Source organism: Aurantiacibacter hainanensis, assembly GCF_036321025.1.
Lineage (GTDB): Bacteria > Pseudomonadota > Alphaproteobacteria > Sphingomonadales > Sphingomonadaceae > Alteraurantiacibacter > Alteraurantiacibacter hainanensis.
In genome coordinates this window covers 334,405-392,075 of the sequence record NZ_JAZAPB010000002.1, presented here as the reverse complement: position 1 = coordinate 392,075, position 57,671 = coordinate 334,405, and the positions used below count along the sequence as shown (strand labels likewise).

The window sequence follows — 57,671 nt, the reverse complement described above, 5'->3', positions numbered from 1 at the left end:
CCTGCCCGGCCTGCTGACCGGCGCCGCCACAGCCGGATGCTACTGGATCGGACGGGTTCACGTGGCAGACACGCCCGACGGTTTCGTGCAACTCGGCCTGTTCGAGGCCGCCAACCAGTGGCGAACGATGGTGCTGCTGGTCCCTGGCGCGCTGGCGCTGGCCGCCCTGCCGATCATCGCCAGCAGCTACGGCAAGGAAGCGAAGGACGACTTCGACGAGGCAATCTCGCTGCAGTTCAACGGCATCCTCTCGCTGGCCCTGCCCATTTCGGTGGGCGTCATCGTCTTCGCGGACTGGCTGATGCTGCTGTTCGGCAGCGAATACGAAGGCGGCGCAGATGTCCTGCCGATCCTGATGATCAGCGTCTTCCTGTTCGCGCTCAACCAGTCGCTGCGGCGGATCATGGACGGAACGGGCCACGTCTGGCGGCATACCGCGCTGACGGCGATCTGGGTCGCAGCGTTCCTGAGCACCCTTCTGGTGCTGCGGGAAGACGCCACTGCGCTATCGCTGGCATGGGCTTACATGCTAGCCGAAGCGGTCATGGCAGCCATCTCGATTGTCTACGTGGTCGCAGTGTTCGCGCGCTGGTTCCTGGTCCGCATCGCCGTTCCGCTGTTGCTGGCGGCGGGCGCGGGCACGCTTGCCGTGGTCGGGCAGCTGCAGGGAACGATATGGATGCTCGCCGCCGCGCTGGTAATCTCCGTCGTGCCGCTGGGCCTCTTCGCGTGGAGCGCGCGGTCGTGAAGCAGTATGCCATCCTGCTTGCGGACTATCTCTACGACCTGCGCCGCTTCGCCCGCCACTCCGCCTTCGGCAAGGATCCGGAGAAGCAGGCGCGGCACCTGCAGGCATGCCTGATGATCGCAGCGCATGGTCTGGAAAAGGGCCTCAGCTTTCGCGAGTTCGAGCCGCGCCGCGCCCAGAGCAAGCTGCGCAATGCGCTGAAGCTGATCCGCGCGCACCGCGACCTTGGCCTGGACGAAAACGATCCCGCGCTGGTGATGGCGCGCGATGCCGTGGCCGCCTACCGCCGCAAGCATGACGAACACGGCGTCGATATTTCCGACCTGCTGGGCAATGAGAATGGGCACGAAGGCGGAGACGGAACCGGATCGGTCCGCACCCTGCGGCGCGAGGAATTGAGCGATGCGGAGCGCGCCGCCTTGGGCAAGGCCATGCGCAGCCGGGCGAGCATCCGCGAATTCGGCGAGGAGCCCGTTACCGACGAGAAGGTCCGCGATGTGGTGACAGATGCGATGGCAACACCTTCCGTCTGCAACCGGCAGGGTTTCCGCGTGCACTATTCGCTCGACCGGAAGGTCATCGACCGCGCGCTTGCCTGCCAGAACGGCAACACCGGCTTCGGAAACCGCGTGCCCGGCCTGTTCATCGTGACCTGCACGCAGACCATCTTTCGCATGCCCAGCGAGCGCAACCAGGCCTTCGTCGACGGCGGGCTGTTCGCGATGAGCCTGCTGCTGGGGCTGAGCGCGAACGGGCTGGGCGGTTGCGCGCTGAACTGGTCCGCCAGCCACCGGCAGGACCTTGCTCTTCGCGCCACAGTAAATATTCCCGAGGACGAGGTGGTGATCATGATGATCGCCTTCGGCCCGCTGCCGGAGGAGGCGCGTGCCGCCGGATCGCGGCGCTACGACCTCGATACCTTCCTCACCGAACTCAAGGAGCGGAAGCGCACCTGATGCGTATCGGGGTCCTCACCTTTCATTCCAGCCGCAATTTCGGCGCGAACCTGCAGACGCTGGCGACGCAGGAGATGCTGCGCACGCTCGGCTACGAACCGGTGGTGGTGAACTACGTCGATGAGGCGAAACTCGCATCCTTCGCCAAGCTGGTGCCGCCCGAACAGGTTGCCCGGCACGATGCCTTCGCCGACAGGTACTACGACCTTTCGCCGCCTTTGCTGACGGTGGACGCGGTGGCCGACTATGTGCGCCAGAACCTTGACGGGGTAGTGAGCGGCTCCGACGCCGTGTTCCGCCTCGCCACGCCGTACCAGCCCAGGCGTATCGCCAAGCGGCTGCTGGGCCATTCCAATCCGTTCGAGGCGTTCAGCTGGGCCGACCGCGTGCCGCCGTTCTTCCTTCCCTTCGATGCGCCGGGCATCATCAAGGGAACGATCGCCGCTTCGTCGCGTGGAACATCGTTCTATTTCCTCAAGCCCCACATGATGCGCGAAACCGGCGCGGCGCTGCGCGATTTCGATTTCATCACGGTGCGCGACGACTGGACGGGAACGCTGGTGCGCTGGCTTTCGCTCGGCAAGGCCGATCCGCTCTACAGCCCCGATCCGGTGTTCGGCCTCAACACCGCCTTCCAAGTGCCGGACGACGAACGACCCGAGCAGGATCTCTCGGACGTGATCCTGCTCAACGGGGATTTCGACGAGGGCTGGCTGCGCCGCATGGTGGCTGCCATTCGCCAGCAGGGATACCGCGCGATGACGCTGGCGAACCCGGCGGAGAAGGATAGCTTCGATTTTACGGACGGGGCGCTGGACCTGCCGATGTCGCCGCTGACCTGGTATTCCAGCCTCGCCAGCTGCGCGGGCTTCATCGGGATGCGGTTCCACGCGTTCGTGTCGTGCGTTTCCAACAAGACGCCGGTGGTGACGATGGACCTGACCAGCAAGCGCTGGGGCAAGCCCGACCCTCGCAACCCGAACCACGATCTGGCCCGACGCGCGGGCATCCTCGACCGCTATTTCCACCGCGACGACCTGATGCGCGCCGATCCCGATCTGATCATGCAGCGCCTGTTCGATCCTGCGACGCAGGCGCTGGCGGACCGGTATGCCGATGCCGCTCCCGACATGCTGCTTCGCCACCTGCGCCGCTTCGAACAGCTCGCCGCGACGAGAGCCTGACCATGCGGATCGCCTGGGTTACCCGATCCTTCCTCGACTACCGCATCCCCGTGTTTCGCCACCTGGACGCCCTGACGGACGGCGGGTTGCACCTGGTCTTTTCCGGCAGCTACGTGCCGGACGCCGTCGTGGCCAAGGCGGTGGACGCGCTGGGTGAACGAGCCCACCCCCTGACGGGCGAGATCCGGATCGGCGGGGAAGACCGGGACCATCGCGCAAACCGCAACATCTCGGTCCGCTGGCAACCGGGTCTGCTGAAGCACATCTCCGGCCTGGAGCCCGACGTCCTGGTGACGGACGGCTTCTTCAAGTGGACGCTGCCCGCGCTCATCCATCGCCTGCGGTACGCTACGCCCCTGGTCATCGCCTACGAACGCACCCGGCATACGGAGCGGCATGCGCAGGGCATACGCACGATCTATCGGCGGCAGGTCGTGAAACGCACCGATGCCATGGATTGCAGCGGCCGACTGTGCCGCGAGTACGTTACCGGCGATCTGGGGATGGACCCGGCCCGCGTTACGGTGGGACACATGAGCGCCGATACCCAGGGCCTGCAACAGGCGGCGGACCGCGTGACGGACCAGGCGCGAGAGACCCTGCGCGCCAGGCTAGGCCTGCAAGGCACGGTCTTTCTCTATGTCGGGCGGCTGATCGAGCTGAAGGGCATTCGCGAGATGCTGGACGGGTGGCAGGCCGCCGGTCTTGCCGAGGGCGAGGCCAGCCTGCTGCTGGTGGGCGACGGCCCCTTGCGTTCCGAGGTGGAAGCGCGCGCTGCCACCCTGCCGGGCGTGCGTCTAGCAGGCCAGGTCCCCTACGACGAACTGGCGACCTATTATGCCGCCGCCGATGCCTTCGTGATCGCCACGCTGGAAGACAACTGGTCGCTCGTCGTGCCCGAGGCGATGGCCTGCGGCCTGCCTGTACTCAGTTCCGTCTACAACGGCTGCTGGCCGGAATTCGTGCGCGCGGAAAATGGCTGGACATTCACGCCCGAAAACACGAACGACCTCGCCGCGACGCTGCGCCAGGCGCACGCGCTGGGACGAAAGGAGCTGGGCCGCATGGGCCGCAAATCGCGCGACATCGTGCAGGACCATGGGCCGGAACACGCGGCTCGCTCGATCCTCGATGCCTGCAAGATCGCGATTGCCCATGCGGAGAATGGCCGGTGAAGCTGACCCGCGCCTTCGATGTCGCCCTGTGGACCTTGCTGCTCATCGCGCTTGCACGCACGACCGTGCTCGTGCGTCGGCGCGACACCAGCGAATTCGATGCCGTGGATATATCGGCGACCATCGCCATCGTGATCGTGGCGGCCATCATCGGGTTGCTTGTGCTGCACCCAAGATCACGCCAGGTCTTGGGGAGCCTTCGGGAATCCTCCGTCATCCTGGTGCCGGTCTATTTCGTTCTCGCGGCGCTGACGGCCCTGTGGTCGCTCCGCCCGGACTTCACCGTCTTCAGAGCCCTTGAAGTGCTCACGTTCTTTGCCGCCATGTTCGTGCTGATCGCCGGATTTCGCGACTGGCGCAACGCGGAGCGCGCGATGCTGACTGTCCTCATGACCGTCACGGTGCTGAGCTTCCTGCAACGCGCCCTGTTCGTGGGCCTGAGCTTCGAAGGCCTGCACACGAACGTCTACACCGTCACCGCGGGCATGGGTTTCCTTTACGCGCTGGGCGAAAGCTTTCGCGCGGACGCGGAGCGCCGCCGCGCGCTGCGAAGGTGGATGGTCGTGTTCCTGGCGTTCGCGATCGCGGGCACCAGCGCCGGGTCCAACATCGGCATCGCCTGCGGCGTGCTGGCGATGTTGCCGTTCCTGCCACCCAGCAGGATCATCCTGGTTCCTATCGGCATCGCGTGCGTGGCGATCATCGTGGTGCTCGGCACCAGCGAGGAATTCCTGTCCAGCACGCTGCTGTCGGGTCGTTCGATAGAAGATGCCCAGTCCCTGACCGGGCGCATGGACCTCTGGCGCGCCTATTTCGATGCCTTTGCCGAGCGTCCCCTGATCGGCCACGGGTTCGCCGTGGTCGCGCGCCTGGGCGACCAGTTCGGTACGAATGCCACAACCAACGCGCATAACGGCTTCATCGAGGCGCTGATCGGGCTTGGCGTATTCGGTTTCGCCCTGCTGCTGATATTCTCCATCAGGCTTGTAGCGGAAACCTGGAAAGCCAACCGGGCGGGCATCGCCGGCGGCCTTGGCTGCATGGCGGCGCTGATCATGATGATGGTCAACAACAACTCCAAGTCGATCCTCGGTGGAGGCTACGACCCCACCGTTCTCGGCGTGTTTGCCATGCTGGCCTTCTTCCATGTCTATACCTGGCGCGCCGTGCGCGAACAGGAAGCGCAGCGGCGCATGGTTCGCGAAGTTGCCGTGAACGAGCGTCTGGCCGATGGGGCATCTTCCGCACGCCCATGAAGCTGCTGTTCGTCCATAACCGGTACGGCAAGCGCAGCGGGGAAGAGGTGATGCTCGAGCGCATCGTCGACCTGTTGCGCAGCCGCGGTCACGAGGTCGACACCTGGTTCGCGGACAGCGCCGACATCGAAGGACCGCTTGCCATGGCGAAAGCCGGGGCCTCGGGGATCCATTCGCCCTCCTCGCGGCGCGAGATTGCGCAGCGGTTGAGGGATGACCGGCCGGATATCGTGCAGGTGCAGAACCTTTATCCGCTTATCTCCCCCTCGATCCTGCCGGTGATCAAGGACGCGGGCGTGCCCGTGGTGATGCGCCTTTCGAACTACCGCCTGGTCTGCCCCAACGGCCTGTTCCTCAGCCACGGCAAGGTGTGCGAGGCCTGCACCGGCGGACGCGAGTGGAACTGCGTGGTCCGGAACTGCGAGAGCAACCTGGCGAAGTCCGCCGCCTATGCCGCGCGCAACGCCTGGGCTCGAAAGCGCGGCCACTACCGCGACAACGTGACCCGCTATTACGCGCAGACGCGGTTCCAGCGCGATATCCTGGTGCGCGAGGGATACCCGGCAGACCGCATCGACGTGATCCCCAACATGACCGAAATGCCCGAGCACGCACCGGCATGGGTGCCGGGTGAATTCGTAGGTTTCGCCGGACGTCTGAGCGCGGAAAAAGGCATCGACACGCTTTTCGCCGCGGCCCGGCGAACCCCGCAGGTGCGCTATCGCCTGGCGGGAAGCGAGGGCGACTACGCCGGACGTAGGAACACGCCTGCAAACGTCGAACTCCTCGGCCATCTCGGCCCCGAAGACCTTGCCCGCTTCTATCGCGAAGCGGCGCTGATCGTAACGCCCAGCATCTGCTACGAGGGGTTTCCCGGCGTCGTGCTGGAGGCGATGCGACACGCCCGGCCCGCAGTCGTATCCGACATCGGCGGCTTGCCCGAAGTGGTTGGCGGCGGCGAGGCCGGGGTCCTCGTTCCGCCCGGTGACGACCAGGCGCTTGCCGAGGCGATCGGCCAGCTGATGGCCGATCCGGACCGCCGCCGGAAACTGGGCGAAGCAGGTTTTGACCGGGCGAAGCGGGAATACACCTGCGATCTCTATTACGAGCGCCTGATGGCGACTTACACCAAGGCAATCGACGCCCCAGGGGGACACCCGGCATGACCGCCGCTCTCCCCACTGAACGCATCCTCGACTACGATGTGTGCACCTTGCGGCCGGCCGCCCTCGCCACGCACGTCGCCGACTGGCTCGACGCAGAGAACTCCGGCGCGCGCCATGTCGCCTGCGTCAACCCGCACTCAATCGAGGTGGCACGCGGCGATCCGGCCTTCCGCGAGGCGCTGCACCGCGCAGACCTGCTGATCCCCGACGGTATCGGCATCGTCCTCGCTTCCCGGTTCAACGGTGGCACCATATCCGAGCGGGTTACGGGGTTCGACCTGTTCCAGCTGACCGCCGGTCTTCTGGCAGAACGCAAGGAGCGGATGATGTTCCTCGGCTCCTCCGAAGACGTGCTTGCCACGATCCGCGCTCGCGTGAAGCGCGACTATCCCGGCGTCACGGTTGAAACCTACTCGCCGCCCTACAAGGCCGAGTTCTCCGCCGAGGACAACGCCGCCATGCACGCTGCCGTCAACGCCTTCCGACCTGATGTACTCTGGGTCGGAATGACCGCGCCCAAACAGGAGAAGTGGGTGGAGGCCAACCGCCCTCACCTGCAAACGAGGATGATCGGCTCCATTGGCGCAGTGTTCGATTTCTACGCCGGGCGCATCCGGCGGCCCGGCAAGATGTGGCAGAAACTCGGCCTCGAATGGCTGCCGCGCCTCGCGGGAGAACCCAGGCGGCTATGGCGCCGCATGGGCATTTCCGCGCCGCTGTTCGTCGGCGCGGTGGTGAGAGACCGTTTTCGCCGCAAATAGTGGTATTTCCACTGCGATATAGCGCATTGGCGATTGACCGGACGGCGACCTTCCAGCAAAGGGGGCTTGCCTGTCGATTCGCATATGTGAAATAGCAGATGCGATCGGCTGGACGCGCGGGAGAGTGTTTCGCACTTCACCGTCGGAACCGCCGAAGGAGCAACCGCCCCGGAAACTCTCAGGCGAAAAGGACCGCGCGACCAGTCCAGGCACTCTGGAAAGCTCTCCGGACACAGTCCGGGGACACCGAAGGGGTAAGCGCCGTGACGGCGTGTGTCTCTCAGGTTTCGAGACAGAGGGGGCATGGCGAAAGGACCCGGTGTTCGGGTGCTGCCAAGCCGTGCCGGGACCCGTCGATGAGCGAATCCGATCAAGTCGAAGACCAACCCCCCGAAAAGCTGCCGCTGGATGCATGGCATCGCGACCAGGGTGCCCGGATGGTGCCCTTCGCGGGGTACGAGATGCCGATCCAGTACGAAGGCATCGTCGCCGAACACGAATGGACGCGGAACAGCGCCAGCCTGTTCGATGTCTCGCACATGGGCCAGCTTGCGGTTTCGGGCGAGAACGCGGCGCACGAACTGGAAAAGCTGCTTCCCACGAATATCGAGAACCTCGCCGAAGGGCAGATGCGCTACTCCCTGCTGCTGACCGAGGCCGGCGGGATCATCGACGACCTCATCGTCACCAACACCGGCTCGCACTTTGCGCTGGTGGTGAACGGTGCGTGCAAGTGGGACGATATCGCCCACCTGCGCGAGCATCTGGATGATGACATCACCCTGACCCACTACGACGACTTTGCGCTGCTTGCCCTGCAAGGCCCGAAAGCCGCTGCCGCGCTGGAAAAGCTGGTGCCCGGAGTGGCCGAACTCTCGTTCATGCGCGCAGGCCTGTTCCGCTGGAACGGCCAGCACGTCTGGGTCAGCCGGGCGGGCTATACCGGGGAGGACGGGTTCGAGATTTCCATCCACCAGAACCACGTCACCGCCCTGGCCGATGCCCTGATCGCGGACGAGCGGGTCAGGCCCGCAGGGCTCGGCGCGCGCGACAGCCTGCGCCTGGAGGCAGGTCTGCCCCTCTACGGCCACGACCTCACTACCGATACCGATCCCGTCAGCGCGGGGCTCGGGTTCGCCCTCGCCCGCTCGCGCCGCGAAGGCGGCGGCTATGCGGGGCACCCTGCCACCATGGCGCGGCTGGAACAGGGAGGCTGCTCCGAACGGCGCGTGGGGCTTGCCGTGGAAGGCCGCCTCCCCGCGCGCGAAGGCGCAAAGGTCTATTCCGGCGAGGCGCTGGTGGGCACGGTCACCAGCGGCGGATTCTCGCCCACGCTCGGCCACCCGATAGCCATGGCCTACGTCGAAACCGAATACGCCGAGGACGGCACCGCTCTGCATATCGAAGTGCGTGGAAGGCGCCTTCCCGCGCGCGTCGTGCCGCTGCCCTTCGTACCCCACAACTACGTCCGCAAAGGAAGCTGAAATGTCCCGTTACTTCACCGAAGAACACGAATGGATCGACATCGAGGGCGATACGGCCACGATCGGCATCACCGCCTACGCGCAGGAGCAGCTGGGCGATATCGTGTTCGTCGAAGTGCCGCAGGCCGGCACCGAGCTGGCCAAGGGGGCCGAGGCCGCCGTGGTGGAAAGCGTCAAGGCGGCGAGCGACGTCTACGCGCCCATTTCCGGCACGGTGACCGAGGGCAATTCGGCGCTGGAGGAGGAGCCCGAACTGGTCAACTCCAGCCCCGAGGACGAAGGCTGGTTCTTCCGCCTCACCGTGGCTGACAGCGCCGAGCTCGAGGGACTGATGGGCGAAGGCGAATACAAGACATTCTGCGAAGGACTCGACTGAACCCCATGCGCTACCTTCCCCTCACCGATCCCGATCGCTCGGCGATGCTGGACAAGATCGGCGCGCCAAGCGTCGATGCGCTGTTCGCCGACGTGCCCGACGAGCATTATCTCGATGGCCCCATCGAGGGCCTGCCGCTGGCCGCTGGCGAAATGGCAGTCGAGAAGCACATGCGGGCGCTGTCGAAGCAGAACCTCGCCGCGGCCGATGCCGCCTTCTTCTGCGGCTCGGGTGCCTATCGCCATCACGTTCCCGCCACGGTCGATCACATCATCCAGCGCGGCGAGTTCCTGACCGCCTACACGCCCTACCAGCCGGAAATCGCGCAGGGCACCTTGCAGATGCTGTTCGAATTCCAGACGCAGGTGGCGCGTCTCTACGGCTGCGAAATCGCCAATGCGTCGATGTACGATGGCTCTACCGCGTGCTGGGAAGCGATCGTGATGGCCGCTCGGCTGACCAGGCGGAACCGCATCCTGATGAGCGGCGGCGTGCATCCGCACTATGTTTCCGTCGCGCAGACCATGGTGCGCTTCACGCCGGGCCATGTCGACTACGAACTGCCCGTTCTCGCTTCCGACGCGGGCGACGACAGCCTGATGGCGCGGATCGACGCGGAAACCAGCTGCGTGGTGGTGCAGTACCCCGACATCATGGGCCGCATTCCCGACCTGCCGCGCATTGCCGAGGCAACTCATGCGGCGGGTGCTCTGCTGATCGTCGTGAACACCGAACCCGTGGCGCTGGGCGCGCTGGAAGCCCCCGGCAACCTGGGCGCGGATATCGTGGTGGGCGAAGGCCAGGCGCTGGGCGTGGGCCTGCAATTCGGCGGGCCGTACCTGGGCCTGTTCGCCATCACCAATCCCAAGCACGTGCGCCAGATGCCTGGTCGCTTGTGTGGGGAGACGGTGGATGCCGACGGCAAGCGCGGCTTCGTGCTGACCCTTTCCACCCGCGAGCAGCACATTCGCCGGGAAAAGGCGACCAGCAACATCTGCACCAACAGCGGGCTCTGCGCGCTGGCGTTCTCCGTCCACATGACCCTGCTTGGGGAAAAGGGGCTGACGGCGCTCGCGGCGGAGAACCATCGCCTCGCCTGCCTGGCCGCCGACAGGCTGGACAAGGTGCCCGGCGTGAGCGTGCTGAACGATGCGTTCTTCAACGAATTCACGCTGGTTCTGAACAAGGAGACCCGCCCGCTGGTGCGCGATCTGGCGACCAAGGGCGTGCTGGCCGGCGTGTCGCTGGGCCGCCTGTTCCCCGATGGCGAGGGGCGTGAAAACGGCCTGCTCGTCACCGTCACCGAGACCGTGACGGAAGAGGATATCGAGAAACTTGCCACCGTCCTCGAGGAGGCGCTGTCGTGAACACCATGAATGCAAGTGGCTGGAAGCCGGGAACTCCGGTGGCCCCCGAACACGGTGCCGAATACCCCACCGCGACCGGCAACAAGGCGCTGATGCTGGAAGAACCGCTGCTGTTCGAGCTGGGTACGCGCGACACCTGCGGGGTGGACCTGCCTGTTCCAGACGAGAATGCGAAAACGCGGCTGGGCAGCTTCGCCCGAAAGCAGCCCATCGGTCTGCCGGGCCTGTCGGAACCCGAAACGGTGCGTCACTACACGCGCCTGTCGCGACAGAACTATGCCATCGACCTGGGCCTGTTCCCGCTCGGCAGCTGCACGATGAAGCACAACCCGCGCCTGAACGAGAAGGTCGCACGGATGCCCGGCTTTGCCGATGTTCATCCGCTGCAACCGGTGGACACGGTGAAGGGTGCCTTCGGCGTCATCCACGAACTGGCGCACTGGCTGGTGGAACTGACCGGCATGAGCGCGGTCGCCATGAGCCCCAAGGCGGGCGCACACGGCGAACTGTGCGGCATCCTGTGCATCCGCGCCGCGCTGGAAGCGCGCGGAGACATGCGCAAGGTCGTCCTCGTGCCGGAAAGCGCGCACGGCACCAACCCCGCCACCGCCGCCTTTGCCGGTTACGAGGTTGAGGACATTCCCGCGAACGAGGATGGCCGGGTCGACCTTGAAGCCCTTAAGGCACGCCTGGGTCCGGACGTGGCGGGCGTGATGATCACCAATCCCAACACCTGCGGCCTGTTCGAGCGCGACATGAAGGCGATTTCCGACGCGGTGCATGCCGCGGGCGGCTTCGTCTATTGTGACGGCGCGAACTTCAACGCCATCATGGGCCGGGTGCGTCCCGGCGATCTTGGCGTGGATGCAATGCACATCAACCTGCACAAGACCTTCTCCACCCCGCACGGCGGCGGCGGGCCGGGCTCCGGCCCCGTGGTGCTGTCGGAAGCGCTGGCGCCCTATGCGCCGCTGCCTTTCGTCACGCGCGACGAGACCGGCGAGATCACGCTGGTGGAGGAGGAGAACGTGGGAGACGCCTTCCCCGGCAGCTTCGGACGGATGAGCGCGTTCCACGGGCAGATGGGCATGTTCACCCGTGCGCTCACCTATATCCTCAGCCATGGCGCGGACGGATTGCGGCAGGCATCGGGCGATGCAGTGCTCAATGCCAATTACCTGCTGCGAAGCCTGGACGACGTGCTCGATGCGCCCTTCGGCCATGCCGGGCACTGCATGCACGAGGCGCTGTTCGGCGACAAAGGCTTTGCGGAAGGAATGTCCACGCTGGACGTCGCCAAGGGTCTGATCGACGAGGGTTTCCACCCGATGACGATGTACTTCCCGCTGGTCGTCCACGGCGCCATGCTGGTGGAGCCGACCGAGACCGAGAGCAAGGCCACGCTCGACCAGTTCGCCACCGCCATGCGATCGGTGGCAGAGCGCGCGAAGGCAGGCGACGAGACGCTGAAGACCGCGCCTCACCATGCTTCACGATCCCGGCTCGACGAAGCCCAGGCCGCGCGCAAGCCGGTGCTGGCCTGGCAGGAGGAAGACCCGAGCTAGTTCCCCTGCAGGGAGCCTCGGGCGCCATCTGCTGAAGGCGCTCGCCTGTGCACCCGGCGCACAGGCGAGTGCCTCAATGCACGGATTTGGATTTCGTCGCCGCGTGAACGGGAGTGGTCCTCGACGCGAAGATCGCAAACATGCACAGCAATGCGTAGCAGACTGCCGGGACGATGAAGGCCACCGTATAGCTGCTCGCTTCCGAAACCGCGCCCACGATGTAGGGCACGGCGGCTCCTCCCACGATCCCCGTGCACAGCATGGCCGACGTCGCTTCCTCGCTGGCGGTCGAACGCTCCAGCGTCAGCGTGAAGATCACGGGGAACATGATCGAGTTGAACAGGCCGATGGCCAGGGCCACGTAGCCGGCTGACACCCCGCCCACGCTGAACACGTAGAGGCACATCAGCGCCGCCACGGCGGTGAAGATGGTCAGCAGTACGCTCGCCTTGAAGCGATAGAGCAGCGCGGAGCCTACCAGGCGACCGATGAAGGCACCGCCCCAGTAATAGGATACCAGCGCCCCTGCCTCCTGCAGGCTGATCCCCCAGGTATTATCGCTGTTGAGGAAAAGCGCCATCTGCGCCCCGATCGCGACCTCGGCACCGACGTAAAGGAAAATCGCCGCGGCGCCGATGAGCGCCCACCTGGCGCTCAAGGCATCGGCGATCAGCTGCCCCAAGTTCTTGCCCGAACCGATGACGGGCGCGGCGCTGGACACCGTCTTGCGCGCGAAGAAGAAGAACGCCAGCAGGGCCAGCAGCAGGCCGCAGATCCAGAAATAGGCGGTGTCGATACCGGCCAGCGCGTTGGAGCGAACCTCCTCGGTCAGGGCGACGCCCTCGTCGACCTCGACACCTTTCAGGAACAGCAGCGATCCCAGCCAGGGACCTATAATGGTGCCGAAGCTGTTGAACGTCTGCGCCAGCGTCAGGCGGAAGTGGCTTTTCTCAGGCGTGCCGAGCGCCGCTGCCAGCGGGTTTGCAGCGACCTGCAGGATGGTGATGCCGCTTGCCAGGACGAACAGGCCCAGCAGCACCAGGTTGTAGTTGGCGACGTTCGCGGCGCCCAGCATGATCAGGCAAGCCACCACCATCATTATCAGTGCCACCAGAATGGATGGCACGGCGCGCCACTTCGCGATCACGGCTGCTGCCGGAAAGCTGACGAGGCCGTAGGCGATGAAGAAGGCTGACGCCGACAGCATGGCCTGCCGGTCGTTGAGGGTGAAGATGCCTTTCACGGCCGCAACCAGCGGATCGATCAGGGAGGTGATGAACCCCCAGGCGAAGAACAGGGTGGTAACCGCGATGAATGCCGCGCGTACGGCTGCTTTCGGTTCGGCTTGTGTCGCCATGATCTAATCCCTCTCCCTGTCCGCGGCTTTGCCGAAACTCGCCTGCGATGTCTAAACCTTGATGCGTCTCAGAACGCGCAGCCGGTGCCCTCGGGCAGGTCTTCGCGCGCGATTTCGGCAATGCGAAACGTCAGGTCGGCCTCGGTGGCAAAGGTAATGCTGTCGCCAAGACTGCCTGCGCATTCCTGCGTGATCACCATCTCGCGCCAGCCCTTGCCCGCAGCATGGTCGAAATGCGGAGTCAGGTCGACAAGGCCGCTGTCGCCGATGCGAAGCGTCACGGGGCCGGAGGGCCGGTCGAGAACCTCGTAAGTCATGCGGTAGGCACCGCCGCTGTCCGCGTCTTGCGACAGGGTCAGCTGCGATCCGGCAGCCATGGCGATCTCGCGCGAATCCTCCTGCGCGTTGCGGTCATACCCGCGCGCAGTCACGCCGCCCGCGCTGCCCACCAGCAATGGCAACGACGCCCCGTTGCCCGCCGTGGCGCTGACACCGCTGGCAAGGCGGCCGGAGCCGAACAGGTCGAAGCTGACGTAATCCTCCAGCGCGGCGCAGCTTTCATCGAGCTCGCGCAGGGGCGAGGTATCGGCAAGCGCGCGGCCGTAGCCCAAGGGAAAGAGCGCCCCCTCAGGTGCGTTCAGCGGTTCGCCCGCGCAGTCGGCAGGCCAGCTGAACGACAGGCGTCCCGTCGCGTCGTGCGCGCCGGTCAGGATATCGGCGATACCCGCACCTTCGCTGCCCGGCAGCCAGGATGCGACGAAGGCATCGGATGCATTGAGCTCGCGGTTCATCCACATCGGTCGACCCGAGAGGAACACCGAAACCGTGGGGATGCCCTGTTCCTGGAACGCCCGCAGCAGGCGCAGGCCCTCCTCGTCGCGCAGGACCAGGTCGGGGCGGTCGCCCGCAAATTCGGCATAGGGCGTCTCGCCGAAGACGACCACGGCAACGTCCGGCCGGTCGGTGAAGGAGCCATTCACGGAAAGCTCCGCGGCTCCACCTGACGCTTCGACCGCGCTTTCCAGCCCTTCCCAGATAGAGGTCGCGTTCGGAAACAGGTCGCGCTCAAGTTCACGGCCACCCTGCCACGTCAGCGTCCAGCCACCCGCAGCCTGGCCGATGTTATCGGCGGCCTGGCCCGCCACGAGCACCTTTGCGCCCGGAGCCAGCGGCAGCACGCCGTCGTTCTTCAGGATCACCTGCGATTTCGCCACGGCTTCGCGCGCCAGGGCGCGGTGTTCGGGCGAGCCGAGCAGGTCGAACTGTCCGCCGACCCCGCGTTCGGACGGGCGACGGGCATCTTCACCCAGCAGTCCGGCGCGGTACTTCAGGCGCAGCACGCGGCCCACGGCCTCGTCGAGCCGGGCCATCGGAATCGTGCCATCCTCTACCTGCGCCACGAGGCTCTCCATCAGGGCGCGCCAGTCGTCGGGCACCATGTAGATATCGAGGCCCGCCATCAGCGACTGCGGACAATCGGTGACGGTGCATCCGTCCACCTGCCCGTGCCCGTTCCAGTCGCCGACAACGACGCCGTCGAAGCCCATGCGCTCGCGCAGGACGCCGCTGAGCAGTTCCTCGTTTCCGTGCATCTTGCGCCCGTTCACGGAATTGAAGCTGGCCATCACCACTTCCACCCCGGCCTCTATCGTGGCCGGATAGGGATAGGCGTGGATCGCCAGCAGTTCATCGATCGGCAGGTTCACGTCGCCCTGGTCCACGCCGTCCTCGGTGCCGCCGTCGCCCATGAAGTGCTTGGCCGTCGCGATCACGCGTCCGGTGCCGAGGTGATCGGCAGCAGCGGGATCGCCCTGCAATCCTTCCACCAGCGCCGCGCCGAGGCGGGCGACCAGTTCGGGGTTCTCGGAATAGCTTTCGTAACTGCGGCCCCAGCGATCGTCTTGCGCCACGGCGACCGTGGGGGAGAAGTTCCAGTCGATGCCGGTCGCCTCGATCTCGGCGGCAGTGGCCTTGCCAATGCGGCGCACGAGGTCTGCATCGCCGGTTGCGCCCAGCCCGATGTTGTGCGGAAAGATCGTGGCGCCGATCACATTGGTGTGGCCGTGGACGGCATCGGTTCCCCACATCGTGGGGATCACCGGCTCATCCCCCGGCAGCGGCTGCGCCGAGGCATCGTACATCTCGTCGGCATAGCGCAGCCACTCTGCAGCGGGCGCGAACTCGTCGCCGTAGGGGCCGCCGTTGCCGCCGTTCAGGTAGCTGCCGAAGCGGTAACGCTCCATGTCGGCAGGGGTGAAGGAATTGATCTGAGGCTGGATCAGCTGGGCGACCTTGCGCTCCGTCGACATGCGCGAAAGCAGGTCGGCAACGACCGCATCCTCGGTATCGGCAACAGCCGCGACCGGCGGCGTCTGCGCCGTCTCGGCTGGCACTGTCGCACAGGCAGAAAGCCCTATGGCCATCGCTGCAACGGCGACACCTGTCCGCCATCCGAAACCCGTCTTCATCACTCACCCCGGAAAATTGTTAACGTTCTCAATCGGGGTTCTTGCATGCCTTCGCAGGCTTGGCAAGCGCTAGTTCGGGCGGACCACGCTGCCCAGCAGGATGGCTGCAAGCGTCACGAGCGCAGCGAGCACCAGGAACAGTCCGGAAAATCCGAACAGCGGCACCATGGCCAGCGTCAGGCCGGGCATGACCAGCGAAGGCACGGTGTTGGTAAGATTGAACAATCCCAGGTCGCGCCCGCGATGCTGGGGTCGCGGAAGCACGCGCAGCGTCTGCGCGGAATGCAGTGCGAGGAAGATGGATGCGACAAGGCCGAACAGCCCGTATGCCATCATCGCCAGGGGAAGCGAGGGGGCCGCCGCCATCAGCACCAGGGCCACGCCGGTCAATCCCGCGCATACCGCCAGCGGCAGGATGGGCCGGTTGTTCCGGTCCGCCCACCGTCCCACCAGCATGGTGGCGGGCACGGCCACGAACAGCACGACGGTGAAGACCTGCGCCGCGTCATCGTCGCCGATGTCGGAGGAAATGCTGCGCAGCCAGATATAGAGGTAGGCGAACAGCGCTGCCTCGGCGATCTGCACCAGCAGGCGCGCCAGCCACATGCGAACTACCAGGGCGCGGGGGCGAGGGTCGCGCTCTCCCTCCAAGCGCGGGGCTGGCTCCATCAGTTCGGGGAAAGGCCGCGGCCTGGCGAAGAGCAGCACCGGCAGCACGCACAAGGCGACGAGGATGGCGACGATGGTCAGCCGCGTATCGGGTTCGGCCAGCCCGGGGATCGTCACCAGCGCGCCGGATGCCGCGCCCAGCGCCGGTGAAAAGGCCAGCAGTCCCCCGAGGAAACCCTTCTGCCGGTCGGGTACGAAGTCACCGGCAAGGGCGGCCAGCGGAGCCAGCATCATGTTGAGCGCGCATTGCCAGACCACGAGCAGAAAAAGGAGCATGGCCAGCCCATCCGCCTTCGCCATCGCGACCAGCAAGGTGCAGCTGAGCAGCAGCCCCGTGGCGATCCAGCCCCCGCGATTTCGCGTGCGGTCGGACAGCCAGCCGAAGGCGATGTTGGAAAGGCTGGCAGCCACCGCGCCGGCAAAGGCGCAGTAGGCCAGCCAGGTCACGTCCTCGCCCGCAGCCATGGCCTCCACCCGCACCGGCAGCAGGATCGTGAGGAACGGTACGTAGGCCATGGCACCCCCCGCAGCGGCGAGCGCGTAGAGCAGCATGAAACGCAGCGACTGGCGCTGCCCCGTGTCGGCCGCAGAGGCCGCTGCGTTCATTTGGTTTTCGGCGGCGGGGCGACAGACTGGCGTTCGACCAGGCTACCCTCGACGATCATCGGCATCGGCGGCAGATCCTCGCCGCGCTGCGCCTTGATCAGCAGTTCCACGGCCTGCGACACGGTTTCCGCGATGGGTTGATCGATCGCGGTCAGCGGCGGCTGGATGAAGCGCACCACGGGCGTGTTGTCGAAACTGATCAGCGAAAGGTCGCCCGGCACTCTCAGCCCCAGGTCGTGCGCAACCTTGTTGGCGGCCATCGTCATCTGGTCGTTGCTGGCAATGATGGCGGTCGGCCTGTTGCTGCGCGACAGCATCTTGCGGGCGGCCTTTTCGCCCGACGCAAAGCTGAAATCGCCGCGTTCGCAAAGGCCCGTGGTGTCGAGCCCGTGTTCCTTCATGGTTTCCAGCCAGCCTTCCTTGCGCCACTGGCTGAGCGCGTATTCGCGTGCACCCGCGATGAAGCCGATGCGCCGGTGCCCTTTCCCGATCAGGTACTCGGTCGCCATGCGGGCATGCGGCTTGTCGCCCATGGTGATCGCCAGGCCACCGTTCTCGCGCGAGCCGATGCGCACGAACGGGATCTTGTGTTTCTGAAGGAGACTGGTGATCAGCGCGTTGTCCCCGTGCGGCGGGGTCAGGATGACGCCATCGGGCTGCAGCGCCGCGATGGCGCCCCTCAGTTCGCGCTCCACGTGGTCGCTGTGGGTGTCGACCAGTTCGAAGATCAGGCGATAGCCGTATTCGGCGCATTTCAGCATGCCGCCCAGCAACATCTGGTCGATCCAGTCGCTGCCCTCGCGGGCGCGCCAATCCTCTATCGTGCGCTCACGGTCGTTGAGGGCCAGGATGAGGTAACTGCGCGATCCGCTCATCCGCTGTGCGGCGATGGACGGCACATAGCCGAGCTTGTCGATCGAGGCCTGCACCCGCTCCTTCATCTCGGGGCGGACATTGGCCTCGTTGTTGATGACGCGGCTGACGGTCTGCAGCGACACCCCGGCATCGGCGGCGACGTGCTTGATCGTCACGGATTGTCGGCGACGTGCCATTTGTGTCAGTCCCCCGTACAGCCACGACCGGTAGCCGCGTCTGCCTCGCATTGCCAGACGCGCACCCAGTCAATCTCCATCTGCTTCGGGAACCCCTGCGTGGAAACGCCGCCAAGGGCGGTGCTTTCCGGCCAGTTCCCGCCGATGGCAAGGTTCAGGATAAGGTAGAAAGGCTGGTCGAAGGGCGCCTCGGGATCGTCGCTCGAAACGGTGTACCAGTCCGATGCTTCGATGGTGCCGAACACCTTTCCATCCAGCGTCCAGCTGATGCGCCCCTTTTCCCAGATCGCGCCGTAGACGTGAAAGTCGCCGTCCAGCACCTGTGGCTCGACGATCTCGCGGTTCGTGTAGGTGCTGGAATCGCCATCGCCGCCGTAGTGCAGCGTGCCAAGGATGGAGCTCTCGCCGCCGGGCTCGCACGTGTCGCACTCCACGCCCAGATTGACGGCTTCGAGAATGTCGATCTCGCCCGCTTCGGGCCAGCCGCCGTAGCGATCGTCCGACGGCAGCATCCAGAACGCGGGCCACACGCCCTGCCCTTGCGGCAGCCGTGCACGCATCTCGAATCGGCCGTAGGTCCAGTCGGCCAGCCCCTGCGTGGTCAGTTTTGCAGAGGTGAACGGCTTCGTCGCCTGCTCGGTCATGTCGAACGACGGGCCGGCAAAATGAGCCGGCCAGGCAGGCCCGGTAAAGTCCTCGTCGCGGGCAGTGATGACGAGCGCGCCGTCCTCCACCGAGACATTCGAAGGCCGCGCGGTGTAGCACTGCTGCTCGTTATTGCCGCCGCCCCAGCAATCCTCGATCAGGTTCCAGCGCTCGGCGTCGATGGCATTGCCGTCAAAATCGTCCGCCCACACCAGCTGCCAGTCGTCGTCGTGCGGCATGGCCTGTGCCGGACCCGGTGCCTGCGGCGCAACCGCGGCACAGGCGGCAAGCAAGGGTGCTGACAGAAGACATGGAGCAAACGCAGTTCGCCGGATCTCGAGTGTCATTCTCTTGTCCTTCCGCGTTGCCTGGCAGCAGGCTCTTGCCTTTCGCGCCGCCAGGCACCGAAAAAATGGGCCCCCGCGTGGGAGCACGCAGGAGCCCATCTCGTAATCCCGTCCGGAGGAGCTTTCGACGTTAGAAGTCGAAACGGACGAGGAAAGTGAAGCGACGGTCGTTGCGGAAAGCCGAGCGGGTGACCCGCGTGCCGTCGTAATCGATCACCTGCGAGGTCTCGGTCACCTCGTCGAGCAGGTTCACGCCCTGGACCCCGACCTTGATGGAGTCGGTGATGTCGTAGAATATCGACGCGTCCAGCTGGCCGGTCGCCTCCTGCCAGATCGGCGAGAACGGGAAAATGTCGTCTCGCGGCGTGATCAGGAAGGCGGATCGCCAGTTGTAGGCGGTGCGCAGCGCAAGCGGGCCACGCTCGTAGAACAGCGTCGCGTTGACGGTGTGCTCCGAAATGCCCTGCAGCGGCTGTCCGCTCACGAAAGGGCTGCCGTTCAGCGGTGCGCCGGCGCTTGCCACGGAGGGCGAACCGATGCCCGAGATCAGCGGATTGGGGAAATCGTTGCCGTTCACGTAGGTGTAGGTGAACTGGCTTCCCAGGCCGCCGAGCGGTCCCGGCAGGAAGTCGTAGGTCTGCTGATGGGCGATCTCGACACCGTACAGCGTGCCGTCGATATCGTTGGCCGGACCTTCGATGATAACGTCCTGCGACAGACCGCTGGGGGCGGTGTAGTTCACCACGCCGGTACCGCGGCTGACGATGCCCGTGATGTCCTTCACGAAACCCGCCACCGTCAGCGAGCCGACGTCGTCGAAGTACCACTCCGCCGAAAGGTCGTAGTTCCACGATTCGACCGGGAGCAGGTTGCGGTTGCCGGTCGAGATGCTGAGCAGCGGCCCGGAGTCCACGCGACCGCTGAAGCCCAGCACGCCGCCAGCGTTGAAGAGCTGGAGGTCGGGACGCGAAATGCCCTTGGACACCGCACCGCGCAGGACCCAGCCCGTGCCGCTGTCCAGACGCACGTTGAGCGCCGGGAGCCAGTGGTCGAAGGTGATGTCGCGGTCGTCGGGAACGGCCTCACCGGTGAAGAGCGATGCGAACTCCGCCAGGCGCTGACCGGTGAGGTTACAATACAGACGCTCCTGACCGACAGGGACCGGAGTCTGGCACAGTGCCTGGATCTCCGCCACCTGCACCACGCCGTCGCCGTTGCCGCCGATCGAGGGATCGTCGAACTGGTTGGCCTGCGGGAAGCCGACCAGCGCATCCGAGCTCACCTTGGTCTCGACGTAGCGAAGACCGATGTTGCCGCCCAGCGACCAGCCGCTGTCGAAGTCATGCCCGAAATCGACGCGGGCATAGGCAGCCTTCGTGATTTCCGTGACGTTGGAGATTTCCGGCGGGCAGAAGGGATCGCACGCGATCGTCTCGCCGTTCACCGGGTTGGTATAGGTACGACCGGCGACGCCCAGGTTGAAGCGCTCCGGCGAGAACGAGAATTCGGAAATCTCGTCCCACTGCGGCTGGACTTCACCAGCCAGATAGTCGGCCAGGAAATCGTCGCCGCCGTAGAACCATGCCTGTCCGTTGGGGATCGGCGTTGCCGCCTCGCCGCGCTGGAAGTTCTCGGCGAACGGATCGCGCAGCTGCGAATACTCGGGGAATTCGTCGGTGAAGGCACCGCCGCCGGTGGCGAATTCCTGCCCCGGAAGACCGGTGTAGAGGCGGCCCGGGATGAACCCGTTGCCGAACGGACCCGGCCCCTCGGAGAAGCAGCCCGGACCTTCGCCCCAGGGGGCGCAGCCGCCGCGGCCGGTCCACGGGGCCGACAGGTTGCCCCAGGTGCTGAAGTTGGTGTTGCGGGTCGTGCGGTCGCGGTCCGCCCAGCGGGCGCCGAAGGCGGCCTTGCGGAAGAAGCCCTCGCCGATGTCGTATTCCACATCGCCACGCAGGGTGTACATCTCCCCGTCGTTCCGCTCGCGGCTGTCGAGGCCGAACCAGTAGTAGGTGTAGAAGCCGCTGGAGAAATAGTCGTCCGGCGCACCCATCGGCGCGATGAACTGCACGTTCGGCGTTTCGCCGGAAAGGTCGAGATCGATGTCGGCCCAGGTGCTCAGCGCTCCGAAGACGGAGTCGCGCGTCAGGTCGGACTGGACGATCTGGCCTTCGAAGTTGAAGCGCAGGCGATCGGTCACCTCGAAGAAGACATCGACGGAATAGTCTTCGGTGACGGTCTCGGTGTTGCGCAGGAAGCGCAGGGAGTCGACTGGGATGCCGCCCCAGCCGAACGGCGTGGCATAGGCATTGCCGACATTGTCGGTCAGGATTCCGCTTTCGAAAAGTCCGTCATCGTCGAAGGTGAAATTGGTGCCCGGACGGGGATCGGGTGCGGCAACACCGTCGTCAATACGGCCCAGCAGCGCATATTCCTCGGTGAAGAAGCTCGCCTTCGAGCGGAGGTACTCAGCCGTCACCAGGAAGCGGCCGTCGGTGCTTTCGAACTGGCCGATGGCCGAGATCGCCTCGCGGTCACGGTCGAGATCGGTCGTGCGAACACCCGCGTACTGCGGAACGATGACCGAACCGGTCGGCGGGAAATTGCTCTCGTCGTAGTTCTGGACATCGCCGAAGCCGCCCGAGTTCACATCGAACACGCGCAGACAGCCGCCCGAGAGGTCGGCATTACGATAGCACGGATCGGCAACCTGCGAGGCATCGGTGCGGCTCTGCAGTTCGGACCAGGAATAGGAACCCTGGATACCGAAGGTGCCGATCGCGGTGTCGAAGGTGTTGGATGCCAGGACGTTGAACGTGGGCGACCATTCTTCGCGAAGATCGCCATAGTTGGCTTCGATCGACCCGGCGACGTGCAGGCCCGGAGTGTCGAGCGGCTTGCGGGTAACGAGATTGACCAGGCCTGCAATCTGGCCCTCGATCATGTCGGCGGTCTGGTTCTTGTAGACCTCCACGCGGCCCACGAGTTCGGGCGACACGTCCTCGAAGCTGAGGCTGCGTCCGCCGGTGGCCGAGAAGATGTCGCGGCCGTTTAGCTCACTGCGGACGTAGGGAAGGCCGCGGATGATGACGCCGGTGCCCTCGACCGAGAAGCGGTCGGGGTCGGAGGTCTTCTCGAAGCGGCCGATGTTGACGCCCGGCACGCGCTGCAGGGCTTCGGTAACCGAACGATCGGGGAGCGCGCCGACATCTTCGGCCGTGATCACGTCGACGACGGTGTCGGCGTTTTCCTTGAAATCCTGCGCGGTCCGCAGCGAAGCACGGAAGCCGCTGACGACGATGACGTTCGCATCGGCCTCGCCCGCTTCCTGCGCGGCTTCTTCCTCGACCGTTTCCTGCGCAAGGGCGACATTGCTCACCGCCATGCAGAGCGCGAGGCTGGAAACACCCGCCAGCGCACGGCTGCGACGAGCGAACGAAAGACTGCTATCGATTCGAGCTGACACTGACTGCTCTCCCCATTGATCCGCCTGTATTAATTCGGGCGATATCGGATAAATACACTTGCACCCAAGCGGCGCGACGTGACCTGCATACCAATATTGTGATCGTTCACAACCGCAAAAAATGAACGTTCACATCGAGCGCCTTCTGGTGTAGCATTTTTGCAATAACCGCCTGCCGCGGCCTTGGGTGTGACGGAGGCCCGTCTCCTTTTGCGCCCGGGAGCAAAGCGGGCTAGGCGCAGCAGGGACAGGATCGGGCGAAGCGCATCATGGCAATCGAGAACATCGTAATCGTTGGCGGCGGCACGGCCGGATGGATGGCGGCGGCAGCCCTGTCGCGCCTGAAGAAGGGGCGCGATCTCGGCATAACGCTGGTGGAGTCCGAAGCGATCGGCACCGTGGGCGTGGGCGAGGCGACGATCCCGCCGTTCGTGGAATTCAACCAGCTGTTGCAGATCGACGAGCGCGAAATGCTCGCCGCGGCGCAGGGCAGCTTCAAGCTCGGCATCCAGTTCGTCAACTGGGGCGCCGTGGGGGACAGCTACATCCACCCCTTCGGCAACTACGGCTATCACATCGGCGACATGTCGTTTCACCACGTGTGGCACTTCATGAAGCAGCAGGGCGACAAGCGCCCGATCCAGGTCTTCAATGCAGAAACCATGGCCGCGTTCTTCGGCAAGTTCGCCCGCACCCAGGACACCAAGCGGGATGACCTGCCGCCGATCAATTACGCCTACCACCTCGACGCCGGCCGCTATGCCGGCTTCCTGCGCAAGTATGCCGAGACGCGCGGCGTCGTGCGGCAGGAAGGGCGGATCGAGGATGTGCAACTCGACGGCGAAAGCGGGGACGTCGCATCAGTCACGCTGGAGGGTGGACAGGTGCTGGAGGGCGACCTCTTCATCGATTGCTCGGGCTTTCGCGGCCTGCTGATCGAGCAGGCGCTGGAAACGGGATACGAGGACTGGACGCACTGGCTTCCGTGCAACCGGGCCGTCGCCCTGCCCTGCAACCGCGACGACGGCAGCCCGCCCCCGCCCTTCACCCGCGCGACGGCGCACAGCGCAGGCTGGCAATGGCAGGTGCCCCTGCAGCACCGCAACGGCAACGGCCATGTCTATTGCGATGCCTTCATGGAAGCCGACGAGGCGACCGACATCCTGGTGAACAACCTTGCCGGAAAGCCGACGGCCGATCCCAATCACCTGCGCTTCGTTACCGGGAGGCGGAAGAAGTTCTGGAACCGCAACGTGGTGGCCCTGGGCCTTTCGGCAGGGTTCATGGAGCCGCTCGAATCCACCTCCATCCACCTGATCAACACCGGCATCACCAAGCTGATCGCGGTGCTCTCGCTGGAAGGCATTACCGATGCCCAGCGCGAGACATTCAACCGCCTGACCGGCACAGAGTATCGCCGCATCCGCGATTTCCTCGTGCTCCACTACAACACCACCACGCGCGACGATTCCGAATTCTGGAACTACTGCCGCACGATGAGCGTGCCCGACACGCTGACCGAGAAGGTGGAACTGTTCCGCGAAACCGGACAGATCTTCCGCGAGGAGGACGAGTTGTTCACCGAAACCAGCTGGGCTGCGGTGATGATGGGCCAGGGCGTAGCCATGAAGGGCCACAACCCGATGGCCGAGGGGCTGGACCGGGAAGAGACCAGGAAGGAACTCGACGAGATCGAGAAGTCCATCCGGTATCTCGTCCAGCACATGCCGGGGCACGCCGAATACCTCGGCAAGTACTGCCCCGCCCCTCCTCTCTAGGTTGCCGGCCTTCCCCTTTCGGGTGTGAAATTTTCCCAATCTCGAATTGCCGCGCCAGTGTCATAGACCGGTCATGCAGCCTTGGCAGGACAGTCCCCGCTAGCGAACGAGCAGGGGCGAATGGACCGCATCACCATCTTCACGACCGACCGGGAGGCTGCCCGTTATGCGGACTTCACGCAGGGCGACGCGATCTTCCGTTTTACCCTGTTGCCGCCGGAGGGTCCGCTGTCGCTGGTTGACGGACGGGCCTGGGTATTCGTCGACTGGGTGATGGACACGCTGTCCGGCCTCGAGTTGGTGCGCCGTCTGCGCGCCGACCCGCGCATGCGCGATGCCCACATCACCATCGTGCTCGAGGAAGACGATCCCGACGACCGGCGCCGCGCTCTGAAAGCGGGTGCGGACGACTACGCGGTGGGTCCGCTCTCGCGCCAGGCGATGCTCGACCGGGTCCTTGCACTGTTTGCCGAGGGACGATCGGGGCCGAGGTTCCGTCTGATCGAATTCGGAGACCTGCGCATCAACGTCGCCGGCGAACAGGCGCGCTGGCGTGGCGAGCTGATCTGCCTGCGCCCCAACGAGTTCCGCGTGCTGCGCTTCATGGCGGAAAATCCCAACCGCGTGCTGTCGCGGCAGGAATTGATCGATGCCTTGGGCAAGGCCGGCGATCCCGATTATCTGCGCACCGTCGATGTCTGGATCAAGCGCCTGCGCCAGGGTCTGCGCACGGCCGGTGCCGGACACCTCCTGCGCACGGTCCATGGTCGCGGCTACGTCCTCGATCTGATCTGACGGTATCCGATAGCGCGGAGGCACGGGGGACAACTGAAACGGCCCCCCGCACGCGGCGAGGGACCGTTCGGATCCACAAATCTCCGGTCTAGAACGTCAGCGAGAGCGACGCGCCCAGTTCCATCCCGCGATCGTAGGTATTGATATCGGCGCGGTTGGTGCCGTCGGTCTGGAATTCCTCGTACGGGCGTCCGAAGATGTTGCGCGCTTCCAGCTTCAGTTCCGCTTCGCTGCCGAAGAGGTCGAAGCCCTGCCGCGCCACAAGGTCCACCCGCAGGCCGGGATCCTCGATGATGTCGGGAAGGCCCGAGGTGCCGCGGCTGGTCACGCGCTCGCTGGCGTAGGATACCAGCAAGGTGAATTGCTGCAGCACGTCGACATCCTCCAGGCTGACCTGGAAGTTGGCGAGATGGTCGGACTGCCCGGTCAGCGGCACGCCGTCGACGAACAGGTTGGTTGCCGGGATTTCGCCGTTGGGGAACAGCAGGGTCGTGTCGTCCGGACCGACCGAGATTTCAGAATTGGTGTAGGTGTAGTTGGCGATGAACAGCAGTTCCTTGCTCTCGAAGAAACCGCCCCAGTTCATGAGATCGAACGTGTACTGAAGATCGGCCTCCACGCCCCATAGGGTGGCGCTGGGAGCGTTGGCGAAGCTGGTCAGCTGGTCGTTGTCAGAGAAGCTCGAGAACGCCTCGATGGGGTTCTCGATATCCTTGTAGAACCCGGCCACCGACACGCGATCGCCACCGCCGAAGTAGTATTCGCCGCGCAATTCGAGGTTGGTCAGTTCGCTGTCCACCAGGAAGGGGTTGCCGTTGAACTGGCGGTTGGTTTCCGGATCGTAGTAGGTCTGGAAGATCAGTTCGCGGAATTGCGGACGGGCCAGCGTCATCGAGCCGTTGGCGCGGATCTGCAGGTCCTCGACCGGCTCCCAGGTGATCGTGGCGGCGGGCAGCCAGTATTCGTTGTCGAGCAGCGTCGAGCTGGCCGAGTTGAGCGGCGTGGCGAACACCTCGACCGGGTCCACGGTCTGCTCGGCAGTCTCGTAGCGCACGCCCACGTCCAGCAGCACGCCCAGCGTGGGCTCCCAGTTGATCTTGCCGTAGGCGCCATGAATGGTGAGCGCGGCGATGAAGGCCGGGTCAGACTGCGTGGATTCGATCAGGCCGACGTCGAATGCGTCGAGGATCGCATCGCCAAGCAGCAGGTCGGGCCGCAGCAGGCCCACGGCGTCGGGGAAGCTGGTCGGGGCGTTGAACAGGAATTCGCGGCGCTCGGAATAGCGTTCTGTGTCCGAATAGGCGTAGCCGCCGGTCAGCGATAGGCCGTCGGCCAGTTCGAAACTGATGTCGATGCCGCCCGCCCACAGCTCTTCCTGCAGGTCGGAGAAGACAACGGTGGCGTCGCCCGTCTGACGGTCGAGCACGTTGATGAAGTAGTCGCTGAGCGGGCCCTGCGCATTGTCGCGCACATAGGTGAAGGTGTATTCGTAGGGCGCCTCGCGGTCGGTGCGGGCGTATCCGCCGCGCAGATCGACGTTGACGCCGCCGAATTCGAGTTCGGCCACCAGCTGGCTGTCGATCAGCTGGCGTTCGTACCACGCTGTCTGCTGCTGCTGGATGCTGTCGTCGTCCTGGAAATCCTCTCCTTCGGAGAAGCGGGCCAGTTTCGTCGTGTCGCGAATGAACAGGTTGGTCCAGCGGAACTGGTGGTCGCCCAGCTCCAGGCCGAAGCCCAGCAGCGCATTCACCAGCACGTTGTTGTCGGTGACGTTGTCGACGAAATCGCTGTCCAGCGAGAAGTCGGCCAGCACCGCCTGCGAGGTGATGTTGCGCGTGCGCCAGCTATTGCTGATGGAACCGGTGAGCACCACGCCCAGCAGGCCATCGCCGAACACGTCGAGAGAAGTGCCAGCGGTCAGGCCAGCCGACCAGTTCGGCTGCACGTCGCCGATCTTCTGCAACACGATCAGGTTGGGATTGCCGAGCTGCTTGCCGATATCGAGCTGCGTGACCGGTGCCTGGTTGAAATTCTGCTGCGGATCGAGCGGAACGTCGCTGAGGCGGAGGCCGCTGTCGAAGAAGGTCTGCAGCGCGGGCGGAATGTCGCGCGTGCCGTCGTCGAAGCCGAACCAGTCGTAGTCGGACCCGTAGTAGCCGAGGCCGTTGCTGAAAGTGGTCTCGGTGTCGCCGCTGATGCCACCGCTGATTTCCAGAAAGCTCTCTTCCGGAACGGCCCGCGTGGTGAGGTTGATCACACCGCCGCCGAATTCGCCTGGAAAGTTTGCCGAATAGGTCTTTTGGACGAGGCTGGACGCGACGACGTTGGTGGGGAAGATATCGAGCGGGACGACGCGGCTGAGGGGCTGCGGCGACGGCAGCGGCAAGCCGTTGAGCAATGCCAGCGAGTAACGATCGCCCAGGCCACGGACATAGACGTAACCGTCGCCCTGCACGGAAAGACCGGTAACGCGGCCCAGCGCGCCGGCGATATCGCCTTCGCCGGTGCGGGCGATCTGTTCGGTGGAAAGGACGCTGACGACCTGCGTCGAATTGCGCGTGGGATCGCGATTGATGCGCCCCGTCACGATGATCGATCCGCCGGGCACGGAGATGTCCGGATCCTCGAACTCCTCCTCCTGCTCGTCGAGGAGGGGATCTTCCTGCCGGTCAACCTCTTCCTGGGTCGGTGCCTGGGCGCCGCCGGCGTTGGGGGTACCTGCGGTGCCCTGGGCGAATGCCGCGCCGGGTATTGTGAGCGCGGTGGTGAGCAGAAGCAGCCCCGCCAGCCGCTTGCCAGTCGTCATTGTCATGACTCCCTCATGAGTCGATCCGGAAAATCAAGGCGGACCCGCAAGCCCGCCGCGTCAAAAAGCGAAAGAGGGGAAGCCGCCGGGCAGGCCCGGAAGTGCTTCCCCTCCTTCAGGGTCATCAGAAGACCGGGATGCCCGTGCAGTTGCCGGTGTTGTTGCCGAAGGTCAGGGCCGAGCTGTCGCAGGTCCAGCCCTGCGTCCAGTCGTTGGCGGCCGACACGGCACCGATGAAGGTGACGGTCTCGAAGAAGCTGGACAGCGCCGTCGCGTCGAAGATCGGGGTGTAGCCGTCTTCGTTGGCGCCGTTCAGGTAACCGTTCTGGATGGTGTTGGTGAAATCCTTGGTGTTGCCGGCGCCGGCATCGAAGGCCGCCTCGGCATCGGCGGCGCTCACGCCATCGCTGCCGTCGCGGAAGTTCGTCTGGCAATCCAGCGCGACGGATTCGAAGCGCGGGGCTCCGTTTTCGTCAGGCTGGCCGGAGGTGGCGATCGTCTCGGTCTGGTCGATGCGGATACAAGGCGTACCGGCAGCCGAGGCGTCGATGATCACCGAGTTGGCGATCAGGTAGTCGGCCGCACCGCGGATGCGCACGACCTGATCGTCGTCCTTGCGCTGGATCAGCGTGGCGTTGACGAGGTTGGTCTCCTGGCGCGGCGTCTGCTGGTACAGGCCGTTGTCGGAGTCCGCCTCGATGATCGCGTCGCCGGCACCCGCGCGCTGGGCCACCAGCACGTACTGGGCGTTCAGCTTCACACCGGTGTCGGAGTCGAGCGAGTCGTCCTCGGCACCTGCCACGATCAGGTTCGAGATGTTCACCTCGCCGCCGAAGAATTCGACACCGTCGTCGGACGAGTTCACCGACTGGATGAAGCTGAGCTCGGTGTTGTTGCCGGTGCCGCCGGTGGTCAGCGACTGGAGTTCGCTGTCGCCGGAAAGGACGAAGCCGGAATAGCGGATCTGGACGTAGCTGAGCGTGCCCGAGCTGTCGTTCGGGCTGGCGCCGCCGAACAGGTTATCCTGTGCGGAGCCTTCGACCAGACGGTCGCAGTTCACGGTGCCGGGCGTTGCGCCCGATTGGCGGCAGTCGGTGACGGGAGCCGTGCCCGACAGCACCACGCCGCCCCACTGGCCCGAGGAATCGGCATTGTTCAGGCCGAGCACGTTGTCGCGGCTGGTGAAGATGATCGGCTGGTTGACGGTGCCCACGGCATCGATGTTGTTGCCGCGCTCCACGTTCAGGAACGACGAGCCGCTGGCGTAGATGATGACGCCGGGCTCGATCGTCAGGGTCACGTCGGGATTGTTGCCGTCGGCCGTCGGGCCGCCGTCGGTGCCGACGCTGACCTGACCGGCCAGGCGATAAAGGAGGCCATCGATGCGCGGCAGCGTGGTGTCCGCCGTGAAGCGCTGCGGCGTTGCGCAGACGCGCCATTCGCCCTCGGGGCCGGTGATCGTGCCTTCGTCGGCCAGGCCAGCCGGGTCGTTGACGGTCGGGCAGCCATTGGCCGGCGTCACCAGCGGGCCGGACGTCGGCGTGGGCGTAGGCGTTGGCGCGGAGGTCGGAGCCGGGGTGATGATCGTCACGTTGCCACCGGTGCCAGGCGAAGCGATTTCCTCGGCGCCGCAGGCGGCGAGCGCCATGGCCGAACAACCGAGTATCAAAGAGCGAGAAAGATTAGTCACAGCGAACGGTCCCCTCAAAAAACCGAGAATCAGGTGAAGCGAAATGCGATGTCGCGAGAGGACGGCTAGGCGCGCCAGATTACACTTTGGCGACCGTGTGACGGATTTGCGTTACAGAGTGTCACATACCGGCGAGGACATTGTTTTTACTGCACAAAAAACTTGTCCACGGTTTGACTATTGCACTTTTATGACAATGTGACGGTTTTATTGCATTGGTGTAATATGCTGCGCAAAATGGCTGCCAACGATTTGGGAGAACCATCATGTTTGCAACTCTGACCACGGCGTTCCTGATGCTCGCGCAGGCCGGGCCTTCCGCCGCGACCACGCAGCCCGACATCGAGACGCGCGACGTCGAATACGAAACCATCGTCTCTGGCGACGCGCGCGAGGCGATTGCCCAGCTTGAACTGGCCCGCGCCGAAAACCCCGGCGATCCGGCTCTGCTCATCAACCTTGGCGCAGCCTATGCCGCGATCGGCGAATACCGATTGGCCGAGCAGGCCTACCGCGATGCCATCGCCAGCGACGATCGTTACGAACTGGAACTGGCCAACGGCGACTGGATCGATTCGCGCCGCGCCGCGCAGCTGGCGCTTCTCTCGCTGGAGGATGTTTCCGAATAACGCCGCCACAAGGCCTGCCATGCAGGCCATATAATATGGCGTCGATAGCGCGCTGGTGACTATCCAACGCACCTCGGGCCCGGAGAGCATCGCTTTCCGGGCCCCTTCCTTTGCTGCCGGGCCGGCCCGATTTTGCCCGGACTGTCATGGCGTTGTCATTTGTTGTAAGCATTGGGGCCGCTCTGGAGGGCCCGAATGATTCTGCGTTTCTGCACATCCACGCTTGCGCTTGCGCTGGCCGGATTCTGCGCGCTTCCCGCGCAGGCCGATGTGCTGGAAATCTCCGACGCGGGAGAGGCGCAGTGGATCGCCGGGCCGGTGGCGAAGGTGGAAATGAACGCCGTCCTGCCCCCCGTGCCGATAACGGAAGTGCCTGAAATCGCGGCGTCGCTGGTGCCCGAAGGGGCCGTGGCCGATACTGCCGAACATTCGTCCGCCATTCCCGCTGCCTATGCCGATTACGTGGCAGAGCTTGCGCTGCGCTTCGATCTCAGCCCGGCGCTTATCGAGGCCGTGGTATGGCAGGAAAGCCGCTGGCGCGAGGATGCGGTTTCGCCGGTCGGCGCGCGCGGCCTTGCCCAGCTGATGCCCGGCACCGCGCGCGACCTGGGCGTAAATCCCGACGATCCGCGCGCCAACCTGGAAGGCGGCGCGCGCTACCTGCGCGAGCAGCTGGACCGCTTCGATGGCGATCTGGAAAAGGCGCTGGCCGCCTACAATGCCGGACCGGGACGGGTGATCCGTTCAGGCGGCATTCCGCGCATACGTGAAACTCAGGTCTATGTGGCCGCGATCATGGGCCGCCTGTCCGATCATTCCCGGAGTTCCGACTGACAATGAATGCTTTCTTTCGCCTGGCCGCAGCTGTCGCGGTGCTGGTTGTTCCCACCAATGCCTATGCGCAGGATCCTGCCGGATCGGGCCCCATCAACAACGCGCTTGCCTGGATGCAGAACACGCTGCTGGGCAGCGTGGCGACGGCCGTCGCCGTGATGGCCGTCGCGGCCGTTGGCTTCATGATGCTGACGGGCCGGATGAACTGGCGCTTCGGTGCGACCGTGATCCTGGGCTGCTTCATCATCTTCGGTGCCGCCTCGATCGTGGCCGGCATCCAGGGCGCAGCGGGTTAAGGGGCCAAAGAGATGCAACTCGTCCGCCATCCCGTCCATCGCGCGCTCACCCGCCCGCAGATGTTCGCGGGCGTGACGTTCAACTATTTCATCATCAACGCGCTCGTGACGACCGAGGCCTTTCTCATCCTTAAGAGCCTCTGGATCCTGCCGATCCCCATCATCATGCACGCGATAGGATACTTCGCCTGCCTTCGCGAACCGCGCATCTTCGACCTGTGGCTGACCAAGGTCAGCAAGTGTCCGCGGGTGAAGAACTACAGCCGCTGGGGCTGCAACAGCTACGCCGCCTGACGCGCGGCAATTGAACCGCCGCCCGCGACGGTGCGGCACGGAGTGAGACCATGAAGAGCAAGTGGCCCGGTAAGTGGCTTGGAGCCGCCGCCTGGAGCGCCAAGGAAGCGCAGGCCGGTGAGCGCCTGCCCTATGCGCGGCTGGTCGACGAGAACGTGCTGCTGCTGCGCGACGGATCGCTGATGGCCGCGCTGCAGGTGCCCGGCCTGCTGTTCGAGACCGAGGATACCGACGCGCTGAACGCCCATGCGCAGAGCCGCGAGGTCATGCTGCGCAGCAACCTCGATGCGCGTTTCGTGCTCTATCATCACGTGATCCGCCGCCGGGTCAGCGTGGAACTGGATGCCAGCTTCGACGATCCGCTTTCGGCCCATATCGATCGCCGCTGGCGCGAGAAGCTGTCGAGCGGATCGCTGTTCGTGAACGACCAGTTCGTCTCGCTCGTGCGCCGGCCCGCGCGCGGCAAGGCTGGCCTTGCCGAGAAGGCGGGCAAGCTGTTCAAGCGCCGCAACGAGGAAGAGCCGGTCGATCCCAAGGATCTGCGCTCGCTTCGTGCTGCGTTGCAGGCGCTGGCCGCCAGCCTGGGCGATTACGGCGCGCAGCCACTTGGCGACTATGTCGGGCCGTCTGGCAATACCAACAACGAAGTGCTCGAACTGCTGAGCGCGCTCTACAACGGCGAGATGCGTCCGGTGCGCCGGCCCGAGGTCGAGACCGACATCGGCAAGATGCTGCCGTACCGCCGCGCCAGCTTTGGCCTGGATGCGATGGAGCTGCGCGGCAGCGGCGGGGCCGATTTCGCCTCGATCCTCAGTCTCAAGGACTACCCCGACGCCACCAGCCCCGGCCTGCTGGATGGCATGCTGCGCCTGCCCTACGAGATGATCGTGACCGAGAGTTTCGCGCCGGAAGAAAGGCAGACCGCGCGCGAGAAGATCGACCTTGCCATCCGCCGCCTGAAAAGCGCTGACGAGGAAGCCCAGTCCGAACGCGCCGAGATGATGGCCGCGCGCGACGAACTTGGCGCTGGCTCGGTAGCATTCGGCGACCATCACCTTTCCGTGCTCGTGCGCGAACGCAATCTCGACCGGCTGGACGATGCCACGGCCGCCGTCGCCGCCAGCCTGGCCGATACGGGCGCCATTGCCGTGCGCGAGGACACCAATCTGGAGCCTGCCTTCTGGGGCCAATTCCCGGGCAACGAGCATTACCTGGTGCGCCGTGCCATGATCTCCACCGCCAACATGGCGAGCTTCGGATCCTTGCACGGCATGGCGCTGGGGCAGGCCGAGGGCAACCACTGGGGCGATGCGGTCACGCTGTTGCAGACAACCAGCTCGACGCCCTTCTTCTTCAATTTCCACACCGGCGACCTGGGCAACTTCTCGGTCATCGGCCCGTCGGGTTCGGGCAAGACCGTGGTGATGAACTTCCTCGCCGCGCAGGCGCAGAAATTCTCGCCCCGCACCATCCTGTTCGACAAGGATCGCGGCGCGGAGCTGTTCATTCGCGGGATCGGCGGCACCTACGACCGCATCCGGTCGGGTGAGCCGACCGGCTTCAATCCGCTGGCGCTGCCCGATACGCCTGCCAACCGCGGCTTCCTGCGCGACTGGCTCTCGGTGCTGCTGAAGGCCGAGGGGCCGGAGGAAAGCGCCACCATCGCCTCTGCCGTGGACGCGGCCTACGCCAACGATCCTTCACTCCGCCGCCTGCGCCACTTCAAGGAACTCGTCTCGGGCGCGCGCCGTCCGCAGCCGGGCGACCTGGCGGATCGCCTGTCTGCCTGGATAGAGGACGGCGAACACGGCTGGCTGTTCGACAACGAGGCCGACCGGCTGGACTTGTCGACCCGCGTGATGGGCTTCGACATGACCGCGCTGCTGGAAAATCCCAAGCTGCGCACGCCGGTGATGATGTACCTGTTCCACCGCATCGACGAGCGGCTGGACGGCCAGCCCACCATGGTGCTGATCGACGAAGGGTGGAAGGCGCTGGACGATGAAGTGTTCGCCGCGCGAATCCGCGACTGGCTGAAGACCATGCGAAAGCGCAACGCGCTGGTCGGCTTTGCCACCCAGTCGGCGCGCGACGCGCTGGACAGCAAGATCTCCACCGCGCTGGTGGAGCAGACCGCCACCATGGTGTTCATGCCCAACGCCCGCGCCCGGGCGGAAGACTATTGCGACGGCTTCGGCCTGACCGAGCACGAGCTGGCGCTGATCAAGTCGCTGCCCGCCCATTCCCGCTGCTTCCTCGTCCGCCAGCCGGACGCCAGTGTCGTGGTGCGGCTCGACCTGTCGGGCGCGCCCGAAGTGCTCACCATCCTTTCCGGCCGCGAGAGCAGCGTGCGCCGGCTCGACCTGCTGCGCGAGGCCGTGGGTAACGATCCCGCGCAGTGGTATCCGGCGCTGACCAACCGGCCCTGGCCCGGACATGGTGATCCGCAGGACGAAGACGACGACTTCAACTGGCAGGCCGCGGAATGAGCGCCGCTTCCACCTCGACCAGCGTAGGCGTGGAATGCATGCGCGCCATGGAAGGCGTTGGTGCCGGCATCGGCGCGTCCCTGCGCGGCGTGGACTGCGCCGCCAGCGAAATGGCGCAGGCCGCGTTCAATCGCCTGTTCAGCGCAGAGGGCAGCTTTGGCCCCGCGCTTACCATCCTGCTGACGCTCTGGATCGCGTTTCTCGGCTTCGGCCTGATCACCGGTCGCATGCGTCTTGGCCTTTCATCGCTCACGCCGCGCATGGTCACGCTGGTGCTGGTCATCACCTTCGCCACCAGCTGGGTCGCCTTCCAGAGCGTGTTCTGGAACCTGGCGGTGGGCGCGCCGGACCAGATCGCAACGGTGCTGATGGGTACGGACGGTTCTGCCACCACGATCTTCGCCGACAAGCTGGACGTGGTGATGCTTTCGCTGATGGAAGCATCGGGCGGGGATGCGATGGCCAACGACACCTCGATCTTCTCGCCCCCGGGCCTGCTGTGGTCGGGCGGCACGATGCTCCTGCTGGGCACCGTCGGCGTGCTCGCCACGTGCAAGATCGCGCTCGCAATCCTGATGGGCCTTGGTCCGATCTTCATTCTTCTGGCGCTGTTCGACGGCACGCGCGGCCTGTTCGTGGGCTGGCTGAAAGGCGTGGTGCTGATGGCACTGGCCCCGCTGTTCGCGGTGCTCGGCGGATCGCTGATGCTGGAACTGGCTATCCCGGTGCTCTCCAGCCTCTCCGCCAATCCCGGTCAGATCGACGTTCGCCCGGCGATGGCCTTCTTCATGATCGGCGCGGTGCACCTGGCGCTGATGTTCATGGTGCTGAGGGTTGCCACCACCATGGTGGCCGGGTGGAGCGTCTTCGGCCTTTCCGCCAATGCCGGGGCGGACGAACGCGGCGGGATCAACACCGCCGCTGCGTCCCCCGCCGCAGCGCCCCTGGCCCCGGCTCTCACCGGAAGCACGGCGCGCGAACGGGCGGCGCAGACCGCCCCGCCTACGCGCGACATTCGCGTCACCGCGTCCACCCCTCTCGCAGCCAACGATACCGGCGGCGGATCGACGCGTGTGCGCGAGACGAGAATCGTGCAGCCCGGCGGGCCTGGCGAACAGGGCCGCAACGGTTCCACCACCCCATCTCGGGCACGCGGTATCGGCAGCCGCTTCAAGTCCGCACCCGTACGTTCTTCGGAGAAAATGCAATGATCCGCGAAAGCATCGCCGCGATGCTGCTGGCATCCACCCTGATGGCCGCCCCCGCCCTGGCGCAGGACCCGCGCCTCGTGGAACGGCTTTACGATCCCACACAGGTCGTGCGGATCGAGGGCAAGGTGAACGTCCAGTCCACCATCCAGTTCGGCGAAGGCGAGGCGATCGAGAACGTCGCCATCGGCGACAGTCAGAGCTGGCAGGTCACGCCCAACCGCCGCGCCAACCTGCTGTTCGTGAAGCCGCTGGAGCCGCGCGCCAGCACCAACATGACGGTGGTGACCAACAAGCACACCTACCTGTTCGACCTTGTCGCCACGCCCAATACGCGGACGCCGCTGTACGTCCTCACCTTCACCTACCCGGTCGAAGTGGACCCGGTCGAGGATGAAGCGGGCGTCCTCGCCTCGGCCAATGCCGCACCGGGCGAAGGCCCCAACGCCATGGAACTGGCCGCCGCGAACGACGACTATGCCGTGCTCGATCCCACCCTGCTGAATTTCGACTGGGCCGCCAGCGGCAGCGCCGCCCTGCTGCCCGAGCGCATCTACGACGACGGGTCCGCCACTTTCCTGGCCTGGCCCTCCGGCCAGCCCATGCCTGCCATATTGGTGAAGGATCACGAGGGTACCGAAGGCCCGGTGAACTTCGCCGTGCGCGGAGACACCATCGTGCTCGACGTGGTGCCCAGCGAAATCATCCTGCGCTCGGGAGACGATGCGGCCATGCTCGTCAACGAAGGCCCGCTCGGCGCGGTAAATGCCGACGGAACGGCCCAGCAGGGCGCCTGATCGCGATTCTGGAGTAAAGAACATGAAACTTGCCATGCGCCTGCCCGAAAAGACCGCCGGTCATGCCAACGACGAGGATCCGCGCGACGGCGAGACGACCGAGGTCATCGACCTTGCCAGCCGCACCTCCTATCCGGCGGTGGCCAATCGCAAGGGCAACAAGGATGCTCTGGGGCTGCTGGCCGGTGTCGGCTTCGTCGCCCTTCTGGGCGCGGCGACATTGTGGGGCCTGAACGCCAGCCGCACCGATGAACAGCAGGCCGCCGATGCGGGGCCCGCCTCCGTCGCGCCGCCCCCTGCCCCGGCAGACCTCGCCGCATCGCCCACCGATGGACTACCTAGCGCCAATGCCGGTGTCCTGCCCGCCGGCGATCCTGCGCCCTCCCCGGTGCTGGCGCGGGTTCCCGATGGCAACGTGGCCGTCGGCACGGCAACCAACCCCTATTCATCGCCCACGCTGGTCTATGACGGCGGCGTCGCGCCAAGCAGAGCGGCCGCCAACGCAGCAGCGGCGGAGGCTGCAGCAGCCGGCGCTTCGTCCAACAGCGTCGTGCCCGGCGGCGGCGCGGCCAACGAGTTCGCCGCCCGCATCGGCGGCGTCGGCGGCGGCCCCGCCCTCGCCACGCAGGACGTGAACCCGACCACCACGGTTACGCAGGGCACCATGATCCCCGCGATCCTGGAGACGGCGATCAACACCGACGTGCCCGGCTTCGTGCGCGCCGTGGTAAGCCAGGACGTGCGCAGCTTCGATGGCAGCCGCGTGCTCATCCCGCGCTCCAGCCGCCTTGTCGGCCAGTACCAGTCGGGCCTGCAGGCCGGCCAGCGCCGGGCCTATGTCATCTGGCAGCGCGTGATCCGTCCCGACGGCGTCACCGTGTCGCTGCAAAGCCCTGCCACGAGTTTCGATGGCACGGCGGGCCTGGAAGGCGAGGTGGACAGCCATTTCTTCAGCCGCTTCGGTTCGGCCATGCTGCTGTCGGTCATCGGCGGGCTGACCACGATCGCCAGCGGCGGCGCCTCGGTGGTGCTTGGCGGCGGGCAGAACGCGGCCAGCACCGCCTTGCAGCAGGACGGCCAGCGACCGCCCACCGTGCGCGTGCGCATGGGTGAGCCGATCCGCGTCTACACCGCGCGCGACCTTGATTTCAGTCAGGCCCCGCAGGTCAACTGAGCGTGAGGGATTGATCGGTGTCGGCTGAAATCCACCGCCTTGGCGAGGAGCGCGAGCAGGGGGCCGCGACGGACGAGCGTACGCCGCTGGCTGGCCCGCCTGCCGACGCGCCGCAGGTTCCGACCGGCTCCGTATATCTCGACGCCTATCTTGCGCCCTTCCGCGACTGGCTGGAACGCGACACCGTTACCGAGATCCTGGTCAACCGGCCCGGCGAGATGTGGGTGGAGGACGCCGCCAGCCCCGGGATGCAGCGCATCGAAAACGATGCCATCGACGATAAGCTGATCCAGCGGCTGGCCGAGCAGGTCGCCCGCATCAGCCACCAGGGCATCAACCGCGAGCACCCGCTGCTGGGCGCAACGCTGCCCGACGGCGCGCGCATCCAGTTCTGCGGCCCGCCTGCCACCCGCAAGCACTGGGCCATGGCCGTGCGTCGCCATCGGCGGCTGGACCTGCCACTGGATGCCTATGACACGGGTCCGCTGTCGCAGCCGAATGAAGCCGACATGCCCGACCCGCAGGAGCAGCCCGTCGAATTCCTGCGCGCGGCGATCCGGGCGCGGAAGACCATCCTGATTTCCGGCGGCACCAGCACCGGCAAGACGACCTTCCTCAACGCGATGCTGGGCGAAATTCCCCGCGACGAACGCGTGGTGCTGGTGGAGGACACCCCCGAACTGAAATTCCCCGGCGCCAATGCCGTGGGCCTGGTGGCCGTGAAGGGCGAGCTCGGCGAAGCGAAAGTGACCGCCAACGAGCTGCTGCAATCGGCGCTTCGGCTGCGACCCGACCGGATCGTGCTTGGCGAATTGCGCGGGGCCGAGAGCGTGTCGTTCCTGCGCGCCATCAACACCGGCCACCCCGGCAGCTTTTCCACCATCCACGCCAATTCGCTGCGCGGCGCGCTGGAGCAATTGAGCCTGATGGTGATGCAGACCGGCATCGGCCTCTCACGGTCCGACACCATCTCCTATTCCGCCAGCGTGATCGACGTGATCGTCCAGCTGAAACGGGCGGAGGGCAAGCGTGGCATTGCCGCCATCGCCCGCGCCGCGGACCTGGTGGAAACCTGGAACTGAACGGCACGGTAAGGCGCTGACCCATTGCGCCTGTCCGCCGATTGCGCGACACAGCAAGGCCATCTCGCAGCAGGAGCGTTTGAGGAGCCATGAGCACCGCCCCCGAGTCCGTCACACCCTCGCCGCCGCAAGGGGCTGACCCGGACCTGCTGTCTCCCGAAGAACGCTATTTCAACCGCGAACTGTCGTGGCTTTCGTTCAACCAGCGCGTTCTGGCCGAAGCCAATCGCAGTTCGTACCCGCTGCTGGAGCGGATGCGGTTCCTGTCGATATCCGGCAGCAACCTCGACGAATTCATGATGATCCGCGTCGCCGGCCTTGCCGGACAGGTGCGCAGCGGCGTCGCCGAGATGTCGCTGGACGGGCGCACGCCCAAGCAGCAGCTGATCGCCATTCAGGAAACCTTTCGCGAACTGGAGCGCGGGCAGCAGGAAACGCTCGCCCGGCTGCGTCCGCTGCTGGCCGAACAGGGCATCCACATCACCGGGGAAGACCGGATCAACGAGGATGCCGAGAACTGGCTGCGGCATTATTTCCTCGATCACATCATGCCGGTGATCACCCCGCAGGCGATCGACCCCGCGCACCCCTTCCCCTTCGTCGCCAACCTCGGACTTGGCGCACTGTTCAACCTCACGCGCAAGGACGACGGCAGCCGCCTGGTGGAGATGGTGCTGATACCTTCCGCGCTGCCCCGCTTCGTGCGCATTCCCCAGGGGGTTGCCGGAGAGGAAGCGATCTACGTCGCAGTGGAGCGACTGGTTTGCCGCTATGCCGATCTTATGTTTCCGGGCTTCACCGTCACCGGTGACGGCGTGTTCCGCATCCTGCGCGACAGCGACATAGAGATCGAGGAAGAGGCCGAGGACCTCGTGCGCTATTTCCGCAGCGCGATCCAGCGTCGCCGCCGCGGCCAGGTGATCATGCTGGAGATCGACGAGAGTTTCGATCCCGAGGCCGAGGAACTGCTGCGCGACAAGCTGGAGCTGGAGCAGGCCTTCATCACCAAGACCGAGGGCATGCTGGGCATCTCCGGCCTGGAGGAGGTGGTGAAGGAGGACCGGCCAGACCTGAAATTCACCCCCTATTCTCCGCGCTATCCCGAACGGGTGATGGAGCACGATGGCGACGTGTTCGCGGCCGTCCACGAAAAGGACATCGTCATCCACCACCCCTACGAAAGCTTCGAGGTGGTGGTCGATTTCCTGCGGCAGGCGGCGAACGATCCTAACGTCATCTCGATCAAGCAGGCGCTCTACCGCGCGGGACAGCAGTCCCCCGTCATCAACGCGCTGACCGCGGCGGCGGAGAACGGCAAGTCGGTGACAGCCGTGGTGGAACTGAAGGCCCGCTTCGACGAGGAGCAGAACCTGAAATGGGCGAGCGAGCTGGAGCGCGCCGGAGTGCAGGTGATCTACGGCTTCATCGACTGGAAGACCCACGCGAAGATCTCGATGGTCGTGCGCCAGGAGGAAGGCGGCTATCGAACCTACTGCCACTTCGGCACGGGCAACTATCATCCGGTGACGACCAAGATCTACACCGATCTCAGCTACTTCACCGCCGATCCGGCGCTGGGGCGCGATGCTTCCAAGCTGTTTAATTTCATCACCGGATATGTCGAGCCGCAGCAGATGGAAAAGCTTGCGATCTCGCCGCTCGACCTGCTGGAAACCCTTCTCGATGATATCGAGACGGAAATCGAATTCGCGCGCGCAGGAAAGCCCGCAACGATCTGGATGAAGATAAACCAAATCACCGAAAAGCGCGTGATCGACAAGCTGTACGAGGCCAGCCAGGCGGGCGTGCAGGTGGTGCTGGTATGCCGCGGCATCTGCTGTTTGCGCCCGGGCGTGCCAGGCCTCTCCGACAATATTACCGTCAAGTCGATCATCGGCCGGTTCCTGGAACACAGCCGCATCTACGCCTTTGGCAATGGCGAGCCGCTGCCCAGCGACAAGGCAAAGGTCTACATTTCCAGCGCCGACGTGATGGACCGCAACCTCTACCGCCGGGTGGAGGCGCTGGTGCCGATCATCAACGACACGGTGCACGACCAGATCCTGGAACAGGTGCTGCTGGCCAACCTGCTCGATACCGAACTCAGCTGGCTGCTCGACGGCGAGACGGGCGAATACGAGAGGGTCGAGAGCGATGACGACGATGGCTTCAACTGCCATGACTATTTCATGACCAACCCATCCCTTTCGGGCCGAGGCGGCGCATTGAAGGAGGATCGCGTACCCAAGCTGACCCTGCGCAAGGGAGCGGTATGACCGCAGGTTTCGCAAGTAACCGGGCAAAGCTCGCCGACCGACCGCAACGCGCGGTCATCGACATAGGATCAAACACCGTTCGCCTGGTGGTCTATTCCGGACCCCAACGCGCGCCTGCCGTCTGGCTGAACGAGAAGGTGACGCCGAAGCTGGGCCGTGATCTCGCCACGACCGGCCGCATACCCGACAAGGCAATCGATATTGCGCTGGGCGGGTTGGCGCGGTTCGCATGCATCCTGAAAGACCTCGAGGTGACCGACGTGCGCACCGTCGCCACGGCGGCCGTGCGCGATGCCGAGAACGGCCCGAAGTTCGCAAGGCAGGTCCGCGACCTTGGCCTCGATATCGAGGTGTTGTCGGGCGAGGAGGAGGCGGAAACCTCTGCCTACGGCGTGATCGGCGCCTTTCCCGGCGCGGAAGGCGTCGTGGCCGACCTTGGCGGCGGTAGCCTGGAACTGGTCGCGATCGGCGACGGCAAATGCTCGCACGGGGTTAGCCTGCCGCTGGGAACGCTGCGGCTGCCCGCCCTGCGGGAAAAAGGCACGAAAGCATTCAACAAGGCGATTAGAGCCGAACTGGCGAAGGCTGATTGGGCGGGCGCGCACCCCGGTCCGCTCTACATGGTCGGCGGAACGTGGCGGGCCCTCGCCAACTTCGCCATGCACCGCACCGATTATCCGCTTACCGATCCGCAAGCCTACCACATGACCCCGGCGGAGGCCGACAGGTTTGCAAAGAAGCTGTCGGGCATGGACCCCGCCGATCTCAGCTCCATCTCCGGCATATCTTCTTCGCGCGCGGGCGGCCTGCCCGATGCCGCCGCGATGCTGCGCCCGCTGCTTGCCGAACTCGAGCCTGATGGACTGGTCTTCTCGTCCTGGGGCCTTCGCGAAGGCGTGCTCTATCGCGGCCTGTCTCCCGCGGCGCGCCAGCTCGATCCGCTGCTGGCCGCAGTCGCCCACTTCACCGAGCCGCGAGGGGCATCGCACACCGCCGCCATGCAGATCGCGGCATGGACATCGGACGCGACGAGTGGCGGGGGCAACGGCTCGGAACGGGTGCGGCTGGCGGCGATCATGCTCAGCCTGGCGCAGTGGCATGTCGAGCCGAACATGCGCCTCAATCACTCGATCGACTGGGCGCTGCACAAGCGCTGGCTGGGACTGGATCACAAGGGGCGGGCGATGATCGCCGCTGCCTTGCGCGCGGCCAATGGCAAGCCCGAACCCACGGCCGACCTTCAGGCCCTGGCCAGCGACGAGGCCCTGCACGAAGCGGCGGCCTGGGGCCTGGCATTCCGCCTTTGTCGCCGCATCGGTGCGGGGTCCAAGCTCTCATTGCTGTCGAGCCGGCTGACGCGCGAGGACGAGGTCCTGCGGCTGTGGCTGGAGCCGGGACGGGCGCAATTGATATCCGACCAGGTGGAAACGGAACTGGCGCGGCTGGCGGCCTGGCTCGGCTGCGAGGGCATTCTCGAAGCCTAGGGCAGTCTGACAATTTTGTGACAGGCTGCGGGTTCGCTTGCCTTGCGCGCCATTGCTTCGCATCTCCAGCCTCTCACAAAAGTAAAGATCGTGGCCAGAAGCGAAGAACCCACCCCGCCGCCGTCGGCAACCGAGACGGACAGCCAGGATGCGCTTGCGCTCGATGCGTTGGCCAAGGCCGTTCTCGCGCGCGAAATCCGCCCGCGAGCCTCCTCTGTCAGGCGCCTGGCGGAAGGTGTCCTTTCCCTTCAGCAGGACGTGAAGAAAGCGCGCAAGAAAGCGCGCAAGGCCACGAAGCCGGCGAAGAAGAACAAGAAGCTGGCGAAGATACCCGGACAGAAGAAGGGCAAGTAGGTTCGCGCAGCGGCCCTGCGCTATCCCTGGTCGAAGGGATCGCGCGATTGCTCATCGAAAGGACGGGTGTCGGCAGGTTCGCTGCTGTAGGGCGGTCGCTGCGGCAGCTTTCGCTCACCTTTCCAGGGTACCTGATCCACTTCCGTCCAGGCGTTCACCGTCAGCCGCCAGAACTTCCAGCGCCCGTCTTCCTTCACCAGCCGATCGTCGCGCGTGCCGATGCCGAACACGAAGTTGGTGCGATAGTCGGCATTCCACTGGATGATCTGGAAGAAGCAGCGCACTCGCGCGCCCTCGGGGTGCGGATCCATGATGAACTGGTTCATCAGGTGCTGGCGTCCGTACCACCAGTGCTGGCGATCGTACCACAGGCTGCGCAGGTTCTCGCGAATGGCATCGTGGCCCTTCACGCGTCCCTGCCACAGGTGGTCGAACTCGGCATCTCGGGCGAAGGTAGCGATGGCCTGCTCCTCGTCCGCAAGGTCGATGCCCCAGGCATAGCGGGCGTAGAGCTCCTCGATCTCGCCGCGATCTTCGGCCGGCATCACTTGCGGCACGCCGTCTGGCCAGCAGGCGCTCTGGCATTCGCTCATTTCATTTGTCTCCCGTCAAATGCCCGCTTGCCAAGCGGTGCTATTCCTATTTCAATCAGGGCGTAACACGGGAGAGATCAATGCCGGAAACATTTCACCCCTTCGCCAGCTTCGGGCTGCAGGAGCGCAAGCCCATGCGGTTCGAGGCGGACGTCTTCGAATGTGAAGTGGAAGGCGAGATTCCGCCCGAGCTCGAAGGCTCCTATTACCGCAGCGGCGGCGACCGGCAGTATCCTAGTCTCGAGGACGACATCATCCTGAACGGGGATGGCATGGTCAGCGCCTTCCATTTCGAGGACGGGCACGTTTCCTTCCGCAGCCGATACGTGCAGAGCGAGAGGCTGAAGGCAGAGCGCGGCGCGCGGCGGCGCCTCTATGGCCACTATCGCAACAAGTATACCGACGACCCCAGCGTCTCGAACCTTCCCCAGCGCGACAACACCGGCAATACCTACGCCTTCGAACACCATGGCAAGCTCTACGCCCTGCGCGAGGACAGCCGTCCGTACGAGATCGACATGGACACGCTGGAGACACTGGACGTCGGCGATTTCGGCGATCTCAGGTCCACCGCGCTCACCGCCCACCCCAAGATCGATCCGGTTACGGGCGAATGGTGGAGCTACGGCGTCTTCGCCGACGGCGAGCCGAGCACGACCGCCAGCCTGCACGTCTTCGATGCCGACGGGAAACTGATCCGCGAACAGATGTTCGACACGCCCTACCCGGGGCTCAGCCACGACTGGGGGGTGACGCGCGAGCACCTGGTCTTTCCGATCATGCCGCTTACGGCGGACGACGCGCGGCTGCGCGACGGCGGGGCCTACTACCAGTACGATCCCGACCTGCCGAGCAAGTGGGGCGTGATGCCGCGCGACGGCGATCCGGCGCGCGACATGCGCTGGTTCGACATTCCGGGCCTGGTGATGGGTCACGTGATGAACGCCTATACCGAGGGCAATACCGTCATCCTCGACACGCCCGCCTCGCCCGGCAACTGCTTCAGCTTCTTTGCCGACAAGACCGGCCGCTTCCCCACCATGCCGGAGACGATCACGCAGATCACCCGCATCGTGTTCGACCTTTCCCAGCCCGACGACAAGGCGGTGAGCCTGCATCCGGTGGAGGGGGCGCTGGGCGACATGCCCAAGATCGACGATCGCTTCGCCATGTCGAAGCATTCGATCGGCTATTTCGCCCTGCGCGATTTTCCGCAGATGGGCGTGGGGCAGATTTTCTGGGACAGCGGCGAGATGAAGGTGCACGACCTGAAGGGTGCCGCGTCGCAGGAACCCGTTTTCGTGCCCCGCAGCCGCGACGCCGCCGAGGGCGACGGCTATATCCTGACCGTGGTCGACCGGTTCGAGGAAAAGCGTGCCGACCTGCTGATCCTGGACGGCAACGATGTCAGCCGCCCGGCTCTCGCCACCGTGAAACTTCCTTTCGCAATGCCCATGGCCTTCCACGGCTGCTGGGTGCCCCGCGATCCCGAAACCAACTGAGGAACTGAAAACCATGAGCGCTAGCGCAAAGACCCGCCTTGAAAAGCAGCTGTCGGAACTGGAAAGCCGCCTGCAACGCATCGAACGCGATCTCGATGAACCCCACGATCCCGATTCCTCGGAACGGGCCGTGCAGATGGAGGATGACGACAGCCTGGAAGCGCAGGCGCGCCTCGTGACCCGTGAAATTGCCTCGACCCGCCGCGCGCTGGATCGCATCGAAAGCGGCGAATACGGATACTGCGTGGAATGCGGAGAAGAGATTTCCGAAGGGCGCCTGGAAGCCCGACCCGAGGCCGCGCTTTGCATCAACTGCGCCAGGAAGGGATGAGACCGGCTTGATCCAACCCGCTCGCCGGGCAGTTCCGATCAAATAGGGTGTGCTAACACCGATTTAACCAAAATCGCCCATGACAGTCCGCAAGCTTGGTGCGGAGATGGAGCGAAATGGACGAATTGCTCGGCGAATTCGTGGCCGAATGCCACGAACTGCTGGAAAGCCTGTCGGTGGAAGTGGTCGAATGGGAAAGCGATCCGTCCGACCAGGCGCGGTTGGCCAACGTCTTCCGCTTCTTCCACACGATCAAGGGCAACTGCGGTTTCTTCGACTTCCCGCGACTGGAACGCCTCAGCCATGCGGCCGAGGACGTGCTGGCCGATTTCCGTGCCGGTCGACGCAAGCCCGACCGTGCGGCCGTGGACGCGGTGCTCGCGACAATCGACACGATCCGCGACCTTGTATCCCTGATCGAAGCCGGTGAACCCCTTCCCGAAGCCGACGACAGCGCGCTGATCGACGCGCTGCATGGCGAGGGCAGCGTGCCCGGATCGGAGACGCCGCAGGATACGCCCGCTCGCAAGGACGGCGGCGGCGGCAAGTCGCCGCAGCAGCAACGCTCCATCCGCCTGCCGGTGGAACTGCTGGACCGCGTGATGAGCGGGGTTTCCGACATGGCCCTGGCGCGCAACGAACTGGCGCGCCTGGTGGATCAGCGCGCCGACGCGCAGCAGGTGGAAGCCAGCGTGACGCGCCTTTCCGCCATGCTCGACGACATGCGCGATGCCATCCAGCGCATCCGCATGCAGCGCATCGATACGCTCTTCGCCAGCCTGCCGCGCCTGGTGCGCGATCTTTCCAACGAGCTTGGCAAGCAGGTGATGGTGGAACTGGAAAGCGGCGACGTGGAACTCGACCGCGAATTGATCGAGGTCATCCGCGATCCGCTGGTACATCTGCTGCGCAATGCGGTGGACCACGGCATCGAGACGCCTGCCGAACGCCTTGCCGCTGGCAAGCGCGAGATCGGCCTGCTGCAGGTGAGCGCGCGGCAGACCGGCAGCGAGATCCGCATCGGCATCGTCGACGATGGCCGCGGCATGGATCCCGATGAACTGGTCGCCAAGTCGATCGCCAAGGGGCTGGTCACCGCCGAGGACGCCGAACGCATGACCGAGCGCGAGAAAACCGCGCTGATCTGCGAACCCGGTTTCAGCACGGCGCGCGAAGTCACCGCCATTTCCGGCCGCGGCGTCGGCATGGACGTGGTGCGCGCCAATCTCGAAGCCATCGGCGGTTCGCTGATGATCGATACCACGCCGGGCGCAGGCACGCGGATGATGATGAACGTGCCGATGACGCTCAGCATCGTGCCCGCCATCACCGTGCGTTCGAACGCCCAGCCCTTTGCCCTGCCGCGGTCGTACCTGCAGGAGATCGTCCGCGCATCGGATCGCAACGAGCGGGTGCGCATGGGCGGCCGCGACTTCATCACCCTCGATGGCAAGCGCATGCCCAGCGTCTCGCTGGCGGATGTCCTGCAGATGGACGGCGAGCCCAATCCCGGTACGCGCGGCCAGCTGTTCCTGATCATCCGTCTGGTGGGCGGCGACATGTTCGCGCTGGGCGTGGACGAGATCCTCAGCCTCGATGAACTGGTGATCAAGCCGGTGGCCCCGATGCTGCAGCAGACCGGCTTCTACGTCGGCCTGGCGCAACTCGACGATGGCAGCCCGGTGATGGCGCTGGACGTCGCGGGCGTGGCGCGCGCCGCTGGAATGATCGGCGATGTGAAGAAGCGCGTGCAGGCTACGCAGACGGTTCGCAAGGTCGCCAATCAGGATGCGCCGCAATCGGGCATCCTGTTCGAGCGCTTCGATTCCAGGCAGTGCCTGATTTCCATCGACGAATTGCAGCGCATCGAGCGGTGTCCATACGATGCGATCAGCCGTATCGGCGATGGCTACCGCGTCGTGCTGGACGGTCGCGTCCTGCCGGTGGTCGGCCTGCCCGCCGAGCTGCCGCATATGGAGACCTTTCAGCTGCTGCATCTGCAGCAGGGCGAGAGGGCGATCGCCTATGCCTTTGCCCGCATGATCGACATCGTCGACTACCGCCTGCCCGGCAAGGGCGGCGGCCAGGGCGACCGAGGCGTCGTACTGGTGAAGGGAAAGCCGGTGGAGCGCCTGTACCGCGCCGAATTGCTGAGCGATGCCCCCGCACTTCCGGAACTGGAGAACTGACATGGGCGAACCCGTCCTCATCGCCAGCCTGGCGGGCGAACGCGTCGCCTTCAGGGCTGGTGCCATCACCACCGTCATCGAACTCGACAAGATTACCCCGGTGCCGCGCGCGCCGTCGCACGTCGCCGGTATCGGCGCGCTGCGCAGCCGCGGGCTGGTGGTGATCGACTGCCAGGCAGCGCTGGAGGGAACAGGGGCGCGCCGCGATGCGCGGGGGTGCCTGGGCGTCGTGATCGCCATCGAGGGCCATGCCTATGCCCTGATGGTGGACGCGGTCCACGATGTTACCCAAATCGACAGCGGGCCGGAGCCGGTGCGCGTCGACCTGCCGGGAAACTGGAAGGACTTCTGTGAAGGCCAGGTCGAGGTCGCCGGGGAAAGCGTCATGCTGGTCGATCCGGCGAGCATCGTCGCCGGCCAGGAGCATTCGAGCCAAGCTGCCTAATTCTCTCTTAAGAGTTGTTGCGTAACCAGACGCGCGAAGGGGTCACGGGAAAACGTATGAAAAACTGTCTGATCGTCGATGATTCGCGGGTCATCCGCAAGGTCTCGCGCCACATCGTGGAAGGGCTTGGCCTCGAGGTCACCGAAGCTGCCGATGGCAGCGAGGCGCTGAGCAAGTGCGAGGAGGCGATGCCCGACGTGATCCTGCTCGACTGGAACATGCCGGTGATGGACGGGATCGAATTTCTCACCACCCTGCGCAGCCGTCCCGAAGGCGGCAGGCCAAAGGTCGTGTTCTGCACGACGGAAAACGACGTGGCGCACATTCGCCAGGCGATCGATGCTGGAGCCGACGAATACGTGATGAAACCCTTCGATCACGACACCCTGCAGATCAAGCTGCAACTCGTCGGCGTGGAGACGGAGGTTCAGGCGTGAACGCCCCTTTCGCCACGCAGTCCGGCCGGTTGCGCAACGTGCGAGTCCTTGTGGTGGACGATTCCGCCACCGTTCGCGGCGTCTTCTCTCACCTGGTTCACAACGCCGACGGCCTTGAACTGGCCGGCGCCTTTGCCAATGCCGAGGATGCGCTGGCGCTGCTGATGAACGAGCGCGTCGACGTGATCCTGCTGGACCTGGAGATGCCCGGCATGGGCGGCTTCGAGGCTCTGCCCCGGATGATAGAGCGGGCGCGCGAGGCCAAGATCATGATCGTCTCCAGCCTGACCGCCGACGGTGCCCAGCAGACCGTGCGCGCGCTGGAACTGGGCGCTGCCGACACGCTGCAGAAACCGCAGTCGGGCGGCTTTACCGACGAATACCGCGAGAACCTGCTGGGTCGCATCCGCGCGCTGGGCAAGCGTCCGCTGCGCCGCCGCGATCCGGAAGGCCCCGTCGACGCCGCGGCCATCGCCACCCCCACGCCGGCCTTGCGCCAGGCATCGCGCACGCGCGCCAAGGTAATTGCCATCGGCGCATCCACCGGCGGCATCCATGCCATCGGCCAGTGCCTGGGCGTACTGCCCGACTATATCGGCGCACCGATCCTGGTGACGCAGCACCTGCCGGAAAGTTTCATCCAGGCCTTCGCCCAGAAGCTGGCCGAAGTGGCACTGCGGGAATCCTGCGTCGCGGAAGACGGGATGATGCTGCGACCCAACGTGATCTACGTCGCGCCGGGTTCTGCCCACCTCACCGTGGTGCAACGCGGGGAGCGCGTCTGCGTGAAGCACGATCACTCCAGGTCGGCTACCAATTGCCTGCCAGCGGTCGATCCCATGTTCTCCTCGGCGGCCGCCGTCTACGGTGCCGCCACGCTGGGTGTGGTGCTGACCGGGATGGGCCGCGACGGCACGGCGGGCGCCGCCGACATTGCCGAAGCGGGCGGCTCGGTCGTGGTGCAGAACGAGGCGACCTCGGCCGTCTGGGGCATGCCCGGCTCGGTCGCGCGCGCCGGCCATGCCTGCGCGATCCTGCATCCGAACGATATCGGCCATCGCATCGCCGCCGCCGTACAGGGGGCGTAATGGATCCCGACGAGATTGCGATCGGCATAATCGCCGGGTTGCTCGAAGCGCATACCGGGCAGAAGCTGACGAAGGAACGCAAGTGGCGGATCGGGTCCGCGCTGGGCGGCATGTTTCGCGAACGCGGCATCACCAGCAATCAGGACCTCGTCGTCCTGCTGACGCAGCCCGACCAGTCATCCCTGACCCGTGAAGTGGTGGAGGCCTTGCTGAACAACGAGACCTATTTCTTTCGCGACCAGAAGGTGTTCGACACGCTGGCCACCAGTGTGCTGCCCGAGATCGCCAGCAAGCGCGAGGCGGAAAAGCGCATCGCCATATGGTGCTGTGGCTGTTCCACCGGGCAGGAGGCGCTTTCGCTCGCCATGCTCTTTGCCGAGCAGCGGGCCCGCTGGGAAGGGTGGGAGATTTCCATCTTGGGCACCGACGTATCCACGCAGGTCATCGAACATGCGCGCCGCGGCCTCTATTCTCAGTTCCAGATCCAGCGCGGCCTGGGGGTGGCCCGAATGCTGCGCTTCTTCAACGAGCAAGACGACGGCTGGATGGCCAACGATACCCTGCGCGGCATGGTGCGTTTCGAGCGGCACAACCTGCTCGATCCGCCGCCTTTCCCGGGCAACTTCGACCTGGTGCTGTGCCGCAACGTGCTGCTCTACTTCGACGAGGCGACGCGCGCCCGGGCCGTTGCCCGCATGCGCGCCGGCGTTTCCGACGAGGGGTGGCTGCTGCTGGGTGGCGGTGAGGCCAACATCGCCCGCGATTCCGGGTTCCGCCCCAGCGAGCGGCTGGTGTCGCTCTTCCGACCGGAAACAGCGTCCGCAAATCGGTCCGAAATGGCCATGGCGCGCAAGGCGCAGACCGTCTGAGGCTCTTCCGGCCACGGTAAACATCGCTTTAACCGATGCTTAGAACCTTTCCCATAGAACGTCCTCAAGGAGACTCCTCAGGGGATGGGGACGGGGAAAAAGTGCAGGGAATTTCGGCTTTCCATCTGGGCTACAGGGCCTTTGTACCTGTCGCTGGCGTGGCGGCGGTCGCCTGTGTCATCGCGGCGTGGCAGGCCAGTTTCGGCAACCGCCCCATCGGTCTTGCCGGAATCCTGCTCTATGCCCTGGCGGCGACTCTCGTGCTCCACTACCTGCTGCAGCGCATGCGGGCGATGGAATCGCTCAGCCTGACAGATTCGCTGACCAGTCTGCCCAATCGCCGCGCGCTGCATGCCGACATCGTCGCCTTGCGAGAGCCCGACACCGAAATCGCCCTCGCCCTGATCGACCTCGATGGCTTCAAGTCGGTCAACGACCACCACGGCCACCAGCTGGGCGACGCCCTGCTGAAGGACTGCGCGAAAGCTCTGCGTGAGGTGTGCGGCACCGAGGCGAAGTTCTACCGCCTGGGCGGCGACGAATTTGCGGTGCTCGTCTCGGGCAAGCTCGCCGGCACGATCCTGGAGGGAACGTGCCGTCGCTACATGGAAGAGCTTTCCAGTCCGCGGAAGGTCAGGGGCCGCTCCCTGTCCGTCGGCGTCAGTGCCGGCATGGCCCGGTTCGAGAGCGAGTGGAAGACCAGTTCCACCGAGATGCTGCGCCAGGCCGATGTTGCCATGTATGCCTCCAAGAGCGGGGGCCGGATGCGCTGCACCTGGTTTCACGAGGACTTCGACCGGCACCGAGAGGAAACGCGGAACCTGGAAGCCAAGCTGCGCCTGGCCATCCGCAACGAGCAGTTGCAGGTCGTCTACCAGCCGCTGGTGGATGCAAGCACAACCGAGATCGTTGCCGTCGAGGCGCTGCTGCGCTGGCCGCAGCCCGACGGAAGCTTCGTCAGCCCCGGCGTTTTCATTCCCATCGCGGAGGAAACTGGCCTGATCGAGCCCATCGGCGACTGGGTGCTGGAGAAAGCGTGCACCGACGCACTTGGCTGGGATGGCATAAAGCTTTCGGTCAACGTCTCTGCCGTGCAACTGCGAGACCCCGGCTTCGCCGTGCGACTGGGCCATATCCTGGAAAGCACCGGCTTCCCGCCCGGGCGGCTGGAGCTGGAAATCACCGAGACCTACCTTGTAGGCGATCCCACGGTTGCCGGACGCAGTCTCGATCTCATCCGCAAGTTCGGCGTCGGCGTGGCGCTGGACGATTTCGGCACCGGCTATGCCTCGATCGGCTTCCTGCGCAAGTTCCGCTTCGAGAAGCTGAAGATCGACCGTTCGCTGATGGTCGATGCCGCCAACGACGAAGGCAGCCTCACCATGATGGTGTCCACCGTCGCCGTGGCACGCGCGCTGAACATGGATGTCACCGCAGAGGGCGTGGAAACCGCTCACCAGGCCGAGATGGTCCGCTCTGCCGGGTGCGACCAGATACAGGGATGGCTCTATTTCAAGGCCGTACCCGCGGATGAAATCGAACAGGTTCTTGCCGCAAGAGATAAGACCCACAGCAAGGAAGCGAGCTGACCGATGGATATGTCCAACACTCCGCAGATGCCTCAGGAAGAGACGATGGAGGAGCGCCTGGCGCGCCTGCAGTCAAACGGTGCAGCAACGCACCGGGGCTGGTACGACCGCTGGAAGCACGGCTCCATCGCCGAGCGGCTGCGCGTCGGCCTGACGATCAACGCGGTCATCTCGCTCGCCCTCGCGCTCAGCGCGCTGGCGCTGATGGCCATGGTGGACGGTCGGCTCGACGATGCCGGGATGGACGAGTTCGGCGCGATCGATCTGGTCAAAGGCCTGATCATCGTCTTGATGGCCGGCACCGTCGCGGTCACCGTTTTCGCTCACAAGATGGTGCGCGAGGGCATCTCGCAGCCGTTCGACCGCGTGACGCAGGCAATGACGCGACTTGCTGCGGGCGAGCGCGATCTGGAACTGCCCGACACCGAGCGGAACGACGAGATCGGCGCCATGGCGCGCTGCCTCGATTTCATCCGCACCGCCACCTACAAGGCCGCCGCCGCGCAGGAGAGCGCTAAGCGTCATGCCGAGGAAGAGCTGGCCCGCCAGATCGAGCGCGAAGGCGAGCACAAGCGGCAGGCCGAGCGCCTGCATGCGCTGGCCGACCAGTTCGAGAAGACCGTGGGCGAAATCGTCGGCAATGTCGCTTCGGCTTCCTCCCAGCTCAAGGCAACGGCCTCGGACATGGCTGAGACGGCCGAGAGCACGTCCAACAAGACCAGCGAGGTTTCCGCCGCGCTGGACGAGGCGACCGCAGGCGTGACCGCTGCCGCCGCCGCGAGCGACGAGTTCGCCATGTCCATCGGCGAAATCAGCCGCCAGGCATCGAGCAGCGCCGAACTGGCGCGCGATGTCAGCAGCGCCGCTCGTCAGGCCGATGGCACGATTACCGAGCTGACCGAATCCGTCAGCCAGATCGGCCAGATCGTCGAACTCATCTCCAACATCGCCAAGCGCACCAACCTGCTGGCGCTCAACGCCTCGATCGAGGCGGCGCGCGGCGGCGAGGCGGGCCGCGGCTTTGCGGTGGTGGCTTCCGAGGTGAAGGACCTCGCCACCCAGACCAGCAAGGCGACCGAGGAAGTCGCTTCGCAGATCCGCGGTATCGAGACCACCACCGGGGCCAGCGTCAGCGCGCTGCGCACGATCGCCAAGCAGATCAAGGAACTGGAAACGACCGCCGTTTCCATCGCCGCGGCGGTGGACCAGCAGTCCATCGCCGGGCGCGACCTTGCCCAGTCCATCGACATGGCAGCGAGCAGCGCCGAACAGGTTGCCGCCAACATCGGCCAGGTGCGTGACAATTCCGCCGCCACCGGCTCTGCCGCGGAGCAGGTGCTCGTCTCGGCCTCCGAACTGGAAAGCCAGGCCTCCTCGCTGCGTGTGCAGGCGCAGGAATTCGTCGGCCGGGTGCGCGCCGCCTAGGCCGTCACCCGCCGCACGAAGCCGGCCACCATCCGCTCGGTCTCGCGCTGATCGCTTCCGATCGAGAGACCGGGCGTCAGGTGGTTGTGGCCTGAAAGGTAGTGCATTTCGGGCAAGCGCCCCTTGGTGGCGATCCACTGTGACGTCAGCTGGGCCGCCTGCTTCTGGAAATCGTCGGGATCGAATTCGGCCACGCTGAACTGCATCGGCACCGGCGACGCGAGCAGGCCGGCCAGCGCCGAGGCAGGGCCCCAGCCCGCCACGTCGTCACCGTAATAGGCCTTGTTGAAATCGTTGTGCGCGCTGGTGCGCACATCGTAGATGCCGCTGAGAAACACGGCCCCGACAATGCCCTGGGCATGATCGCGGGCATGGGCGAGGTAGTTGGCGACATGCGCGGCGCCCGCGCTCTGCCCCATCAGCACGATCTTCGCAGGATCGCCGCCGTGTCCGGCCACGTTGGCGCGCAGCCACTCCACGCATAGCCGCATGTCCTCCACGCCGCTGGGAAAACGGTTCGCCGGGGCCAGGCGATAGGTCATGGTCACGCCCACCCAGCCCATCCGCGCGGCGAAATCGCCGACGTTGGAATAGAAGGGAGAGCCTTCGGTGTGCTTGTCGCCCATCACGAAGCCTCCGCCGTGGAGATAGACAAGCACCGGCGCGCCGGTCGGGGTGCCCTGCGTGAGAAGGTCCAGCCGGTGCCGCGCGTCCGGGCCGTAGGCGATGTCGCGCGATACCTGCGTATCGGGAGACAGACCCGCGTTGCGCCCCTTCATCATCGCCTGCGTCCCGCCCAGCATGTCGGGCGAGAGCTCGGTGCCGAGCGCTTCGATCTCGGCGCGCAGTTCAGGTGTCATCGGTCTTCTCCATCAGCAATACCGGCTTGATCGCCGCGCCGCTTCGCGCGTCGGCCCAGGCGCGCTCGATCTCGGCGAAGGGGTAGAATTCCAGCATGCGGTCGAACGGCAGTTTCCCCCGCCGCCAGTATTCGGCGAGCAGCGGCAGGAAAGTCTGCGGATTGGCGTCGCCGCCCAGGATGCCGCGCAGCTGCCGCCCGCCCGCCAGCATGGCGAACATCTGCGGAGCCCACGGTCCATCCCCGCCCGGCAAGGGCGCGGCGACGAATCCGGCGGTGCCGTTCATCGCCAGCACCTCCAGCCCCAGCGTGTGCACGGCAGGAGCGTTGGTGGTGTTGAAGGTAAAGTCGACCCCGCGCCCGGTCACCTTGCGGATGGCATCGGCCAGGTTTTCCTGATCGCCGCGAAACACGTCGGTTGCGCCGAATTCGCGCGCAAGCTCCAGCCGCTCGTCCGACAGGTCCACCGCGACGATCCGCTTCGCGCCGACGAGGCTAGCTGCCATCACGGCGGAGAGACCGACCCCGCCCGTGCCGAGCACGGCAATGGTATCGCCAAAGCCCACCTTCAGCGCCTCGATCACGCCACCCGCGCCCGTCACCACGCCGCAGCCCAGCGGACCCAGCTTTTCCAGCGGCAGGCTCTTGTCCATCTTCACCGCCGTGCGCTGCGGAACGATGGAATGGGTGGCGAAGCTCGATTGGCCGAAGAAGTGCGAGTGCACCGCGTGGTCGCCCTCGCAAAGCGCGGTGGAGCCATCCAGCCGCTTTCCGCCGAAGCACAGCGGCATGGCAAGATCGCAATAGGTTGGACGGCCCGCGAGGCACGACGGGCATGTGCCGCAGCTGTTGCCCGAAAGGATCACGTGGTCGCCGACCGCAAAGCCGCTCACCCCTTCGCCCAGTTCCTCCACCACGCCCGCACCTTCGTGCCCCAGCACGATGGGGTGCGGGGCGTGCCTGCCGGGGTGTTCGTGCAGGTCGGTGTGGCAGATGCCCGTCGCGACAAGGCGGATGCGCATTTCTCCGGCGCGCGGAGCTTCCTGCTCCAGTTCGACCAGTTGCGGCGCATCTCCGCCACGGCCGGACAGGGCTGCGGTGATCTTCATCGGTTCGCTCCCGTTTCGAGCCAAGGGTTAACGCAATGTGGAACACATGGAACACTGTCCTGAAGCGAAAAACCGGCGGGCCGATTTCGCAGCGCCATGCGAGGTAAGCGGGGGCCGGCAAGACGAGTCATGCGCCCGCAATGCCTGCGCGATCGACGCGTAGGGAAGCTCAACCGCCCTTCCCCAGGTGGTGATCGTTGCGGATGTCGGCCACTTCGCCGGTCTGGGTAAGCAGGCTCTTGCGGCGCAGGAACCGGCGCAGGCTTTCCGGCCCGATGCGGGGGCTCCCGTGGCCCGACCAGCCGAAGCTGTCGCTGCCGAAGGTGCGCATCTTGGCGAAGGTGAGGAAAGTGTCCTGCAGGAAGATGCCGCCCGCGTTCAGGCGACGTCCGATGGCCTCGGCTTCTTCCGCATCGCCCGCGATCACGCTGGCGGTGAGGCCGAAATCGGTATCGTTGGCAAGGCGCACCGCCTCGTCCACATCGTCGTAGGCCATCACCGGGATGCAGGGGCCAAAGGTCTCGTCCTGCATGATGGCCATCTCGTGCGTCACGCCGGTCAGCACCGTGGGGCGCATGTAGCGCCCGCCCTCGATCGTCTCGATCTCTCCGCCGCATTCCACTTTCGCGCCCTTGCTCACGGCGTCGGCAATGTGCGCGGCGACGATATCCGCCTGCGGTCCGTGGGTGAACGGCCCTATGTGTCCGGCGCGCGGGTTGTCGACGTTGAGGCGCACCTCGCCCGCCTTCTCCACCAACCGGGCGACGAAGGCATCGTGCAGGGCGCGCTGCACGTAGACCCGCTCCACCGAATAGCAGACCTGCCCGGTGGCATAGACTGCCCCGCGCAAAACGGCGGTGGTCGCCCGTTCGAGGTCGGCATTCGCGGTGACTATGCACGGATCCTTGCCGCCCAGCTCGAGGTGGCACGGGATCAGCCGCTCGGCGCAGGCGACGGCGACCTTGCGACCCGTCGGCACGGAACCGGTAAAGCAGATCGTGTCGGCTTCCTCAATCACCGCCTGCCCCACTTCGCCTGGCCCCGCGACATAGTCGAACACGGCGGCGAGTTCGGGCACTTCGCGCACGGTCTCGAACAGCGTCTCGATCACGCGCGGGGTGACTTCAGACGGTTTCAGCAGCACCGCGCAGCCTGCGAACAGCGCGGGCACGGCATCCAGCAGCGCCAGCATCAGCGGCGCGTTCCATGGCGAGATCACGCCCACCAGAGGATAGGCGACCACCTGCGACTGGACCCGCACGCTGGGCATCGACGGGCTCATCGCGTCGTAATCGAGCGCGGCGAAGGCCCTGGGCGCATCTTCCAGCCAGCCGCCCACGTTGCCCATGGTGATGAAGCCCTGGAGGTAGCTTGTATGGCAGCCGCCCGTATCGTGGGCATCGGCTTCACCGATATCGGCGGCGCGCGCCTTCACCGCCCCCAGCCAGCGCGCCATGATGCCGCAGCGGCCCTGAACTCCCATCGCTTCCCATGCCGGCTGCGCCTTGCGCAGGGCGGCGGCCTTGTCCGCCACCTCGTCCCGGCTGGCGGGCGCGATGGCGTGATCCGCCGTCCCCGTGCGCGGATTGATGACCTCGAGCTTGCCCATCCAACTCTCCCCTTCGATGGCCAGACTAGGATGCGTGCGCCGTTTTACCTATTCAAAAACCGTAGCGAAGCCCGATCCAGAACGTCTGCGGCACGCCAAGGTCCAGCGTGCCGCCGCGGTTCAGGGTGACGATTTCCTCGTCGAGCAGGTTTTCCACCCGGCCGACCACCGACAGGCGGTCGATCAGCGGGTACTGCGCGAACAGGTCCACCGTCGTGGCGGCGGGCAGCACGTCGGTTTCCAGATCGTCCTCGAACTGGTCCGCGACGTGGCGCAGCGTGGCGGCGAACAGCGCGCCCTCCACCGGGCGCCAGCTGGCGGAGATGCTCGCGGCCCATTCCGGCGCCTGTGCCGGGCGCAGGCCGTCCAGCTCGGCGGCAAAGCCCGTGCCGCGCACTTCCGCATCGGTCACCGCCAGCGTGCCGATCAGGCCGAACGCGCCCGCCTGGTATTCCGCCGAGGCCTCGATCCCGCGCGCCTCGATCGCGTCGAGGTTGCGGCGCTGGTTGAGGTTGTTGCCGATGGTGACGTTGGCGACCGCGTTCTCCACCTCGTTGTCGAAAGCGGTGATGGATAATTTCGCGCCGCGCACGGGCAGCCAGTCGATCCCCACCTCGTAGCCTTCAAGCCGCTCCAGTTCGAGGTTCTCGTTGGCGAGATAGGTCACCGGGAAGATCTGGTAGGGGCGGTAGAGCTCGTTGAGCGTCGGCTGGCGCAGGCCGGTGTAGGCGGCGGCGCGCAGTTGCAGCGTTTCGGTCGCTTCGAACAGTGCCCCCGCACGCCAGCTGAAATACCAGTCCGACCGGTCGGCGAAATTCGTCCGTCCGTCGGCCACGGTTTCGTAATAGCCGTCCCGGATCGAGGAGCGATCGACGCGCACGCCGCCGGTCAGGATCAGGTTGCCCAGTTCCAGGTCGTTCTCGGCAAAAAAGCCCAGCATGGAGTTCACGCCCCCGGCAAAACGCGGGCCGGAGAAGGCGTTCACCTCCTCG

The 57,671-nt window shown here is 65.4% G+C and carries 47 protein-coding genes and 1 riboswitch (2 of these 48 only partly in view); of the genes, 34 read left to right on the top strand and 13 right to left on the bottom strand.

The window, feature by feature from the left end; translation table 11 throughout:
- The 11 genes from AAA989_RS09380 to gcvPB form a co-directional block, all read left to right on the top strand.
- Window positions 1–748: the 3' portion of an oligosaccharide flippase family protein gene (locus tag AAA989_RS09380; protein WP_338242933.1), read on the top strand. It extends 710 nt beyond the left edge of the window; the window shows 748 of its 1,458 coding nt (coding positions 711–1,458); the start codon falls outside the window, past its left edge; its stop codon occupies window positions 746–748.
- Window positions 745–1,704: a nitroreductase family protein gene (locus tag AAA989_RS09375; protein ID WP_338242931.1), complete on the top strand. Its 960-nt coding sequence runs from the start codon at window positions 745–747 to the stop codon at window positions 1,702–1,704. Before AAA989_RS09380 ends, AAA989_RS09375 begins: the two co-directional genes overlap by 4 nt.
- Window positions 1,704–2,888, top strand: a complete 1,185-nt coding sequence (locus AAA989_RS09370) for a polysaccharide pyruvyl transferase family protein (protein WP_338242929.1) — start codon at window positions 1,704–1,706, stop codon at window positions 2,886–2,888. The genes AAA989_RS09375 and AAA989_RS09370 overlap by 1 nt, the downstream gene beginning before the upstream one ends.
- A gap of 2 nt (window positions 2,889–2,890) precedes the next feature.
- Window positions 2,891–4,063 (top strand): glycosyltransferase, encoded by a 1,173-nt coding sequence (locus tag AAA989_RS09365; protein ID WP_338242928.1) that lies wholly within the window; start codon window positions 2,891–2,893, stop codon window positions 4,061–4,063.
- Window positions 4,060–5,319, top strand: coding sequence for an O-antigen ligase family protein (locus AAA989_RS09360; protein ID WP_338242926.1), 1,260 nt, complete (start codon window positions 4,060–4,062; stop codon window positions 5,317–5,319). Before AAA989_RS09365 ends, AAA989_RS09360 begins: the two co-directional genes overlap by 4 nt.
- Window positions 5,316–6,485, top strand: coding sequence for a glycosyltransferase family 4 protein (locus AAA989_RS09355; RefSeq protein ID WP_338242924.1), 1,170 nt, complete (start codon window positions 5,316–5,318; stop codon window positions 6,483–6,485). Before AAA989_RS09360 ends, AAA989_RS09355 begins: the two co-directional genes overlap by 4 nt.
- Complete coding sequence (locus tag AAA989_RS09350) at window positions 6,482–7,246, top strand: WecB/TagA/CpsF family glycosyltransferase (protein WP_338242921.1); 765 nt, start codon at window positions 6,482–6,484, stop codon at window positions 7,244–7,246. The genes AAA989_RS09355 and AAA989_RS09350 overlap by 4 nt, the downstream gene beginning before the upstream one ends.
- A 107-nt stretch (window positions 7,247–7,353) precedes the next feature.
- Window positions 7,354–7,451: riboswitch (glycine riboswitch) on the top strand.
- A 151-nt stretch (window positions 7,452–7,602) separates the two neighbouring features.
- A complete protein-coding gene (gene gcvT / locus AAA989_RS09345; RefSeq protein WP_338242919.1) occupies window positions 7,603–8,730 on the top strand; it encodes a glycine cleavage system aminomethyltransferase GcvT in 1,128 nt (375 codons plus the stop codon).
- A 1-nt stretch (window position 8,731) separates the two neighbouring features.
- Window positions 8,732–9,106, top strand: a complete 375-nt coding sequence (gene gcvH / locus AAA989_RS09340; protein WP_338242917.1) for a glycine cleavage system protein GcvH — start codon at window positions 8,732–8,734, stop codon at window positions 9,104–9,106.
- A gap of 5 nt (window positions 9,107–9,111) precedes the next feature.
- Entirely contained in the window at window positions 9,112–10,473 is a 1,362-nt protein-coding gene (gene gcvPA, locus AAA989_RS09335; RefSeq protein WP_338242915.1) for an aminomethyl-transferring glycine dehydrogenase subunit GcvPA, read from the top strand.
- 5 nt (window positions 10,474–10,478) lie between these two features.
- Complete coding sequence (gene gcvPB / locus AAA989_RS09330) at window positions 10,479–12,038, top strand: aminomethyl-transferring glycine dehydrogenase subunit GcvPB (protein WP_338245486.1); 1,560 nt, start codon at window positions 10,479–10,481, stop codon at window positions 12,036–12,038.
- A 73-nt stretch (window positions 12,039–12,111) separates the two neighbouring features.
- Here gcvPB and AAA989_RS09325 read toward each other — a convergent pair whose 3' ends face one another.
- From AAA989_RS09325 to AAA989_RS09300, 6 genes are all read right to left on the bottom strand, one after another.
- Complete coding sequence (locus tag AAA989_RS09325) at window positions 12,112–13,395, bottom strand: MFS transporter (protein WP_338242914.1); 1,284 nt, start codon at window positions 13,393–13,395, stop codon at window positions 12,112–12,114.
- A gap of 68 nt (window positions 13,396–13,463) precedes the next feature.
- Entirely contained in the window at window positions 13,464–15,788 is a 2,325-nt protein-coding gene (locus AAA989_RS09320; RefSeq protein ID WP_338242912.1) for a glycoside hydrolase family 3 protein, read from the bottom strand.
- Between the two features lie 144 nt (window positions 15,789–15,932).
- Window positions 15,933–17,138: an MFS transporter gene (locus tag AAA989_RS09315; RefSeq protein WP_338242910.1), complete on the bottom strand. Its 1,206-nt coding sequence runs from the start codon at window positions 17,136–17,138 to the stop codon at window positions 15,933–15,935.
- Complete coding sequence (locus AAA989_RS09310; protein WP_338242908.1) at window positions 17,135–18,190, bottom strand: LacI family DNA-binding transcriptional regulator; 1,056 nt, start codon at window positions 18,188–18,190, stop codon at window positions 17,135–17,137. The genes AAA989_RS09315 and AAA989_RS09310 overlap by 4 nt, the downstream gene beginning before the upstream one ends.
- Before the next feature lie 5 nt (window positions 18,191–18,195).
- Window positions 18,196–19,182: a glycoside hydrolase family 16 protein gene (locus AAA989_RS09305; RefSeq protein ID WP_338242906.1), complete on the bottom strand. Its 987-nt coding sequence runs from the start codon at window positions 19,180–19,182 to the stop codon at window positions 18,196–18,198.
- Window positions 19,183–19,312: 130 nt separating this feature from the next.
- The gene (locus AAA989_RS09300) at window positions 19,313–22,648 is read right to left on the bottom strand and encodes a TonB-dependent receptor (protein WP_338242904.1); all 3,336 of its coding nucleotides are present in this window, start codon (window positions 22,646–22,648) and stop codon (window positions 19,313–19,315) included.
- Window positions 22,649–22,917: 269 nt separating this feature from the next.
- Between AAA989_RS09300 and AAA989_RS09295 the strand changes: the two genes are divergently transcribed.
- On the top strand, window positions 22,918–24,426 hold the full coding sequence (locus AAA989_RS09295) for a tryptophan halogenase family protein (RefSeq protein WP_338242902.1): 1,509 nt from the start codon (window positions 22,918–22,920) through the stop codon (window positions 24,424–24,426).
- 120 nt (window positions 24,427–24,546) lie between these two features.
- Complete coding sequence (locus AAA989_RS09290; protein ID WP_338242900.1) at window positions 24,547–25,221, top strand: response regulator transcription factor; 675 nt, start codon at window positions 24,547–24,549, stop codon at window positions 25,219–25,221.
- An 88-nt stretch (window positions 25,222–25,309) separates the two neighbouring features.
- Here AAA989_RS09290 and AAA989_RS09285 read toward each other — a convergent pair whose 3' ends face one another.
- Window positions 25,310–28,027: a TonB-dependent receptor domain-containing protein gene (locus tag AAA989_RS09285; RefSeq protein WP_338242898.1), complete on the bottom strand. Its 2,718-nt coding sequence runs from the start codon at window positions 28,025–28,027 to the stop codon at window positions 25,310–25,312.
- Window positions 28,028–28,151: 124 nt separating this feature from the next.
- A complete protein-coding gene (locus AAA989_RS09280) occupies window positions 28,152–29,675 on the bottom strand; it encodes a beta-helix domain-containing protein (RefSeq protein WP_338242896.1) in 1,524 nt (507 codons plus the stop codon).
- Between the two features lie 308 nt (window positions 29,676–29,983).
- Here AAA989_RS09280 and AAA989_RS09275 point away from each other — a divergent pair, with 308 nt between their 5' ends.
- From AAA989_RS09275 to AAA989_RS09220, 12 genes are all read left to right on the top strand, one after another.
- The gene (locus tag AAA989_RS09275; RefSeq protein WP_338242894.1) at window positions 29,984–30,346 is read left to right on the top strand and encodes a tetratricopeptide repeat protein; all 363 of its coding nucleotides are present in this window, start codon (window positions 29,984–29,986) and stop codon (window positions 30,344–30,346) included.
- A 195-nt stretch (window positions 30,347–30,541) separates the two neighbouring features.
- Window positions 30,542–31,180 carry a lytic transglycosylase domain-containing protein gene (locus AAA989_RS09270; protein WP_338242893.1) on the top strand — a complete coding sequence of 213 codons (639 nt, stop codon included), beginning with the start codon at window positions 30,542–30,544 and terminating at the stop codon, window positions 31,178–31,180.
- Between the two features lie 2 nt (window positions 31,181–31,182).
- Window positions 31,183–31,476 carry a TrbC/VirB2 family protein gene (locus tag AAA989_RS09265; RefSeq protein WP_338242891.1) on the top strand — a complete coding sequence of 98 codons (294 nt, stop codon included), beginning with the start codon at window positions 31,183–31,185 and terminating at the stop codon, window positions 31,474–31,476.
- A 12-nt stretch (window positions 31,477–31,488) separates the two neighbouring features.
- Window positions 31,489–31,770 (top strand): VirB3 family type IV secretion system protein, encoded by a 282-nt coding sequence (locus AAA989_RS09260; protein WP_338242889.1) that lies wholly within the window; start codon window positions 31,489–31,491, stop codon window positions 31,768–31,770.
- A 50-nt stretch (window positions 31,771–31,820) separates the two neighbouring features.
- The gene (locus AAA989_RS09255) at window positions 31,821–34,259 is read left to right on the top strand and encodes a VirB4 family type IV secretion/conjugal transfer ATPase (protein ID WP_338242888.1); all 2,439 of its coding nucleotides are present in this window, start codon (window positions 31,821–31,823) and stop codon (window positions 34,257–34,259) included.
- Entirely contained in the window at window positions 34,256–35,470 is a 1,215-nt protein-coding gene (locus AAA989_RS09250; RefSeq protein ID WP_338242886.1) for a TrbL/VirB6 family protein, read from the top strand. Before AAA989_RS09255 ends, AAA989_RS09250 begins: the two co-directional genes overlap by 4 nt.
- Complete coding sequence (locus tag AAA989_RS09245; RefSeq protein ID WP_338242884.1) at window positions 35,467–36,264, top strand: TrbG/VirB9 family P-type conjugative transfer protein; 798 nt, start codon at window positions 35,467–35,469, stop codon at window positions 36,262–36,264. The genes AAA989_RS09250 and AAA989_RS09245 overlap by 4 nt, the downstream gene beginning before the upstream one ends.
- A 22-nt stretch (window positions 36,265–36,286) precedes the next feature.
- Window positions 36,287–37,438 carry a TrbI/VirB10 family protein gene (locus tag AAA989_RS09240; RefSeq protein WP_338242882.1) on the top strand — a complete coding sequence of 384 codons (1,152 nt, stop codon included), beginning with the start codon at window positions 36,287–36,289 and terminating at the stop codon, window positions 37,436–37,438.
- 17 nt (window positions 37,439–37,455) lie between these two features.
- On the top strand, window positions 37,456–38,520 hold the full coding sequence (virB11, locus tag AAA989_RS09235; RefSeq protein ID WP_434781443.1) for a P-type DNA transfer ATPase VirB11: 1,065 nt from the start codon (window positions 37,456–37,458) through the stop codon (window positions 38,518–38,520).
- An 89-nt stretch (window positions 38,521–38,609) separates the two neighbouring features.
- Window positions 38,610–40,796 (top strand): RNA degradosome polyphosphate kinase, encoded by a 2,187-nt coding sequence (locus tag AAA989_RS09230; protein ID WP_338242879.1) that lies wholly within the window; start codon window positions 38,610–38,612, stop codon window positions 40,794–40,796.
- Entirely contained in the window at window positions 40,793–42,280 is a 1,488-nt protein-coding gene (locus AAA989_RS09225; RefSeq protein WP_338242877.1) for a Ppx/GppA phosphatase family protein, read from the top strand. Before AAA989_RS09230 ends, AAA989_RS09225 begins: the two co-directional genes overlap by 4 nt.
- A 90-nt stretch (window positions 42,281–42,370) precedes the next feature.
- Window positions 42,371–42,634 (top strand): hypothetical protein, encoded by a 264-nt coding sequence (locus AAA989_RS09220; protein ID WP_338242875.1) that lies wholly within the window; start codon window positions 42,371–42,373, stop codon window positions 42,632–42,634.
- Between the two features lie 20 nt (window positions 42,635–42,654).
- Here the strand turns inward: AAA989_RS09220 and AAA989_RS09215 are convergent, their stop codons facing one another.
- Window positions 42,655–43,227: a nuclear transport factor 2 family protein gene (locus AAA989_RS09215; protein ID WP_338242873.1), complete on the bottom strand. Its 573-nt coding sequence runs from the start codon at window positions 43,225–43,227 to the stop codon at window positions 42,655–42,657.
- 80 nt (window positions 43,228–43,307) lie between these two features.
- Between AAA989_RS09215 and AAA989_RS09210 the strand changes: the two genes are divergently transcribed.
- The 9 genes from AAA989_RS09210 to AAA989_RS09170 all read left to right on the top strand — a co-directional run bounded on the left by AAA989_RS09210 (window position 43,308) and on the right by AAA989_RS09170 (window position 53,102).
- On the top strand, window positions 43,308–44,729 hold the full coding sequence (locus tag AAA989_RS09210; protein WP_338242872.1) for a carotenoid oxygenase family protein: 1,422 nt from the start codon (window positions 43,308–43,310) through the stop codon (window positions 44,727–44,729).
- 13 nt (window positions 44,730–44,742) lie between these two features.
- Window positions 44,743–45,060 (top strand): TraR/DksA family transcriptional regulator, encoded by a 318-nt coding sequence (locus tag AAA989_RS09205; RefSeq protein ID WP_338242870.1) that lies wholly within the window; start codon window positions 44,743–44,745, stop codon window positions 45,058–45,060.
- Between the two features lie 116 nt (window positions 45,061–45,176).
- Window positions 45,177–47,249: a chemotaxis protein CheA gene (locus AAA989_RS09200; RefSeq protein WP_338242867.1), complete on the top strand. Its 2,073-nt coding sequence runs from the start codon at window positions 45,177–45,179 to the stop codon at window positions 47,247–47,249.
- Between the two features lies 1 nt (window position 47,250).
- Window positions 47,251–47,694 (top strand): chemotaxis protein CheW, encoded by a 444-nt coding sequence (locus AAA989_RS09195; protein ID WP_338242865.1) that lies wholly within the window; start codon window positions 47,251–47,253, stop codon window positions 47,692–47,694.
- Between the two features lie 56 nt (window positions 47,695–47,750).
- Entirely contained in the window at window positions 47,751–48,131 is a 381-nt protein-coding gene (locus AAA989_RS09190; protein WP_338242862.1) for a response regulator, read from the top strand.
- Window positions 48,128–49,219 (top strand): chemotaxis-specific protein-glutamate methyltransferase CheB, encoded by a 1,092-nt coding sequence (gene cheB, locus AAA989_RS09185; protein WP_338242859.1) that lies wholly within the window; start codon window positions 48,128–48,130, stop codon window positions 49,217–49,219. Before AAA989_RS09190 ends, cheB begins: the two co-directional genes overlap by 4 nt.
- Complete coding sequence (locus AAA989_RS09180) at window positions 49,219–50,088, top strand: CheR family methyltransferase (RefSeq protein WP_338242857.1); 870 nt, start codon at window positions 49,219–49,221, stop codon at window positions 50,086–50,088. The genes cheB and AAA989_RS09180 overlap by 1 nt, the downstream gene beginning before the upstream one ends.
- A 101-nt stretch (window positions 50,089–50,189) precedes the next feature.
- Window positions 50,190–51,677, top strand: a complete 1,488-nt coding sequence (locus AAA989_RS09175; protein ID WP_338242854.1) for a putative bifunctional diguanylate cyclase/phosphodiesterase — start codon at window positions 50,190–50,192, stop codon at window positions 51,675–51,677.
- A gap of 3 nt (window positions 51,678–51,680) precedes the next feature.
- Complete coding sequence (locus tag AAA989_RS09170; RefSeq protein WP_338242851.1) at window positions 51,681–53,102, top strand: methyl-accepting chemotaxis protein; 1,422 nt, start codon at window positions 51,681–51,683, stop codon at window positions 53,100–53,102.
- Here the strand turns inward: AAA989_RS09170 and AAA989_RS09165 are convergent.
- The 4 genes from AAA989_RS09165 to AAA989_RS09150 form a co-directional block, all read right to left on the bottom strand.
- The gene (locus AAA989_RS09165) at window positions 53,099–53,962 is read right to left on the bottom strand and encodes an alpha/beta hydrolase (RefSeq protein ID WP_338242849.1); all 864 of its coding nucleotides are present in this window, start codon (window positions 53,960–53,962) and stop codon (window positions 53,099–53,101) included. The genes AAA989_RS09170 and AAA989_RS09165 overlap by 4 nt on opposite strands.
- Complete coding sequence (locus AAA989_RS09160; RefSeq protein WP_338242848.1) at window positions 53,952–55,070, bottom strand: NAD(P)-dependent alcohol dehydrogenase; 1,119 nt, start codon at window positions 55,068–55,070, stop codon at window positions 53,952–53,954. Before AAA989_RS09160 ends, AAA989_RS09165 begins: the two co-directional genes overlap by 11 nt.
- A 169-nt stretch (window positions 55,071–55,239) precedes the next feature.
- Window positions 55,240–56,679: an aldehyde dehydrogenase family protein gene (locus AAA989_RS09155; RefSeq protein WP_338242846.1), complete on the bottom strand. Its 1,440-nt coding sequence runs from the start codon at window positions 56,677–56,679 to the stop codon at window positions 55,240–55,242.
- Window positions 56,680–56,731: 52 nt separating this feature from the next.
- Window positions 56,732–57,671: the end of a TonB-dependent receptor plug domain-containing protein gene (locus tag AAA989_RS09150; RefSeq protein WP_338242845.1), read on the bottom strand. The gene runs 1,043 nt beyond the window's last position; the window shows 940 of its 1,983 coding nt (coding positions 1,044–1,983); the start codon falls outside the window, past its right edge — the gene reads right to left on this strand; the stop codon is at window positions 56,732–56,734.

What these genes read in the sequence shown, in the direction of transcription:
- AAA989_RS09370 (WP_338242929.1), top strand. Translation starts at nt 1,704, where the DNA reads ATGCGTATCGGGGTCCTCACCTTTCATTCCAGCCGCAATTTCGGCGCG.
- AAA989_RS09365 (WP_338242928.1), top strand. Translation starts at nt 2,891, where the DNA reads ATGCGGATCGCCTGGGTTACCCGATCCTTCCTCGACTACCGCATCCCC.
- AAA989_RS09355 (WP_338242924.1), top strand. Translation starts at nt 5,316, where the DNA reads ATGAAGCTGCTGTTCGTCCATAACCGGTACGGCAAGCGCAGCGGGGAA.
- AAA989_RS09350 (WP_338242921.1), top strand. Translation starts at nt 6,482, where the DNA reads ATGACCGCCGCTCTCCCCACTGAACGCATCCTCGACTACGATGTGTGC.
- gcvT (WP_338242919.1), top strand. Translation starts at nt 7,603, where the DNA reads ATGAGCGAATCCGATCAAGTCGAAGACCAACCCCCCGAAAAGCTGCCG.
- gcvH (WP_338242917.1), top strand. Translation starts at nt 8,732, where the DNA reads ATGTCCCGTTACTTCACCGAAGAACACGAATGGATCGACATCGAGGGC.
- gcvPA (WP_338242915.1), top strand. Translation starts at nt 9,112, where the DNA reads ATGCGCTACCTTCCCCTCACCGATCCCGATCGCTCGGCGATGCTGGAC.
- gcvPB (WP_338245486.1), top strand. Translation starts at nt 10,479, where the DNA reads ATGAATGCAAGTGGCTGGAAGCCGGGAACTCCGGTGGCCCCCGAACAC.
- AAA989_RS09325 (WP_338242914.1), bottom strand. Translation starts at nt 13,395, where the DNA reads ATGGCGACACAAGCCGAACCGAAAGCAGCCGTACGCGCGGCATTCATC.
- AAA989_RS09315 (WP_338242910.1), bottom strand. Translation starts at nt 17,138, where the DNA reads ATGAACGCAGCGGCCTCTGCGGCCGACACGGGGCAGCGCCAGTCGCTG.
- AAA989_RS09310 (WP_338242908.1), bottom strand. Translation starts at nt 18,190, where the DNA reads ATGGCACGTCGCCGACAATCCGTGACGATCAAGCACGTCGCCGCCGAT.
- AAA989_RS09305 (WP_338242906.1), bottom strand. Translation starts at nt 19,182, where the DNA reads ATGACACTCGAGATCCGGCGAACTGCGTTTGCTCCATGTCTTCTGTCA.
- AAA989_RS09295 (WP_338242902.1), top strand. Translation starts at nt 22,918, where the DNA reads ATGGCAATCGAGAACATCGTAATCGTTGGCGGCGGCACGGCCGGATGG.
- AAA989_RS09290 (WP_338242900.1), top strand. Translation starts at nt 24,547, where the DNA reads ATGGACCGCATCACCATCTTCACGACCGACCGGGAGGCTGCCCGTTAT.
- AAA989_RS09285 (WP_338242898.1), bottom strand. Translation starts at nt 28,027, where the DNA reads ATGACGACTGGCAAGCGGCTGGCGGGGCTGCTTCTGCTCACCACCGCG.
- AAA989_RS09280 (WP_338242896.1), bottom strand. Translation starts at nt 29,675, where the DNA reads ATGGCGCTCGCCGCCTGCGGCGCCGAGGAAATCGCTTCGCCTGGCACC.
- AAA989_RS09275 (WP_338242894.1), top strand. Translation starts at nt 29,984, where the DNA reads ATGTTTGCAACTCTGACCACGGCGTTCCTGATGCTCGCGCAGGCCGGG.
- AAA989_RS09270 (WP_338242893.1), top strand. Translation starts at nt 30,542, where the DNA reads ATGATTCTGCGTTTCTGCACATCCACGCTTGCGCTTGCGCTGGCCGGA.
- AAA989_RS09265 (WP_338242891.1), top strand. Translation starts at nt 31,183, where the DNA reads ATGAATGCTTTCTTTCGCCTGGCCGCAGCTGTCGCGGTGCTGGTTGTT.
- AAA989_RS09260 (WP_338242889.1), top strand. Translation starts at nt 31,489, where the DNA reads ATGCAACTCGTCCGCCATCCCGTCCATCGCGCGCTCACCCGCCCGCAG.
- AAA989_RS09255 (WP_338242888.1), top strand. Translation starts at nt 31,821, where the DNA reads ATGAAGAGCAAGTGGCCCGGTAAGTGGCTTGGAGCCGCCGCCTGGAGC.
- AAA989_RS09250 (WP_338242886.1), top strand. Translation starts at nt 34,256, where the DNA reads ATGAGCGCCGCTTCCACCTCGACCAGCGTAGGCGTGGAATGCATGCGC.
- AAA989_RS09245 (WP_338242884.1), top strand. Translation starts at nt 35,467, where the DNA reads ATGATCCGCGAAAGCATCGCCGCGATGCTGCTGGCATCCACCCTGATG.
- AAA989_RS09240 (WP_338242882.1), top strand. Translation starts at nt 36,287, where the DNA reads ATGAAACTTGCCATGCGCCTGCCCGAAAAGACCGCCGGTCATGCCAAC.
- AAA989_RS09230 (WP_338242879.1), top strand. Translation starts at nt 38,610, where the DNA reads ATGAGCACCGCCCCCGAGTCCGTCACACCCTCGCCGCCGCAAGGGGCT.
- AAA989_RS09225 (WP_338242877.1), top strand. Translation starts at nt 40,793, where the DNA reads ATGACCGCAGGTTTCGCAAGTAACCGGGCAAAGCTCGCCGACCGACCG.
- AAA989_RS09215 (WP_338242873.1), bottom strand. Translation starts at nt 43,227, where the DNA reads ATGAGCGAATGCCAGAGCGCCTGCTGGCCAGACGGCGTGCCGCAAGTG.
- AAA989_RS09210 (WP_338242872.1), top strand. Translation starts at nt 43,308, where the DNA reads ATGCCGGAAACATTTCACCCCTTCGCCAGCTTCGGGCTGCAGGAGCGC.
- AAA989_RS09205 (WP_338242870.1), top strand. Translation starts at nt 44,743, where the DNA reads ATGAGCGCTAGCGCAAAGACCCGCCTTGAAAAGCAGCTGTCGGAACTG.
- AAA989_RS09200 (WP_338242867.1), top strand. Translation starts at nt 45,177, where the DNA reads ATGGACGAATTGCTCGGCGAATTCGTGGCCGAATGCCACGAACTGCTG.
- AAA989_RS09195 (WP_338242865.1), top strand. Translation starts at nt 47,251, where the DNA reads ATGGGCGAACCCGTCCTCATCGCCAGCCTGGCGGGCGAACGCGTCGCC.
- AAA989_RS09190 (WP_338242862.1), top strand. Translation starts at nt 47,751, where the DNA reads ATGAAAAACTGTCTGATCGTCGATGATTCGCGGGTCATCCGCAAGGTC.
- AAA989_RS09180 (WP_338242857.1), top strand. Translation starts at nt 49,219, where the DNA reads ATGGATCCCGACGAGATTGCGATCGGCATAATCGCCGGGTTGCTCGAA.
- AAA989_RS09170 (WP_338242851.1), top strand. Translation starts at nt 51,681, where the DNA reads ATGGATATGTCCAACACTCCGCAGATGCCTCAGGAAGAGACGATGGAG.
- AAA989_RS09165 (WP_338242849.1), bottom strand. Translation starts at nt 53,962, where the DNA reads ATGACACCTGAACTGCGCGCCGAGATCGAAGCGCTCGGCACCGAGCTC.
- AAA989_RS09160 (WP_338242848.1), bottom strand. Translation starts at nt 55,070, where the DNA reads ATGAAGATCACCGCAGCCCTGTCCGGCCGTGGCGGAGATGCGCCGCAA.
- AAA989_RS09155 (WP_338242846.1), bottom strand. Translation starts at nt 56,679, where the DNA reads ATGGGCAAGCTCGAGGTCATCAATCCGCGCACGGGGACGGCGGATCAC.